This is a genomic window from Pararhodobacter zhoushanensis (genome assembly GCF_003990445.1).
Taxonomy (GTDB): Bacteria; Pseudomonadota; Alphaproteobacteria; order Rhodobacterales; family Rhodobacteraceae; genus Pararhodobacter; species Pararhodobacter zhoushanensis.
On record NZ_REEZ01000012.1, the window covers coordinates 56,483 to 113,730 of the forward strand.

51 protein-coding genes and 3 pseudogenes (2 of these 54 running past the window's edge) are annotated in these 57,248 nt (G+C 62.2%); 36 read left to right on the top strand and 18 right to left on the bottom strand.

Going from position 1 to position 57,248, the window contains the following annotated elements; genetic code table 11:
• The 10 genes from EAE28_RS19750 to EAE28_RS19795 all read left to right on the top strand — a co-directional run.
• Positions 1-603, top strand: partial view of a nitrate/nitrite transporter gene (locus EAE28_RS19750; RefSeq protein WP_127109504.1) — the 3' portion only. 2,121 nt of this gene lie to the left of the window's left edge; 603 of the gene's 2,724 nt are visible here — the last part of the coding sequence; the start codon falls outside the window, past its left edge; its stop codon occupies positions 601-603.
• A 64-nt stretch (positions 604-667) separates the two neighbouring features.
• Complete coding sequence (locus tag EAE28_RS19755) at positions 668-4,426, top strand: nitrate reductase subunit alpha (RefSeq protein WP_127109506.1); 3,759 nt, start codon at positions 668-670, stop codon at positions 4,424-4,426.
• Positions 4,423-5,949 carry a nitrate reductase subunit beta gene (gene narH, locus EAE28_RS19760; protein ID WP_127109508.1) on the top strand — a complete coding sequence of 509 codons (1,527 nt, stop codon included), beginning with the start codon at positions 4,423-4,425 and terminating at the stop codon, positions 5,947-5,949. Before EAE28_RS19755 ends, narH begins: the two co-directional genes overlap by 4 nt.
• Before the next feature lie 2 nt (positions 5,950-5,951).
• Entirely contained in the window at positions 5,952-6,668 is a 717-nt protein-coding gene (gene narJ / locus EAE28_RS19765) for a nitrate reductase molybdenum cofactor assembly chaperone (protein WP_127109620.1), read from the top strand.
• Between the two features lies 1 nt (position 6,669).
• Positions 6,670-7,455, top strand: a complete 786-nt coding sequence (gene narI, locus EAE28_RS19770) for a respiratory nitrate reductase subunit gamma (protein WP_072244846.1) — start codon at positions 6,670-6,672, stop codon at positions 7,453-7,455.
• 35 nt (positions 7,456-7,490) lie between these two features.
• Positions 7,491-8,255, top strand: coding sequence for a peptidylprolyl isomerase (locus EAE28_RS19775; RefSeq protein WP_331000332.1), 765 nt, complete (start codon positions 7,491-7,493; stop codon positions 8,253-8,255).
• Between the two features lie 20 nt (positions 8,256-8,275).
• Complete coding sequence (locus EAE28_RS19780) at positions 8,276-8,845, top strand: hemerythrin domain-containing protein (RefSeq protein ID WP_127109510.1); 570 nt, start codon at positions 8,276-8,278, stop codon at positions 8,843-8,845.
• On the top strand, positions 8,835-9,278 hold the full coding sequence (locus EAE28_RS19785; RefSeq protein ID WP_220443969.1) for a carbonic anhydrase: 444 nt from the start codon (positions 8,835-8,837) through the stop codon (positions 9,276-9,278). The genes EAE28_RS19780 and EAE28_RS19785 overlap by 11 nt, the downstream gene beginning before the upstream one ends.
• Before the next feature lie 185 nt (positions 9,279-9,463).
• Positions 9,464-10,744 (top strand): molybdopterin molybdotransferase MoeA, encoded by a 1,281-nt coding sequence (locus EAE28_RS19790; RefSeq protein WP_127109512.1) that lies wholly within the window; start codon positions 9,464-9,466, stop codon positions 10,742-10,744.
• A gap of 11 nt (positions 10,745-10,755) precedes the next feature.
• Entirely contained in the window at positions 10,756-11,277 is a 522-nt protein-coding gene (locus EAE28_RS19795) for a DUF2478 domain-containing protein (protein WP_127109514.1), read from the top strand.
• A gap of 2 nt (positions 11,278-11,279) precedes the next feature.
• Here the strand turns inward: EAE28_RS19795 and EAE28_RS19800 are convergent, their stop codons facing one another.
• From EAE28_RS19800 to EAE28_RS19815, 4 genes and pseudogenes are all read right to left on the bottom strand, one after another.
• Positions 11,280-11,546 carry a rhodanese-like domain-containing protein gene (locus tag EAE28_RS19800; protein ID WP_246022493.1) on the bottom strand — a complete coding sequence of 89 codons (267 nt, stop codon included), beginning with the start codon at positions 11,544-11,546 and terminating at the stop codon, positions 11,280-11,282.
• Positions 11,546-11,677 (bottom strand): annotated as a pseudogene (locus tag EAE28_RS19805) (IS3 family transposase); the annotation flags it as partial. The gene EAE28_RS19800 and the pseudogene EAE28_RS19805, both read right to left, overlap by 1 nt.
• Positions 11,678-13,039: an IS110 family RNA-guided transposase gene (locus EAE28_RS19810; protein WP_127109518.1), complete on the bottom strand. Its 1,362-nt coding sequence runs from the start codon at positions 13,037-13,039 to the stop codon at positions 11,678-11,680.
• A gap of 216 nt (positions 13,040-13,255) precedes the next feature.
• Positions 13,256-13,507, bottom strand: a pseudogene (locus EAE28_RS19815) (transposase); the annotation flags it as partial.
• On the opposite strand from EAE28_RS19815, the gene EAE28_RS24405 reads away from it, so the two are divergent.
• Both EAE28_RS24405 and EAE28_RS19825 read left to right on the top strand, forming a co-directional pair.
• Positions 13,456-13,716, top strand: a complete 261-nt coding sequence (locus EAE28_RS24405; RefSeq protein ID WP_342773121.1) for a rhodanese-like domain-containing protein — start codon at positions 13,456-13,458, stop codon at positions 13,714-13,716. The pseudogene EAE28_RS19815 and the gene EAE28_RS24405 sit on opposite strands and share 52 nt — an antisense overlap.
• Before the next feature lie 57 nt (positions 13,717-13,773).
• Positions 13,774-14,568 carry a nucleoside phosphorylase gene (locus EAE28_RS19825; protein WP_127109520.1) on the top strand — a complete coding sequence of 265 codons (795 nt, stop codon included), beginning with the start codon at positions 13,774-13,776 and terminating at the stop codon, positions 14,566-14,568.
• Between the two features lie 109 nt (positions 14,569-14,677).
• Here the strand turns inward: EAE28_RS19825 and EAE28_RS19830 are convergent, their stop codons facing one another.
• Entirely contained in the window at positions 14,678-15,226 is a 549-nt protein-coding gene (locus EAE28_RS19830) for a Crp/Fnr family transcriptional regulator (RefSeq protein ID WP_164736713.1), read from the bottom strand.
• 54 nt (positions 15,227-15,280) lie between these two features.
• Here EAE28_RS19830 and EAE28_RS19835 point away from each other — a divergent pair, with 54 nt between their 5' ends.
• Complete coding sequence (locus EAE28_RS19835) at positions 15,281-15,865, top strand: Spy/CpxP family protein refolding chaperone (RefSeq protein WP_181954507.1); 585 nt, start codon at positions 15,281-15,283, stop codon at positions 15,863-15,865.
• A gap of 88 nt (positions 15,866-15,953) precedes the next feature.
• On the opposite strand, the gene EAE28_RS19840 is transcribed toward EAE28_RS19835, so the two are convergent.
• Positions 15,954-16,274, bottom strand: coding sequence for an H-NS histone family protein (locus tag EAE28_RS19840; RefSeq protein WP_127109524.1), 321 nt, complete (start codon positions 16,272-16,274; stop codon positions 15,954-15,956).
• A 424-nt stretch (positions 16,275-16,698) separates the two neighbouring features.
• On the opposite strand from EAE28_RS19840, the gene EAE28_RS19845 reads away from it, so the two are divergent.
• The gene (locus EAE28_RS19845) at positions 16,699-17,103 is read left to right on the top strand and encodes a single-stranded DNA-binding protein (RefSeq protein WP_127109526.1); all 405 of its coding nucleotides are present in this window, start codon (positions 16,699-16,701) and stop codon (positions 17,101-17,103) included.
• Between the two features lie 143 nt (positions 17,104-17,246).
• Here EAE28_RS19845 and EAE28_RS19850 read toward each other — a convergent pair whose 3' ends face one another.
• Complete coding sequence (locus tag EAE28_RS19850; protein ID WP_007803328.1) at positions 17,247-18,098, bottom strand: cation diffusion facilitator family transporter; 852 nt, start codon at positions 18,096-18,098, stop codon at positions 17,247-17,249.
• Positions 18,099-18,161: 63 nt separating this feature from the next.
• Between EAE28_RS19850 and EAE28_RS19855 the strand changes: the two genes are divergently transcribed.
• The 11 genes and pseudogenes from EAE28_RS19855 to EAE28_RS19905 all read left to right on the top strand — a co-directional run bounded on the left by EAE28_RS19855 (position 18,162) and on the right by EAE28_RS19905 (position 24,575).
• Complete coding sequence (locus EAE28_RS19855; RefSeq protein ID WP_007803330.1) at positions 18,162-18,512, top strand: ArsR/SmtB family transcription factor; 351 nt, start codon at positions 18,162-18,164, stop codon at positions 18,510-18,512.
• 196 nt (positions 18,513-18,708) lie between these two features.
• Positions 18,709-19,908, top strand: a complete 1,200-nt coding sequence (locus tag EAE28_RS19860; RefSeq protein ID WP_127109528.1) for a DUF932 domain-containing protein — start codon at positions 18,709-18,711, stop codon at positions 19,906-19,908.
• Positions 19,909-20,034: 126 nt separating this feature from the next.
• The gene (locus EAE28_RS19865; RefSeq protein ID WP_114276349.1) at positions 20,035-20,475 is read left to right on the top strand and encodes a JAB domain-containing protein; all 441 of its coding nucleotides are present in this window, start codon (positions 20,035-20,037) and stop codon (positions 20,473-20,475) included.
• 108 nt (positions 20,476-20,583) lie between these two features.
• Positions 20,584-21,102, top strand: a complete 519-nt coding sequence (locus EAE28_RS19870) for a DNA repair protein RadC (RefSeq protein WP_127109530.1) — start codon at positions 20,584-20,586, stop codon at positions 21,100-21,102.
• A 103-nt stretch (positions 21,103-21,205) separates the two neighbouring features.
• Positions 21,206-21,697: pseudogene (locus EAE28_RS19875) on the top strand (DUF6878 family protein).
• A gap of 10 nt (positions 21,698-21,707) precedes the next feature.
• Positions 21,708-22,085: a DUF6915 family protein gene (locus tag EAE28_RS19880; protein WP_127109531.1), complete on the top strand. Its 378-nt coding sequence runs from the start codon at positions 21,708-21,710 to the stop codon at positions 22,083-22,085.
• Between the two features lies 1 nt (position 22,086).
• A complete protein-coding gene (locus EAE28_RS19885; protein ID WP_127109533.1) occupies positions 22,087-22,284 on the top strand; it encodes a hypothetical protein in 198 nt (65 codons plus the stop codon).
• Positions 22,285-22,360: 76 nt separating this feature from the next.
• Positions 22,361-22,780: a hypothetical protein gene (locus EAE28_RS19890; protein WP_127109535.1), complete on the top strand. Its 420-nt coding sequence runs from the start codon at positions 22,361-22,363 to the stop codon at positions 22,778-22,780.
• The gene (locus tag EAE28_RS19895) at positions 22,773-23,417 is read left to right on the top strand and encodes an antitoxin of toxin-antitoxin stability system (RefSeq protein WP_127109537.1); all 645 of its coding nucleotides are present in this window, start codon (positions 22,773-22,775) and stop codon (positions 23,415-23,417) included. The genes EAE28_RS19890 and EAE28_RS19895 overlap by 8 nt, the downstream gene beginning before the upstream one ends.
• Before the next feature lie 58 nt (positions 23,418-23,475).
• A complete protein-coding gene (locus EAE28_RS19900) occupies positions 23,476-23,877 on the top strand; it encodes an MbcA/ParS/Xre antitoxin family protein (protein ID WP_127109539.1) in 402 nt (133 codons plus the stop codon).
• Positions 23,874-24,575: an RES family NAD+ phosphorylase gene (locus EAE28_RS19905; RefSeq protein WP_067297288.1), complete on the top strand. Its 702-nt coding sequence runs from the start codon at positions 23,874-23,876 to the stop codon at positions 24,573-24,575. Before EAE28_RS19900 ends, EAE28_RS19905 begins: the two co-directional genes overlap by 4 nt.
• A 524-nt stretch (positions 24,576-25,099) precedes the next feature.
• Here EAE28_RS19905 and EAE28_RS19910 read toward each other — a convergent pair.
• Positions 25,100-25,396 carry a hypothetical protein gene (locus EAE28_RS19910; protein WP_111369415.1) on the bottom strand — a complete coding sequence of 99 codons (297 nt, stop codon included), beginning with the start codon at positions 25,394-25,396 and terminating at the stop codon, positions 25,100-25,102.
• A 175-nt stretch (positions 25,397-25,571) separates the two neighbouring features.
• Here EAE28_RS19910 and EAE28_RS19915 point away from each other — a divergent pair, with 175 nt between their 5' ends.
• The 4 genes from EAE28_RS19915 to EAE28_RS19930 all read left to right on the top strand — a co-directional run bounded on the left by EAE28_RS19915 (position 25,572) and on the right by EAE28_RS19930 (position 32,635).
• Positions 25,572-29,951 carry a bifunctional class I SAM-dependent methyltransferase/DEAD/DEAH box helicase gene (locus EAE28_RS19915; protein WP_127109541.1) on the top strand — a complete coding sequence of 1,460 codons (4,380 nt, stop codon included), beginning with the start codon at positions 25,572-25,574 and terminating at the stop codon, positions 29,949-29,951.
• A 3-nt stretch (positions 29,952-29,954) separates the two neighbouring features.
• Positions 29,955-30,986 carry a DUF7146 domain-containing protein gene (locus EAE28_RS19920; protein ID WP_127109543.1) on the top strand — a complete coding sequence of 344 codons (1,032 nt, stop codon included), beginning with the start codon at positions 29,955-29,957 and terminating at the stop codon, positions 30,984-30,986.
• 370 nt (positions 30,987-31,356) lie between these two features.
• Positions 31,357-32,289 (top strand): DUF2493 domain-containing protein, encoded by a 933-nt coding sequence (locus tag EAE28_RS19925; RefSeq protein ID WP_127109545.1) that lies wholly within the window; start codon positions 31,357-31,359, stop codon positions 32,287-32,289.
• An 85-nt stretch (positions 32,290-32,374) separates the two neighbouring features.
• Entirely contained in the window at positions 32,375-32,635 is a 261-nt protein-coding gene (locus tag EAE28_RS19930; protein WP_127109547.1) for a WGR domain-containing protein, read from the top strand.
• Between the two features lie 58 nt (positions 32,636-32,693).
• On the opposite strand, the gene EAE28_RS19935 is transcribed toward EAE28_RS19930, so the two are convergent.
• The 10 genes from EAE28_RS19935 to EAE28_RS19980 all read right to left on the bottom strand — a co-directional run bounded on the left by EAE28_RS19935 (position 32,694) and on the right by EAE28_RS19980 (position 44,590).
• Entirely contained in the window at positions 32,694-35,927 is a 3,234-nt protein-coding gene (locus EAE28_RS19935) for a type I restriction endonuclease subunit R (RefSeq protein WP_127109549.1), read from the bottom strand.
• Positions 35,924-36,850: a GIY-YIG nuclease family protein gene (locus EAE28_RS19940; RefSeq protein WP_127109551.1), complete on the bottom strand. Its 927-nt coding sequence runs from the start codon at positions 36,848-36,850 to the stop codon at positions 35,924-35,926. Before EAE28_RS19940 ends, EAE28_RS19935 begins: the two co-directional genes overlap by 4 nt.
• A gap of 55 nt (positions 36,851-36,905) precedes the next feature.
• Positions 36,906-37,808, bottom strand: coding sequence for an Abi family protein (locus EAE28_RS19945; RefSeq protein ID WP_127109553.1), 903 nt, complete (start codon positions 37,806-37,808; stop codon positions 36,906-36,908).
• A 166-nt stretch (positions 37,809-37,974) separates the two neighbouring features.
• The gene (locus EAE28_RS19950; protein WP_127109555.1) at positions 37,975-39,213 is read right to left on the bottom strand and encodes a restriction endonuclease subunit S; all 1,239 of its coding nucleotides are present in this window, start codon (positions 39,211-39,213) and stop codon (positions 37,975-37,977) included.
• Positions 39,210-41,228, bottom strand: a complete 2,019-nt coding sequence (locus EAE28_RS19955; protein ID WP_127109557.1) for a type I restriction-modification system subunit M — start codon at positions 41,226-41,228, stop codon at positions 39,210-39,212. The genes EAE28_RS19950 and EAE28_RS19955 overlap by 4 nt, the downstream gene beginning before the upstream one ends.
• Positions 41,229-41,408 carry a hypothetical protein gene (locus tag EAE28_RS19960; RefSeq protein WP_127109559.1) on the bottom strand — a complete coding sequence of 60 codons (180 nt, stop codon included), beginning with the start codon at positions 41,406-41,408 and terminating at the stop codon, positions 41,229-41,231.
• 113 nt (positions 41,409-41,521) lie between these two features.
• Positions 41,522-42,706 carry a Fic family protein gene (locus EAE28_RS19965; protein WP_127109561.1) on the bottom strand — a complete coding sequence of 395 codons (1,185 nt, stop codon included), beginning with the start codon at positions 42,704-42,706 and terminating at the stop codon, positions 41,522-41,524.
• 120 nt (positions 42,707-42,826) lie between these two features.
• Positions 42,827-43,066 (bottom strand): hypothetical protein, encoded by a 240-nt coding sequence (locus EAE28_RS19970; RefSeq protein WP_127109563.1) that lies wholly within the window; start codon positions 43,064-43,066, stop codon positions 42,827-42,829.
• A gap of 161 nt (positions 43,067-43,227) precedes the next feature.
• The gene (locus EAE28_RS19975) at positions 43,228-43,860 is read right to left on the bottom strand and encodes a hypothetical protein (protein WP_127109565.1); all 633 of its coding nucleotides are present in this window, start codon (positions 43,858-43,860) and stop codon (positions 43,228-43,230) included.
• A 10-nt stretch (positions 43,861-43,870) separates the two neighbouring features.
• A complete protein-coding gene (locus EAE28_RS19980) occupies positions 43,871-44,590 on the bottom strand; it encodes a nucleotide-binding protein (protein WP_127109567.1) in 720 nt (239 codons plus the stop codon).
• Positions 44,591-45,223: 633 nt separating this feature from the next.
• On the opposite strand from EAE28_RS19980, the gene mobC reads away from it, so the two are divergent.
• The 7 genes from mobC to EAE28_RS20020 form a co-directional block, all read left to right on the top strand.
• Positions 45,224-45,730, top strand: a complete 507-nt coding sequence (gene mobC / locus EAE28_RS19985; protein WP_246022495.1) for a plasmid mobilization relaxosome protein MobC — start codon at positions 45,224-45,226, stop codon at positions 45,728-45,730.
• Positions 45,717-48,065, top strand: coding sequence for a relaxase/mobilization nuclease domain-containing protein (locus tag EAE28_RS19990; protein WP_127109571.1), 2,349 nt, complete (start codon positions 45,717-45,719; stop codon positions 48,063-48,065). The genes mobC and EAE28_RS19990 overlap by 14 nt, the downstream gene beginning before the upstream one ends.
• Complete coding sequence (locus EAE28_RS19995) at positions 48,058-50,040, top strand: type IV secretory system conjugative DNA transfer family protein (protein WP_127109573.1); 1,983 nt, start codon at positions 48,058-48,060, stop codon at positions 50,038-50,040. The genes EAE28_RS19990 and EAE28_RS19995 overlap by 8 nt, the downstream gene beginning before the upstream one ends.
• A 364-nt stretch (positions 50,041-50,404) precedes the next feature.
• Complete coding sequence (locus EAE28_RS20000; RefSeq protein WP_164736714.1) at positions 50,405-51,568, top strand: helix-turn-helix domain-containing protein; 1,164 nt, start codon at positions 50,405-50,407, stop codon at positions 51,566-51,568.
• A gap of 431 nt (positions 51,569-51,999) precedes the next feature.
• On the top strand, positions 52,000-52,497 hold the full coding sequence (locus EAE28_RS20010; RefSeq protein ID WP_127109579.1) for a hypothetical protein: 498 nt from the start codon (positions 52,000-52,002) through the stop codon (positions 52,495-52,497).
• 240 nt (positions 52,498-52,737) lie between these two features.
• Positions 52,738-55,461: an ATP-dependent DNA helicase gene (locus EAE28_RS20015; protein WP_127109581.1), complete on the top strand. Its 2,724-nt coding sequence runs from the start codon at positions 52,738-52,740 to the stop codon at positions 55,459-55,461.
• A protein-coding gene (locus EAE28_RS20020) for a DUF7017 domain-containing protein (protein ID WP_220443971.1) crosses the window boundary here: on the top strand, positions 55,458-57,248 show its 5' portion. Its footprint extends 225 nt past the window's final position; the window shows 1,791 of its 2,016 coding nt (coding positions 1-1,791); it begins with the start codon at positions 55,458-55,460; its stop codon lies off the right edge, out of view. The genes EAE28_RS20015 and EAE28_RS20020 overlap by 4 nt, the downstream gene beginning before the upstream one ends.

The window sequence follows — 57,248 nt, forward strand, 5'->3', positions numbered from 1 at the left end:
TTCCCGTTGCTGACGAGGCTGGCCTTCCCCGACGTGAACGCACTGAATTATGTGTTCCTCGGCCCGCTGGTAGGCGCGCTCAGCCGCGCCGGAACCGGCTGGATATCCGACAAGTTCGGCGGTGGGCGCGTCACCTTCTGGACTTTCGCTCTGATGATCGTGGCCACGTTCGGCGTGATCACCTTCCTCGGGCTCGGCTCCTTCATCGGCTTCTTCGCCTGCTTCATGGCGCTGTTCTTCCTGACCGGTGTCGGTAACGCCTCCACCTTCCAGATGATCCCGGTCATCATGAGCCGCGAAGTTCCGCGCCTGATGCCGCATCTCGGCGTAGAGGAACGCAAGCGGCAAATCGCCATGGAATCCGGCGCGATCGTGGCCTTCACGTCGGCCATCGCGGCTTACGGCGCCTTCTTCATCCCCAAGGCGTACGGCACGTCCATCGCGATGACGGGCTCCGCGGTCGGTGCGCTCTGGGCCTTCCTGATCTTCTACGTGATCTGCGTCGTCATCACCTGGGCGGTCTACACGCGCCCCGGCGGCCTGCTGCACGACATCGAACATGGCCGCGCCCCGCAAGGCGCTGCCGCACAACCCGCACAATGACCCAACCGCATTCCCTGGCGGCGCAGGTCGCCGCCCGGACCCAGACACCCGAAAGGACAGCCCAATGAGCCATCTGCTCGACAAACTGAACTTCTTCCAGAGCAAAGAGCTGGAACAATTCTCCGACGGTTGGGGTCAGACCACCCGCGAGAACCGCGACTGGGAGGACACCTACAGAAACCGCTGGCGGCACGACAAGATCGTGCGGTCGACCCACGGGGTGAACTGCACCGGGTCTTGCTCGTGGAAGATCTACGTCAAGTCCGGGATCGTCACCTGGGAGACGCAGCAGACCGACTATCCGCGCACGCGGGCTGGCCTGCCCAACCACGAGCCGCGCGGTTGTGCGCGGGGGGCGTCCTACAGTTGGTATCTCTATTCCGCGAACCGGGTGAAGAACCCGCTGATCCGCGGCGCCCTGATGCGTGCCTGGCGCAAGATGCGCGAGACCATGACGCCGGTGGCCGCCTGGGCCGCAATCCAGAACGATCCGATCCTTCGGGCCTCTTATACCAAGACGCGCGGCAAGGGCGGTTTCGTTCGGGCAAGTTGGGACGAAGCGACCGAGATCGTCGCCGCCGCCAACGCCTATACCGCGAAAACCTATGGGCCCGACCGGGTGTTCGGCTTCTCGCCGATCCCGGCCATGTCGATGGTCAGCTATGCTGCCGGTTCGCGCTACCTGTCGCTTCTGGGCGGCACGGCCATGTCCTTCTACGACTGGTACTGCGACTTGCCCCCCGCTTCTCCCCAGACTTGGGGCGAACAGACCGACGTGCCGGAATCTGCCGACTGGTACAATGCCGGGTTCCTGATGCTTTGGGGCTCGAACGTGCCGCAAACCCGCACGCCTGACGCCCATTTCTATACCGAGGTGAGGTATCGCGGCACCAAGTCCGCCGTGGTCAGCCCCGACTATTCCGAGGCGGCCAAGTTCGGCGACATCTGGCTGAACCCGCAGGCGGGCACCGATGCGGCGCTGGCGATGGCCATGGGCCATGTGATCTTACGCGAATACCATCTGGACCGGCAGGCCGAATATTTCGAGGACTACGCCCGCAAGTACACCGACATGCCGATGCTGGTGCGGCTGGATGAAAAGGACGGCCACCTTGTGCCGGGCCGGATGCTGCGCGCCGATGATTTCGACGGCAATCTGGGCGAGGCGAACAATCCCGACTGGAAGACCGTGGCCTATGATGAGGCCTCGGGCCAAATCGTTGCCCCCAACGGGTCCATCGGGTTCCGCTGGGGCGAAGAGGGCAAGTGGAACCTCGAAGAGCAGGCGAAAGGGGCAGAGGCCAAGCTGCGCCTGAGCCAGATTATGGATGGCGACCACGACGAGGTTGTGGGCGTCGACTTCCCCTATTTCGGCGGTGCCGCGACGGGCGATTTCGTCAAATGTGACCACCCCGAGGTGCTGACCCGGAACATTCCGGCGCGCCGCGTGAAACTGGCTGACGGAAAGGAGGTACTCGTTGCCACAGTGTTCGACCTCTTCTGCGCCAATTACGGCCTCGACCGGGGCCTGGGCGGTGAGTGGGTATCCAAGGACTTCGACGACGACAGCCCTTACACCCCGGCCTGGGCCGAAAAGATCACCGGCGTCGAGCGTGAGAAGATCATCGCCGTCGCCCGTGAATTTGCGGGCAACGCCGAAAAGACCCATGGCAAGTCCATGGTCATCCTCGGGGCCGGTCTGAACCACTGGTACCACATGGACATGAACTATCGCGGCATCATCAACATGCTGGTGATGTGCGGCTGCATCGGCCAGGAGGGCGGCGGCTGGTCGCACTACGTGGGGCAGGAAAAGCTGCGCCCGCAGACCGGCTGGCAGCCGCTGGCCTTCGCGCTGGACTGGAACCGTCCGCCGCGGCACATGAATTCAACCAGCGCGTGGTATGCCCACACCGACCAATGGCGCTACGAGACCCTGCGCGCGGGCGAAATCCTGTCGCCCACGGCACCCGAGGGCGATTGGGACATCAGCCTGATCGACTACAACATCCGAGCCGAGCGCATGGGCTGGCTGCCGTCCGCTCCGCAGCTGAAAACTAACCCGCTGGAGGTGTCGAAACAGGCCAAGGCGGCGGGTAAGGAGATCAAGGATTTCGTCGCGGAACAGCTGAAATCCGGCGATCTGGAAATGTCCTGCCAGGATCCGGACGCCCCGGAAAACTGGCCGCGCAACCTGTTCGTCTGGCGGTCGAACCTGCTCGGGTCTTCGGGCAAAGGACACGAGTATTTCCTCAAGCACCTCCTGGGTACCGATCACGGCGTGATGGGCAAGGACCTGGGCGAGGAAGGCGGCGTAATGCCGAAGGAAGCCGTCTGGCATGACGAGGCGCCGAAGGGCAAGCTCGACCTGCTGGTCTGCATCGACTTCCGCATGTCCACGACGGCGGTCTATTCCGACATCGTTCTGCCGACCGCCAGCTGGTACGAAAAGGACGACCTCAACACCTCGGACATGCACCCGTTCATCCACCCGCTTCAGGCGGCGGTGGACCCGGCCTACGAGTCGAAGTCGGACTGGGAGATCTTCAAGTCGATCGCCCGCAAGTTCTCGGAAGTGGCACCCGAGGTGCTCGGCGTGGAAACGGACATCGTCCAACTTCCGCTGCTGCACGACACCCCCGGCGAACTGGCGCAGGCCCATGTGAAGGACTGGAAGAAAGGCGAATGTGACCTGATCCCCGGCAAGACCGCGCCCAACTATATCGCGGTCGAGCGGGATTATCCGAACCTGTACAAGAAGTTCACCTCGGTCGGTCCGCTTCTTGAAAAGCTGGGCAACGGTGGCAAGGGCATCAACTGGGATACCAAGGTCGAGGTCGGCCATCTGCGCGACCTCAATGGCGTGGTGCAGGACGAGGGTGTTTCCCAAGGCCACGCGAAACTCGAAACGGCTATCGACGCGGCCGAGATGATCCTGATGCTGGCGCCCGAGACCAACGGCGAAGTGGCCGTGAAGGCGTGGGAGGAACTGGAAAAGCCCACCGGCCGCCACCATGCCCATCTGGCGGAAGGCGCGCATCACACCAAGATCCGCTTCCGCGATATCGCCGCCCAACCGCGCAAGATCATCTCCAGCCCCACATGGTCGGGCATCGAGAGCGAAGAGGTCTGCTACAACGCGGGTTACACCAACGTGCACGAACTGATCCCTTGGCGGACGCTGACGGGTCGTCAGCAACTCTATCAGGATCACCTGTGGATGCGAGCGTTTGGCGAAGGTTTCGCCAGCTACCGCCCGCCGGTGGACCTCAAGACCATCACAGCCGCCGTCAACAACGACGCGGCCGAGGGCAGTCCGCATGTGGTGCTGAACTTCATCACGCCCCACCAGAAATGGGGCATCCATTCCACCTATACTGACAACCTGTTGATGCTGACGCTGAACCGGGGCGGGCCAGTGGTCTGGATGTCCGAGATCGACGCCCAGAAAGCGGGTCTCGTCGATAATGATTGGGTCGAGGCCTACAACATTAACGGTGCGCTGACGGCGCGGGTCGTGGTGTCGCAGCGGATCAAGCAGGGAACCCTGTTCATGTATCACGCTCAGGAAAAGATCGTGAACACGCCTGGATCAGAGAAGACCGGCAATCGTGGCGGCATCCACAATTCCGTTACCCGCGCCACGCTCAAGCCCACCCACATGATCGGCGGCTACGCGCAGCTGTCCTACGGCTTCAACTACTACGGCACCGTTGGCAGCAACCGCGATGAATTCGTCATCGTGCGGAAAATGAAGAAAATCGACTGGCTCGACACACCTGCAAGCCGGTCCGCAACCCACAAAGTGGAGGCAGCGGAATGAAAGTTCGTGCGCAAATCGGCAAGGTCCTGAACCTCGACAAATGCATCGGGTGTCACACTTGCTCAGTGACCTGCAAGAACGTGTGGACGACGCGCGAAGGCGTTGAATACGCGTGGTTCAACAACGTCGAAACCAAGCCCGGCACCGGCTATCCCACCGATTGGGAAAACCAGAAACGCTGGAACGGGGGCTGGGTGCGCTCGGCGAGCGGCAAACTGCACCCCAAACAGGGAGCCAAGTGGCGGATCCTGGCCAATATCTTCGCCAACCCGTCCATGCCCGAGATCGACGACTACTATGAGCCGTTCGATTTCGACTATGACCACCTGAAATCCGCGCCCGACATGAATGCCTTTCCCACCGCCCGGCCCCGGTCGAAGATCACCGGCGAACGGATGGAAAAGATCGAGAAAGGCCCGAACTGGGAGGAAATCCTCGGCGGTGAATTTTCGAAGCGGTCGCAGGACTACAATTTCGAGGATGTGCAGAAAGAGATTTATGGAGAGTATGAGAATACCTTCATGATGTATCTGCCGCGTCTGTGCGAGCATTGCCTCAATCCCACCTGTTCCGCCTCTTGTCCTTCAGGCGCGATCTACAAGCGCGAGGAAGACGGCATCGTCCTGATCGACCAGGAAAAATGCCGCGGCTGGCGGATGTGCGTCTCAGGCTGTCCCTACAAGAAAATCTACTACAACTGGGAAAGCGGAAAATCCGAGAAATGCACCTTCTGTTATCCGCGGATTGAGTCCGGCCAGCCGACGGTCTGCTCGGAAACCTGCGTCGGCCGTATCCGCTATCTGGGCGTGATCCTTTATGACGCTGACAAGATCGAAGCTGCCGCCAGCGCGGAACGTGAAACCGATCTTTATGGCGCGCAACTGGATGTGTTCCTTGATCCCAACGACCCCGAAGTGATTGCAGCCGCCCGCCGCGACGGCGTCCCGGAGGACTGGATCGAGGCCGCCAAGGTCAGCCCGATCTGGAAGATGGCGATGGACTGGAAGGTCGCCTTCCCGCTGCACCCCGAATACCGGACGCTGCCGATGGTCTGGTACATCCCGCCGCTCTCCCCGATCCAGAACGCGGCCGAGGCCGGGCAGATCGCGATGAGCGACCAGATGCCCGACGTGCGCAGCTTGCGCATTCCGGTCAAGTATCTGGCCAACATGCTCACGGCCGGTGACGAGGAGCCCATCGTTCATGCGCTGGAACGGATGTCGGCCATGCGGCTTTATATGCGCGCGCTGACGGTCGATGGGGTTCGCGACGAAGGCATCGCCGCCCGCGTCGGCATGTCGGGCCGCATGATCGAGGATATGTACAAGATCATGGCCATCGCGGATTACGAGGACCGTTTCGCGATCCCCACGGCGCACCGCGAGCAGAACGAGGAAGGCGCCGAGATCCGCGGCGGCTGCGGGTTCACCGACGGCAACGGTTGTTCCACCGGCGAGACGGGCAAGACCAGCCTGTTCGGCGGCAAGAAGAAGTCCTTTGCCCTGCCGCTGGAGTCATTCTGATGATGGATCGTACCCTCAAGGCGCTGTCGCTGACACTCAGCTATCCGAGCGTTGACCTGCAAGACGCCATGCTCGAGATCGGGGCGGTGCTTGGCGCTGATCCCCGCATCGCGCCGGACACGCGAAAGGCCCTTCAAAAGCTGGCGGGTGACGTCGGGCAGGGCGACCTGTTCGATGTTCAGGAGAGCTATGTCATGCTCTTCGACCGCTCGCGCACGCTGTCGCTCAACCTCTTCGAGCATGTCCACGGCGAAAGCCGGGATCGGGGCGGCGCGATGGTCAGCCTGATCGAAACCTACCGGGAGGGTGGGTTTGAGCCCGCCACCACGGAACTGCCCGACCACCTGCCGGTGCTGCTGGAATTCCTGTCGACGCGTCCCTTTGCCGAAGCGCAGGAAACCTTGGCGGACGCGGCCCATATCCTTGACGCTCTGGCAGCCCGGCTTGTCCGACGCGAGAGTGGATATGCCGCCGCGTTCGCCGCTCTTTCCCAACTTGCCGGTGCGCAAGCCGATACGGATGCCGTGGCTGAGATGCTGGCCCAGCCCGATGACGATCCCACCGACCTGACCGCCCTCGATGCCGTCTGGGAGGAAACCGAGGTCACCTTCGGCCCCGACCCCAACGCCGGCTGCCCGCAGGTCCGCGACATGCTGGCCCTGATGGACAAACCGGCTCTCAAAGCCTCCGCACCTACCAACCTGAACAGGAGCGCATGACATGTTCGCCAATTTCGATATCAACTTCATGCTTTTTGGGGTCATGCCCTATGTCGCGCTGACGATCTTTCTGGTGGGCTCGATCGCGCGGTATGAACGTGATCCTTTCACTTGGAAAAGCTCTTCGAGCCAGCTTCTGCGTCGCAAACAGTTGATCTGGGGCTCGATCCTTTTTCATGTCGGTATCCTGACGGTATTCTTCGGTCACCTCGTTGGTCTGTTCACGCCCATCTGGGTGCTGGATGCCATCGGCATTCCCTATGGGTTGAAGCAGTGGATGGCGGTCTTGATCGGCGGGCCTGCGGGCATCGCTGCGCTGATCGGCTCGACGATGCTTCTTCACCGCCGCCTCGTTGACCCACGTATCCGCGTTACCTCGACGGTGCCTGACATCCTGATCATGGTCCTGATCTGGCTCCAGCTGGCTATCGGTCTGCTGACGATTACCCAGACGCTTCAGCACATGGATGGGTCGGAAATGGTCCGCTTCATGACTTGGTCGCAAAGCGTTGTGACATGGAACATCAATGCCTGGGTGACGGTGGTTGACGTGCATTGGCTTTACAAGCTGCATATCTTCCTTGGCCTGATCATCACGGCGCTCTTCCCCTTCACCCGACTTGTGCATATTTGGTCGGGTTTTGCAGCGCCTTTCCGCTACCTGCTGACGCGGCCGGGCTACCAGATCGTGCGCTCGCGCCGGACCCGTTCGCTTGAAGACCGCCGCCGCGCCTTTGACAAGCGACAGGGCAAAACCGGCCCCAAAATCACCACACCTGCGGAGTGACCATGATGAATATTGCTCTGTTTCCAGATGTTGTAGTGAATAATGAGACCATCCCCTCGGCGGCCATTGCCGCCGAGGCCCAGAACCACACGGCCCCCAAGGACAAGCCCGGCATCGCCTGGCGCAAGGCGGCGCAAGCCCTGACGATCCGCGCCTTGCTGCTGCAAGAGGCCCGCGCGCGCGGGCTGGTGTCTGATCCTCTTGAGGTGGCACCGGGGCGCTTCGAGACCGAGGAAGAGGCGCTGATCCGCGCGCTTCTGGACGAGGCACTAACCATCGCCCCGGTGACCGAGGACGCGGTGCGTGCCGAATGGGCTAAAGCCCCCGACCGTTACCGCTCGCCCCCGCTGTGGGACGTGTCACACATCCTTTGCGCATGCGATCCGCGCGACGAAGAAGAGCGCGCAGCCGCGCAAGCGCGGGCAACACATCTGCTGTCGAAACTCGACGGTGACGCCAAGGGCTTCGCCGCGGTCGCCCGTGAAAGTGATTGCGATTCCAAAGCATCGGGCGGTCACCTTGGCCAGCTTGGGCCCGGCGATACGGTGCCAGAGTTCGAAGCAGCGCTGCGCGAACTTGATGAGGGCAACATCACCCCTGCACCCGTCTTGTCGCGTCACGGCTGGCATATCATCCGCCTGAACGCCATCGCGCCGGGGCAAGTGCTGCCCTTTGAGACTGTCCGGCCGAAGATTGCACAGGCGTTGGAAAAGGCCGCCTGGGCGCGGGCCTCACGGGACTTCGTCGAAACTCTGGCCCAAGGCGCAAAGATCACTGGCGCCAGCCTTGCGCCGATCTGAAACCCGCGAAAGGACGTGCCATGCAACCGTCAGAGCCAGAAATGCGCGGATGCGGTGACAAACCGACAAGCCCCAGCCTGCTTTCAGATCCTCTGGATTTCATCAGCGAGGACCACCTGCGTGAAAGGCAAATCTGCGCCGTGATCGACGGGCTGGCTACGGCGGACCGTCTCGATCGCCAGGCGGCAACATCTGTGCTGCGCTTTCTGAACGAGGAATTGAACGTCCATCTGCGCGACGAGGCTGAGGATCTGTTTCCGCTTCTGGCCCGTCGTTGCACGGACGAGGACGCGATCGAGCGTGCAATCGCCCGGATAAGGGTGGATCAGGACGCGGCGGTGCGCCTGCTGCCTCAGGTGCGTGCGATGCTTGCCGGTTGCCTTGACAGCGGGGCCGACCTGACCGCCGAGGCGCGCGCGGTCTTGTCGGGCTTCGCGGGCCATGTGCGCCGCCATCTCGTGGCGGAAAACGCGATCCTTCTGCCGATCGCCCGCGCCCGGCTGACCCGCGCTGATCTGCGGACCTTGTCGAAACACATGCGGTCAAGACGCGGGCTGCCCGAACTTGCGGAGACGACCGATGCTGAATGATCTTCTGGCCCGCAACGAGGCGTGGTCGAAACAACGACACGCCGAGGAACCGGATTACTTCACCCGCCTTGCCGCCCTTCAGGCACCCGAGTTTTTCTGGATCGGCTGTTCGGACAGCCGGGTTCCGGCCAATGTGGTGGCGGGCCTCGATCCGGGCGAGGTTTTCGTCCATCGCAACGTCGCCAACATCGTTCATTCCTCGGACATGAATCTGCTATCGGCCCTGGAGTTCGCCGTCGAGGCGTTGCAGGTGCGCGAGATCATCGTTTGCGGCCACTATGGCTGCGGCGGGGTCAAGGCCGCGACCGAGGATTTGCCCCATGGTCTGGCCGACCACTGGCTGGAACCGATCCGCCGTCTGGCGCGCGCCTATGCCGTCGATCTCGGGCGCGAACCCGATCTTGAGGCGCGGCGCGACCGTCTGGCCGAATGAAATGTGGTCGAAGGTGTGCGGCGCGTCTGCGAAACGCCGATCTTGCAGCGGGCGTGGGCGCGCGGTGCCATCGTGCGCGTGCATGGCCTGATCTACGGCCTCAAGGACGGGCGCCTGCGCGACCTCGATTGCAGCATTGGACCCGGACACTTTCAGACAGGCCATCATAGCCAGGAGGCTGCACAATGACGATCCATCAGGCCATCGCGTCACCGGGCTGCGGCTGCGACCGCCGGGATATGCTCCATCCGTTAATCAGCATTGACGAGGCCCTTACCCTGATTGCGGCGGATGCAACACCTGTCGGTCGAACCGAGGCCACGTCGCTCGACAGCGCCTTTGGCCGAATCCTCACACAGCCGGTCCGGAGCCGTTCGATGGCACCGTCCTTCGATAACGCGGCAATGGATGGCTATGCCATCGGGACCTCAGCCCTGACGGGGCTCGGTCCCTGGGCGCTTCGGGTCGTGGCACGCATGCCTGCCGGGCAGGACTCCGCCACAGTGCTCGAGGGGACTTCGGCAGCCCGCATCTTCACAGGAGCACCCATTCCCAAGGGCGCGGATTCTGTGGTGATGCAGGAAGACGTCGTGCGGGACGGGGACGTCATTCACCTCTCCCGCCGTCCCGTAGCGGGTCTGAACATCCGTGTAGCGGGCAGCGATATGGCCAAGGGCGCGACCGTTCTGGATAAGGGCCGCAGGCTCGGCCCGAGGGAGATCGCTGCCTGCGCCGCGGCTGGAGCAGGCATCCTGCGCGTTCGGCGCAGGCTGCGCGTGGCACTTCTGGTCACCGGCGACGAGGTGCGGCGTGCGGGTGGCGCGCGCGAGGCCGCACAGATCTGGGACGTGAACACACCGATGCTCGAGGCAAGCCTTGCACGTGCAGGCATAGAAATCGTCGCCTCGGCCCATGGTGCAGACAATCTTTCGGGGCTGGTCCATCAACTGGGTGAAATGGCGGCGCAAGCCGACCTCGTCATTACCACGGGCGGCATCTCGGTGGGCGAAGAGGATCATGTGAAACCCGCCGTCATGGCACTTGGCGGCGAGACCCTGTTCAGTGGCGTGGCGATCAAACCGGGCAAGCCAGTGACGCTCGGGCGCATCGGAAAGGCGCACTGGCTTGGATTGCCTGGCAATCCGGTTTCAGCTTTTGTTACGTTTCAGGTCTTTGGCACGGCGCTGATCCGTTCACTGACCGGCGAGGCGACTGGTGCCCCGACCCGACGGCACGTCGTGACCGCGACTGAAATCCGCCGCAAGCCCGGGCGCTGCGAGCTCAGACCCGCGACCTTGGCTGGCTTCGACCCGCACGGCCGCGAGATCGCCCATTTCGAGGATGCCACACATTCAGCACGTGTCGGGCTGCTGCCCCTGGCGGACGGGCTGATGTTTCTGCCCGCCGATGCCGACAACCTGTCTGCCGGTGCGCTGGTCGAATTCCAACCCTTCTGCCAATCTTGAGGAGACCAGAGATGAAACTTGCCTACACAATGGCGCCGGGGCGCGGCGATACGGATTTGGTGCTTGAACGGCTTGCAACGGACCTCGCGGCCCGGGGCCTCAGATGTTGCGGGACCGTTCAGATTAACAGCGAGCGCACCGATTCAGGCCCTTGCGACATGGATGTTCGGGTGTTGCCCGATGGTGCAATTTTACGCATCAGTCAGGATCTGGGCCCGCAGGCGCGGGGGTGTCGCCTCGATCCAGCCGCGCTGGAAACAGCGGTCGGACTGGTCGCGACTGGCCTGTCATCCGGCGCGGACCTTTTGATCGTCAACAAGTTTGGCAAACACGAGGCCGAAGGGCGCGGGTTTCGTGATGTCATCGCCGAGGCGGTCGCGATGGATATCCCCGTTCTTGTTGGCCTAAATGCGCTCAACCGGTCGGCCTTCGAGAGTTTTGCGGAAGGGTTGGCCATCCAGCTGCCGCCTGAACGGGCTGCGCTGATGGCGTGGGTGGAGGGTGTGGCAAAGACCGCAGATGCAATGATTTGATCTCAGCTGACGCTCGCGATTTTCCGTCCGTCCTCGCGCCATTCCGGCAGACCACCGTCGAGGCGTCGCGCATTTAAGCCGTGTCTTCGCAGAGCGGCTACCGCTTGGTGGGCGTAGACGCAGTGAGGGCCCCTGCAATACGCCACGATTTCAGCGGTTGAATCGAACATTGAAACTACCCCGTCGATTTCCGACAGCGTCGCATTCAGCGCGCCGGGAATGTGCCCGGCTGCGTATTCATCTGCAGGGCGGACATCCAGCACGGTCACCGAGTCGTCCGCAATCCGCGGGGGCTGACGTTCATGACCTGACACAATCGCTCAATTGGGAAGACCCCACGCTGTTCTTCGACGAACCGAAACCTCATGGCTTTTGGCTCGCGAAGAACTTGGTGGCTTTCCTAAGAAACAGCCGGATCAGGTGGAACGGGTGCCAAGGCATAACCCAATGTCTTGGCGCGGCGCTGGAGGTTGGCGAGAACGCGCTGCCGGTGCCTCTCGTCGTATGCTGCCGCGCCCTGATCCTGATAGGTCATACCGTACCGGATGGCGTTGTAGAACAAGACGGCGATCTTGCGAGCGGTGGCCGTCACCGCCTTTTGCTTCCCAATCCGCGCCGAGAGGCGCCGGTAAAAGGCCCCCAGTGCGGTGTCGCTGCGACCGATGGTTGTGGCGGCCAGTCGCAACAGGGCTGCTGCCCGACTTGATGATCGCCGCGTCTTCGATGACAGGAGCTTGCCGCCGGAGATCTTGTTGCCCGGCGCCAGACAAAGCCAAGAGGTGAAGTGCTTCGCCGTCTTCCAGGCGCGTAGATCTGTTCCGCACTCAGCCACCAGCTTCAGTGCCAACGAAGGGCCAAGGCCGTGGATCTGGGTTAGGTCGGTTCCCAACACCCCGTAGAGCGCTGCCCGCACGTCGAAGGCTGGTGCGTTGGCCTGCCTGCCTTTGATGCGGGCCTTCGGCAACGGCAGCAGATCCTTCCCGCCTTTGACGGACAGGACTGCGACAGCCTCTTCCAGCCGCTGGTCGCATTCCGCGGTCTTGGCTTTGTAGAAGTCGTAAAGGTCGAGCGACTGCGCGAGAGCGAAGATGTGTTCCGCACGGTCGTTGCCCACGAGTGCGGCCCGGATCGTCTCCGGCGAAGATTTGCACCGTACATCACGGCATTCGGCCAGTATGTCCGGATCGCGCTCACCCGCAACAATGGCGCGGATGATCTTCATGCCGGTCGCACCGGTGATGTCGGAGACTACGTGATGGAGTTGTAGGTTCATCTCCATCAGGGCCTTTTGCATATGTTGGATATGTGCCGCCGCATACTCGGTCAACCGCTCACGCTGGCGCATGTATGCACGCAACGTCGCAATCTCCGCGGCGGGGCGGAAGCTGCCGCGTAGCAGGCCATAGGAATGCAGCTGCCGCAGCCATCCGGCATCACTGACATCGGTTTTGCGGCCGGGCACGTTCTTGGCATAGCGGGCGTTCACCAGGATCACCTCGAAGCCCCGGGCCTCGAGGATCTCGAATGCCGGTATCCAGTACACCCCGGTGGACTCCATGGCCACGCTGGTGACGCCGCAATACCGGAACCAGTCGGCGAGGTCGTGCAGATCCTGAGTGAACGTGCCGAAGGCGCGCACCGGCATCTCACAGGTGGACGGGTTCACCGCAGCCATGTGCATCGTCGAGCCGATGTCGATCGCGGCCGCATTGGGGTTGACCATCTTCAGGTCCGGATGGCCGCCGGGCTTGGACTTGTACATGACTTCTCCTCCGTTCAGGGCGAAGGGCGTGAGCCATGCAAGTTCGTCATCTTCCTAACCGGGATCGCCGCAATGTCGGCGTCACCACTCTCAAGTGCGCATCAGCCCATGTGCCACGTTTTTTAACGGGGTCCAGCCCACCAATAAGCCATCGGCAACTGCCCTTCGCCACAAGCGTAGCACACGCTGTTGCTACCGCGCACAGGCGGGCTGCGGTCCGGAAAGGTTTTTTAGGATGTCCCTCTCCTCCTTGAGAATACGGTTTTCGCGCCGAAGCCGTTCGTTCTCCTTAGCAAGCTCGCGATCCTCGGACGAGACCACGTCCGTATCCCGATGCGCCGCCACCCACTTGTTCAGCGTCGATTTGCCAACGCCCAAATCATCCGCAACTTGCTGTCGCGAAAGCCCGCTTGTCAGTGCAATTCGCACCGCATCCTTACGAAATTCGTCTGTTCTTCCTGTGCCCATGGTTCGTCTCCTTTGCTGCACATTATGCTATCAAAGGAGCGGCACCAAACCGCGACAGGTCCAAGGACCGCATGACCATCCTCTTCTGCAACACCGGCAGCCTGTCGGCGCAAGCCGCCTTCGCGTTGCGGGTCGCAGGGCGGTCGAACGTCGTCGTCATGCAGACCGGCTACCCAGGCTGGCAGCAGGACGCGGCCTACAAGCCCTGAGTTGACACGCCCTCGGCTGGGCGGTTTCCCCTCCGGCCGACACATGCAGGAAGCCCCATGTCCGACGCCACACCTCCCGTCCCGCCGATCCTGTCGGACAAGCATCACGAATCCCCGTCCGCCTTCACGCCTGAAAGCCTGCTGCGCGAGGCGCGCCGCCAGAAAGGTGCCGATACCGTTGCGGTGCCGAAGGTCTGTCTGCTCGACCCTGATGGTGACATCGTGCGCCAACTGCGTGCAGACGGCCACGCGCAGCGGCACCAAGGATGGGTCTGCTACCACACTGACATGTGGGTCTTCGACCTCGGTGGCCACGAGATCGGCGTGGTCGGCTGCGCTGTCGGCGCTCCCTTTGCTGTGCTGGTGGCCGAGGAGATGTTCGCCTCCGGATGCGAACTGCTGCTCAGCGTCACCTCCTCGGGACAGATCACGCCACAGGGCGCGCCGCCTTATTTCATCCTGATCGACCAGGCGTGGCGTGATGAAGGCACGAGCTACCACTATCTCCCGCCTTCGTACTGGAGCGCCGCGCCCGAAGGGCTTCTTTCCCGACTGGATAGTGCGTTCGAAAACGGCCCACGCGTGCTTACCGGTGCGACCTGGACCACCGACGCCCCGTTCCGCGAGACGGAGGCCGCAATCGCTGCGGCGCGGTCGCGTGGAATCCTGGCGGTCGAGATGGAAGCGGCGGCGCTCTATGCATTTGCCAAGGCACGGGATCGCGACGTGATCTGCCTTGCGCATGTCACCAACCAGATGGGCACCATCGAGGGCGACTTCGAAAAGGGCGAGGCGAACGGCACCGCCGATGCCCTCGCCGTTGTCTCGCGCATCATCGCGCGCCTGTGCTGAGCCGCAGCTTTAGCAAGACCGCTCACAGCGTCGTGCCGCTCTGGCCGAGCGTGACCTGGTCTGCATCACATGAAATGGTGCCGGCCCGTCCGCCACAGGTCTGACGGGCTCAACTGCGCGCTTTGATCTGACGACGGGCAAGCTCGCGGTAAAGCGCCTCGCGTGACACGCATAGTTCGCTGGCCACATCCTGCCACCGACCTTTGTCAGGCAGTGCATGCCCGTCGCAGAGCCAGGCGTCCAGCCGATCCGCAACCTTGGGCAGTGACCGGATCTCCGCGCGCACCCGGGCCGCTTGGACCGACCGCGCAAGCGTCTGCATCCAGCGCTCCGCAAGGTCGGGGTCCGCCTTTAACCGCGCTCGGAAGAATTGACGCGGCAAGACCGCTGCGACGCAGGCAGCCGATGCCACCGCGTCGCAGTGATAGACCTCGGACCAGGCAGAGGCTTCGGCAAGGATCTGCCCGGCTCCCGCGCGATGCAGGATCAGCCGAAGCCCATGGCCTGTATGACGGACGAGATCGGCGCGCCCGTCCCGGAGCAGCATCATCGACACCACCTTGTCACCCGCACGGAAAAGGGTCTCCCCGGCGGCGAAATCCCGCACCGTTGCATCAGCAAAAAGGTCTTCGAGTACCTCTGACATGATCATGATCATATGAGGCGCGGCTGTCAGATGCGAGAGAAGGAGAAACACCTCAGGAGTCTCTTGATGTTCCGCTTTGCTTTCGCCCTTTGCGCCATGGCCTTTCCTATGGACCTTTTCGCTCAGACCCACGGCCTTTCCCCATATGCGGGGCTGGAAAGCCGCGAGATCAAAAGCCTGTCTGAGGTTGATCTGGAAGATCTGCGCCTCGGGCGCGGATGGGGACTGGCCCTTGCCGCCGAACTGAACGGCGTGCCCGGGCCGGCGCATCTGCTCGAGTTGGAAGCCGAGCTGGATCTGGACGCCGGTCAGGTCGCGGCCATCGAGGACATTTTCGCCGCTATGCAGGCCGAGGCGCAGGAGGCGGGCGAGCGCTTCATTGCGGCCGAAGCGGCAATTGAGTCTGCCTTCCGGGATGGCGGCATGACGCCGGACGCCTTGCGCGCCCTGATCGACACATCTGCCGCCGCCCGGGCCGAATTGCGGTTCATCCACCTCTCGCGCCACGTCGAGACGCCGCCCTTGCTGACGGCCGACCAGATCGCGCGTTACAACGATCTGCGGGGCTATGGTGCCGCCGATCCCTGCGACGCCGTGCCTGGGGGCCATGACGCCGGGATGTGGCGCCGTCACAATGGTTGCGATGGGTGAAAAATCGCGTCCAGAGGATTTCCCGAGAGCCGTCGGTCCCGCAATCGGGGCGAGTTGACCCTGAAGCGTGGCCCCGCCGCTCCATCCGTCAGTTGATTGCTAAGTCCTCAGCCATACCGCCTGCCTCCAGCGCCTCCACGAACCACTGCGGTTTGCGCCCCCGACCGGACCAGGTGAGCGCCGGGTTCTCAGGGTGCCGGTATTTCGCCACCGCAGGCGCACGGGAGGATTTCGTCTCAGTGCCGACGAGTTCGGCCAGGCAGTAACCGAGGTCCCGGGCGAGAGCTTCCACCTTGGCGCGGGCTTCCGCCTTCTGCCGATCCTCAAAGGTGGAGATCGCCTTGGCGACGTCCTTCTGCATTTTCTTCAGCTCGCGAAGCGACAACGCCTCGAGATCGTAATCAGCCATTGATGCGGTCCGTGTCCTGAATGTCCCGGTATCGATAGCCCTTCGCGGCAGGCTACCGCAACTCCCGGAAGGCAGGGGCAGGGGTGGCAGAGGCTGGTGATCGCAGTTTCGTCGCTAGGGAGGTGCTGGGCTTGGGTTCAGGCAGTCCCGATTGGCAGGGTGACAGGGTCTGGCATGGGCTCCCCGCGCCTCTCTGGCTTCCGGGCCATCCCTTCGACTGACAATCCCCTAATCCCGTTCGGGCTCTCGCGCGCAACCCCGCGTCAGTCCGGGCCGTGTTGCCCCTTTGGGGCTGCCCGCTCCACCCCGGTCCTCTGGGGGTTTCCGGTGTCCATGCTGTCCACCGTGCACGCGTCACCCGACGGGCTTTTTCCGGGTCTTGTCGAAGGGACGGTCCCGAAGACAGGAAACACAGGAGCTAATCATGCAAAACATCGTCATCCTCGCCGGCAACATCGGCCAAAAACCCGAAGCCCGCACCACCCAAGGCGGCACCAACATCACCAACTTCAGCCTCGCCACCTCTCGCCCCCGCCTCTCGGAAGGTCGCGTCCTTCGCGACGAGAACGGCTACCGGGTCATGGACACCGAATGGCACCGCATCACCTGCTTCAACGGTCTCGGCAAGACGGTCGCGGAGCATTGCGAAAAGGGCATGAAGGTCCTCGTCCACGGCCGCATCCACTACAGCAAGTGGATCGACAGCATGGGGAACGACCGCTACGGCTGCGAGATCATCGCCGAAAAGGTCGACTTCCTGAGCCGCCCGAAGTCGGCCGAGAACGAAAACCCCGAGTTGGTCGACCGCGACGACGAGATCCCGTTCTGAGGAACGGGGTCTCTCCCTCGGACCCGGCGGGGCAACCCGCCGGGTTCGCGGCACTGCCGCAAGGCAGCTTCGAGCCCAGACTCACCGATGCTGCGGGGCGCGCGAATGTCGGCTTTCGTCCGGCGCGTCGCACCATGATGGAGTTAGTCAGCTTCCACCAAGTCACTCCGGGCATCGCGGATGATCATCCACGACGAATGCAGGAAAAGCCCCGCGATCGCGAACGCGACGATCAGGTCGGGCCATGCACTGCCAAGCCACGCGACCAGCCCGGCGGCGATGACCACGGCGAGGTTGCCGATGGCGTCGTTGCGAGAGAACAGCCAGACGGCTCGCATATTGGCATCACCCTTGCGGTGCTTTAGCAGCGGCAGCACCGCGAGGATGTTTACGATCAGCGCACCTACCGCGAAGGCTCCCATCAACCCGGCTTCTGGCGTGGTCTGGTTGAGGACACGCCAGAGCGTGCTGCCGACAACGCCAAGGCCCAGAAGGCCCAGAAACACGCCTTGGATCATCGCCGACCGCGCCCGCCATGTCAGGCTCCAGCCGATGGCGAGCAGGCCCAGAAACGTGATCGCACCATCGCCCAGAAAATCGAGCGCGTCTGCCTTCAGCGCCTGCGAACCGGACAGGAACCCGCCGAACATTTCGACCACGCCGTATCCGAGATTGAGCGCGACCACGATCCAGAGCGCGCGGCGATAGCTCGGGTCCTTGTAGGCCGGATCGGACGATGTATCGCCGTCCTCGATCTTCTCGAAACCGTAGCCGGTCGCGTCGAGCGCGGGCCGCACTTTCGGCAGATCGCCGTCCGCGATCCGCAATGTCATGATGTGGGTGGCGGCGGACACTTTCACGTCGCCTTCGGCCACGCCCGCAGACCGGGCCGCGCGCTCGATCTCGGCGGCATCTTTCGCGCAGTCCATGCCTTGCACCCGCATTCGGATCGGGGAGGAGGCTGTCGCCAACTTGCTGTTATCGGGCTGGCTCATGTGCGATCCTTTTTGTGGTGGCGGGCGAAAAGGTACGCTGCTAACGTATCAGTGGATAATGATATGACAGCGCAAAACATTCAAGACGATCTTTCGGCACCCGATACACTGGAACTGCGGGCAAAGCTCTTCCGGGGCCTAAGCGATCCCAGCCGTCTGACGATCCTCGATGCGCTGGTGTCGGACGAACGCAACGTGCAGGAAATCGTCGGGCATACGGGTTTGGGTCAGCCCAACGTCTCGAACCATCTGCGCTGTCTGCTGGAATGCGGGCTGGTCAGTCGCCGCAGCAAAGGCCGCTTCGTTCGGTATCGTCTGGCGGACAGGCGGGTCGCCGATCTCATCCGTGATGCAGATCAGCTACTTGCCTCGACAGCCAACGGAGTTGATGCCTGCCAAAGCTATACGGACTAACCGGCGCGACCTGCTGCAATGTCCTATCGGTGCGCCAAACCTGAAGCAGCCATCTGCGCATCCGCAGCGAATGCACCCTTTGTCCGCATTTCTGCTGATCATGCAAAGCTTTCGAGAGTAAGAGGAGTGCCGGTTTCCCGGTGACGGGTTGATGGCTGGGAGAGTGGCTCCCGGCGCCCGTCGCGGGAGATAGCAGATGGGCGTTGTAGAAGTTCTGGACCCGGTTGCACCGGCGCGGGTTGCTGGCTGGAAAGTGGATGTAAGCCGAGGCGAGCGGAACGGGCGGGTGTCGTCCGAATGGTTCAACCGGCCCGATGACGAGCGGTATCTGTCGCTCGATGATCTCTGGGCTAATGTGAAAGGTCGGTCCGAGCGCAGCCGCAGCCGGGTGGTGCAGACTGCTGACATCCGTGTCGAGGCCGCGCGCGACAACCCCGAGCGGTTGCACCTGGTCCTGCCGAAAGCGCAGGAGCCGGTTGCGCCCACGCATTGGGCGTTCGGCCAGCTTGCTAGCATCGTCGGCGCGCCAGCCTCCTACCTGCGGCAGCTGCCCGCGCCGCTGGCGGGGATCAACCTGCAATACGGCCTGACCAACCACCGCGCCGAGCAGGTGAAGACCTTCGAGACGGAAGATGGCCGCACCGAACTGCGCGCGGTGACCGGCCCCGATTATGGCCGCATCCACGATTTCGAGCTGGTCGAGGCGGTGCAGCGCATCGCGGGCAATGGCACCGGCGACACGCGCTGGAAGGTGCCGGGCGTGCTGGATTGGTCGACCGGCGTCTATAACCCCGATGTCGAAATCAGCCGCGACACGACCACGCTCTATGCCTCGGACCGCGATGTCTTCCTGTTTCTTGTCGATGATCGCAACCCGATCGAGGCGGGCAAGTTGGCGGACGGCTCTCCCGACCTCTACTTCCGGGGCTTTTACTGCTGGAATTCGGAGGTGGGCGCCAAGACCCTCGGCATGGCGAGCTTCTACCTGCGGGCAGTGTGCCAGAACCGCAACCTCTGGGGCGTCGAGGATTTTCAGGAGATCCGGATCCGCCATTCGAAATACGCCGCCTCGCGCTTTGCCCATGAGGCGGCCCCGGCGCTGACGCGCTTCGCCAATTCCTCGCCGCAGGGGTTCGTGAACGGCATCAAGGCCGCGCGGCAGCAGATCGTGGCGCGCAGCGACGAAGATCGCGCGGATTTCCTGCGCAAGCGGGGCTTCTCGAAGGCGGAGTCCGGCAAGATCATCGAGAAAGTGCTGATGGAAGAAGGCCGCCCGCCCGAGAGTATCTTCGATTTCGTGCAGGGCATAACGCGGCTTGCGCGCGACAAGACCCAGCAGGATGCCCGCCTCGACATGGAAGGGCGCGCCAAGAAGCTCCTCGACCGGGTCGGCTGACAGAGCCCCCACGCAGCGATCGCCCGACACCGGGGCGGTCGCTGTAGCCTTTTTCTCAACATGCACGCCGCTTGCCATGCCCCGAAAGGGCAGTGGCTTCGGTGTGCGGATTTCAGCGAGACCCTCATGACCCCCCAGGAAGAAACCGTCATTCTCGAGGCCCGCGATATCCTCGGCCGCTACCTAAGCCAGAACCCGGTCATCGGCAGCTGGCAGGCGCTGATGGACTATTGCGCTTTGACTGTCCGAGGTCCCATCGAGCGATTCCATGTCCTCTATCTCGATCGCAAGAACCGCATAATCGCCGATGAGCTTTTGTCGACCGGCACAGTCGATCATGTGCCGGTCTATCCGCGCGAGGTGATCAAGCGGGCGCTGATGCTGAACGCCAGCGCCCTGATCCTGATCCACAACCACCCGTCGGGTGATCCGACGCCGTCCGAGGCTGATCTCAGCATGACCAAGGAGATCCAGAAGGGCTGCAAGTATCTCGGCCTGACGCTGCATGACCACATCATCGTCGGTGCCGGAACGGAGCTGAGCCTGCGGGCGCTCGGCAAGCTCTGACGCTGTGGCCAGGTCATCACCGTCGCCCCTTCCAGGAAGAGGGTGGCGGTTTGGTCTTTGACGGATGAGGCGGGGAGAGTGGCTTTCCGCGCCGTTGGAGACATTGCCATGTTTGACCTTCCCCTGCCGATCCAGCCGAGCCCGCGTCCGATGGGCCCTGTTCCAAATGGCGCGACTGTCGCTCCTGATCCCAGCCTGCCTTTCGCGCTGACGCGGATGCACCGGACGCCTGCAGCCCTGATGTCGGGCACCGCTGCCCCCGTGGTCGTTGAGCGTTTTGCGACCTTGGCTGATGCCATGCAAGGGGCGTTTGAGCTTGCCGAGGACAACGGCTCCGATGCAGCGCCGCAGCTTCTGGCAATCCTTGATTGCGACCAGCGCCTGGTTCTTGCCGGGGCCGCCAGTCATGGCGCTGTGGCTTGGTGTCACCCTGTCGCCAATGCTCTTGAGGCGCGTGCCGTTGTGACCGAGGCGGTTCAACTTCGCGCCCAGGCTGGCCGTGCCATTGATTGGCACGAGCCTGAATTGGCGCAGCGACTGCGTCACCGTGCCGATCTGCTGGATGCCCGCCTTGTCGACCCGCTCTGGCGCATTTTTGCCGCCCGCGCTCTGCAGATCGCGGCGTGACGCCCGAGAGACAGAGGAGGGATGGGAGGGGTTTGAGCCTTCGGGGGGCAGAGGAGTGCGCCACCCGAGGGCTCTGACCTGTCCTCACCGAACGGAGACATCCATGACCCAGACTGAACCCACTCTGGCCGCGCCATTGCGGCCTTCCACCGTCGATTTCAGGGCGATCCTTGCCGCGCATGCCGAACGCACCGCCCGGATCCTCGCCCTGCGCCCAGGCAACAAAGACCGGCTCTTCGATGGCCTCATGGCCGCCGGCATCACCCATGTCACCGTGACTTTCGACGGGGCCGGTGACAGCGGCCAGATCTAAAGCATCGGCGCCTGGGCGGGCGAAACGGCTGTCGATTTTCCCGCAACCGAAATCCCCTATGCTGCGCTGACCTGGGATGACCCCGAGGTCGAGATGCGCAGCCTGTCGCTGGAGGATGTCGTGGAGCAGCTCGCCTACGACTTCCTCTCCGACACCCATTGCGGTTGGGAAAACAACGACGGCGCTTACGGCGAATTCTGCTTCGACGCCGCGGCCCGCTGCATCCATCTCGAGTTCAACGAGCGCTTCACCTCGTCCGAACTCTACACGCACGATTTCTGAGGGGGCAGCGATGGCACATCCCTATCACCACGCGCTCTCCTCGGTGAGGAAATGGGGCGGCACGGTCGATGATTTCATCGCGGTGCATACATGGTTCGACCAAAGCAAGGAGATCACCGCCGATTTTCGGCACCGGGCCCTGCGGCACCATGCCGAGGGCATATTCATGGCCGAGACGATCTTCGGCCAGACCCTTACGCTCTCGACCGGGCGCATCATCCCGACCCGATGGGTCGGCGAACAGCACGTGAAGGAGGACCTCGGCTTCATCCCGAGCTTCGCCGACTGGGTGAAGGCCATCCGGCCCGAACCCTGGATGGGCCGGTCCGAGCGGATCGAGGCGCAGGTCGATCCGCAACTCGCCTCGCCCGTGGTCGAGGTCAGCTGACATGACTGATCCCGCATACTTGCGCCTCGGTCTGCCGCCGACGGCATCGCCCCAGACAGTTCTGCGCGCGGCGGTTCGGGCGCTGCACCCCGACACGCGCGCCGTGCGCAGCTTCCGGACGGCGCGCAAGCGCTTCTACCGGCAGATGCTCTGCGCGCATGCCGCACGGCAGGCATCGGGTGACAATCCGACCGGCTGATCGCTTCCAACCAACCCTTCATCCCAATCCAGCGCCCGGCCCCAAGGCCCGGGTTTCTCAATCTCAGGAGGTCCCCATGGCGGATTACTTCACCCATTTCTCATGCCTGATCGACGTCGGCAGCCCCGAAAAGGCCGCCCGCGCACTCGCGCTGTTTCATGACCTGCGTGCCGCGGATCAGGACGCCGATGATCCGGAGGTCTGGGGCTTCACTCTTGCGCGCCAGGACGCGCCCGAGGGCAACACCCTCTGGATCCATGACGACGAGCACGGCGATGTCGAGGCAGTCATCCGCTTCGTGCTGCGCCTGGCAGAAGACCTCGACCTCACCGGCCTCTGGGGGTTTCAGTACGGTCTGACCTGTTCCCGCCCGCGCCTCGACGCCTTCGGCGGCGGTGCGCATGTCATCGACCTCGGCGCGCCGAAATCCGTCGGCTGGACGAGCAGCCAGGAATGGCTGGCCGCCGCGCTGAACGGGGAGGACGCACATGCCTGAGGTCATCTGCACCACCGTCTACCAGTTCCCTGAACTCTCGGATGCGGCTAAGGAAAAGGCGCGCAGCTGGTATCGCGAGCTTGGCCCCCACGATGACTGGTGGGACGCGGTCTACGAGGACTTCGAGCGGGTCTGCGAAATCCTCGGCATCCGCCTGAAAACCACGCCCGTGCGGCTGATGGGCGGCGGGACGCGGGCCAAGCCCTGTATCTGGTTCTCCGGGTTCTGGAACCAGGGCGACGGGGCGTGCTTCGAGGGCTACTGGTCCCACGCCAAGGGCGCCGCCGCGTGCATCCGGGACTACGCCCCGACCGACGCGACGCTGCATGGCATCGTCGATCGGCTGCAGGCCATCCAGCGTCGCAACTTCTACCAGCTCGCTGCCGAGGTCAGCCACCGCGGTCGCTACTACCACGAATACACCATGTCCGTGGACGTCACCCGCGACAGCCCGACCTGGCAGCCGCCGACCGAAGACGCCGAGGAGATCGTGACCGAGGCGCTGCGTGATCTGGCCCGCTGGCTCTACCGCCAGCTTCAGGCTGAATACGACCACCTGACCTCGGACGAGGCCATAGAGGAGGGGATCATCGTCAACGAGTACACCTTCACCGAAGAAGGGCGCCGGTTCGGGTGAGAGCGCGGGCAGTTCATTTGATCTTTACAATGAGGCCATATGATCTATATTCAGCCCAATGGAGGACGCCATGTACGTCGCAGAGAAAATCCGAGAACCCGCACAGATCAACGCCGTCGCGTTGAAGGCCTATGTGCGCGTGGCCGATGCTTGGGGCCTTAACCTGAACGAAGCGGCTGGCCTTGCCGATATGACGGTGAGCACGTGGAAGCGTGCCAAGAAGCCGGATTTCGCGGGGGAACTGACCAAGGATCAACTGCTGCGGCTCAGTGCGGTGATCGGCATCTACAAATCGCTCGAACTCTATTTCTCCGAGCCGCTCGCGCGAAGCTGGTTCACCCGGCCGAACACGGGGCCGCTCTTTGGGGGCAGCCGTCCGGTTGACACGGCGATCGACGGCGGCTTGCCGCAAATTCTCGCGGTTCGGACCTATCTGGATGCGCTGCGTGGTGGGGCATGAAGCAGACCGAGATTTCCGATCGCGGTCTCGTTCGTCTCCTGCCAGCTACCTACCACAAGCCGCCATCCCTGCGCGGTCTCGTCGATACCGATGACGAGATGGAGATCCTGGCAGAGATCGAGGGCCTGACCAGCGGCCGCCTTCTGGCCGAACGTGGCCGCAATCCCCATCTGGACCCGCGCGAGCTTGCCTGGCAGCGGCGCAGCCGCGATCTGCGCATTTACGGCGACAGTCATGTCAACGCCGCCTTCACCTATACCCGCGCCGGCGGGAACCGCTTCAACACCGAAGATCGTGGCGCCTGGTACTGCGCGTGGGAGGTGATGGTTTCTGTCAGCGAAGTGGCCTGGCACCGCACCCGTGAACTTGGCTTTACCGGCAGCTTCCATGACAGCGCTCGCTATGTGGAATTGTTGGCGGATTTCATCGGGATCTTCGATGATCTGACCGATGAGCCGGAACACCCAGCGCTGCATCCCGATCCGGCTGTCGGATATCCCGAGGGCCAAAGCCTGGCCCAACATCTTCGCCGGGCTGGATCGCGGGGCCTGATCTACCCCTCAGTTCGGGCTCCCGCGCCGGGCGGGAATTGCCTCGTCTGCTTCGAGCCCCACGCCATCCAGAACGTCCGGCCGGGCGCGTCTTGGGATCTTGTTTGGGATGGGACACCGCACTACTCGCTTACTGCCGTCGGCTGACGAGTCATGGCGCATGCGCTTTTTTGGGGGGGGGCGAAGACATGAAACCGGCAAACGGCAACAGGCCGGACGTCACGCATTTGAAGCCGTGTGACCATCAGTTGTTCTTTGAGGCTTTGGACTGAGTACGCCGGTCTTCTGGGCTTCCTATAGACGCGCTGAGGAAGGCGACGTCTCTGCCCCAAGAGACCACTATAGTTTTCTTCGATGAGGTTGCTTTTCCAGCGTTATGGACGCTCCAATATCATCATTTCCAAAGAATTGATGGACTAGCCCCACGTGAAGGGAGATCTGAAGACGCTGGGTCGAAAGACGGCAACGACTTGCAGCGGTTGCCGAAGGTCTCAGCGGTGTACGTCCCGGTCTGCCGCCGCGACCAGACCTTGGTCCTTCGGACAGGAGCTTGACCGAGGCTGATGTCCCAAAGGGAAAATCTGCCAATCTATAGGTTGGCAACTACGCTCGGTTTGCCAAGCCACGGTATGGCAGAAGCTCCGGAAGGCCGGAGCTAGCCGGTGCCGCGCTCACTTGTTCCCGTCGATCCACTTCGACATCAGCCCCTTGTCGCGGAAACACTCATCCGGCACGGCGCGGCGTTTGATCCGGGCGAGACGCTCGGCGAAGGCGACCTGTTTGGACGAGGGCAGGCTGTCCAGCGCTGTCGCGGGTGTGAGCTTGGCTTGTGCGTCGATCCAGGCGCTCAAGGAGCGCCGATCTTGCTGAACCTCCCACGGCAGAAGCGTCTGGTTGCGCAGGGCCAGCGCGCGCGCATAGGCGATCTGCTTGGGCGTCGCGGGCAGGGCGTAAGTGGTGCTTTCCATCGGGGATCTCCCTTCTTAGCGTGGTTCTTAAATAGAACATAACAGGAACAAAGGCAAGCCACCTGCGGAAATCATGGGGTTTGAGAGGAAGAGGAGGGCCGGGGAAGGTCAGGCCTGAGGGTGCCCGAAAGAGGGCGTCCGGGCCTGATCCTGTTCCTCTTTCCGGAGTTTCCCGATGACCCATCTCGCCCATTTTGCGACCGAGCGCGCCCTTGCGCCTGTTGTCCCCATCCCGTCCCTCGATACGGCCGCTGCGATCTTGAGCGTGGCCGAAGCGCTGCAGCCTGATCTGGCGCAAGGTTTCCAGATCGATGCGCTGCGCCTGCGCGTTGAGATGGAGCGAGTCTTTGGCGGCTCTGATGCGACCGGCGCCTGGGACTGGAAGCTCGCCTATGAGGCGGGCGAGGTGGCGCTGGTCCTGTTCCTGCGGAAGTTTGGCCGCGCGCTGTTGGCGCGGGCGGGCTCGCCCGCAGCGCTGCTGCCGATCCTTGCCAAGGTGTCCGGCCTTTTGCCCACGCACACCCGGCGGTCCGAAGAGATGGAGCGGTTCCAGCAGTTCTCGACGCCGCTGCCCATGGGGCTCGCGGCACTGGCTGCCGCACAGATCACTGCGCACGATCTGGTGCTTGAGCCATCGGCGGGGACGGGCCTTCTGGCGGTCCTCGCAGAGATCACCGGCGGCAGTCTCGCGCTGAACGAGCTTGCCAGCACCCGCGCTGATCTCCTCCGTCGCTTGTTTCCGGGTCGGCCTGTCACGGGCTTTGACGCAGCCCAGATCGACGATCATCTCGACGCGGACCTGCGCCCGAGCGTCATCCTGATGAACCCGCCCTTCTCGGCGGTGGCCAATGTCGACGCTCGCACCACCGAGGCGACAGCCCGGCATCTGCGCTCGGCGCTGGCGCGGCTGGCCCCCGGCGGACGGCTTGTGGCCATCACCGGCGCCGGTTTCGCGCCCGATGCGCCCGCCTGGGCGGAAACCTTCGCGTGTCTGACCCAGACCGCTCACCTGGTCTTTACGGGTGCTGTGTCGGGTGCGGCCTTCGCCAAGCACGGCACCAGCTTCGAGACGCGGATTTCGGTCTTCGACAAATGCCGCGGTGGCGAGGCGGGCGGCATCACAGCCGATCTGGCGCGCGCGATTTCGCCTGATGTCGCCAGCCTGCTGTCGCTGATTACTACCCATGTCCCCCCGCGCCTTGCGCTGGCGCAGGTCGCACCCGCCGGGCAGTGCCCTTCTTCCCCCTTTCCGGGAAATCCTGCCCGCGCCACGCGCGCTGCCATCGGTACATCGCGCGCGACCCCTGCGGCCAGTTCCCACCAGTCCAGCGCACAAATCGAGGCCGAAGATCTGGCCTATGCGCTGCGCGATGCGACTGAGGAGGCCAATACCGCGCGCCTTTCCGACGCGATCTACGAGACCTTCCGGCTTCAGGCCATCGACATTCCCGACGCGGCACCGCACCCGACCAAGCTGGTGCAATCTGCCGCCATGGCCTCAGTCGCGCCCCCGAAACCGACCTATCGCCCTAAGCTGCCCCCCGCCGTCCTGCGCGACGGTCTTTTGTCCGACGCGCAGCTCGAGACGGTGATCTACGCGGGCGAGGCGCAATCTGCACATCTTGCCGGATCATGGTGCGTGGATGAGACCGGCGACATGGTCTCGGCCGCGCCCGATGATGCCCCTGACGCCATCCGCTTCCGCCGTGGCTTCTTCCTTGGCGACGGCACCGGGGCGGGCAAGGGCCGCCAGTCGGCCGGGATTGTGCTCGACAACTGGGCTCAGGGTCGGCGCAAGGCGCTCTGGATCTCGAAGAGCGACAAGCTGCTGGAAGATGCGCAGCGCGACTGGTCCGCACTCGGGCAGGAACGCTTGCTGGTGACGCCGCTGTCGCGCTTTGCGCAAGGCAAGGATATCCCGCTGACCGAGGGCATCCTGTTCACCACCTATGCAACGCTGCGCTCAGAGGAGCGCGGGGCCAGGAAATCCCGCGTCGACCAGATCGTCGACTGGCTGGGGGCGGATTTCGACGGGGTGATCCTGTTTGACGAAAGCCATGCCATGGCCAATGCCGCAGGATCGAAAGGCGAGCGCGGCGATGTCACGGCCTCGCAGCAGGGCAGGGCGGGCCTGCGTCTGCAGCACAAGCTGCCCAATGCCCGCGTGGTCTATGTTTCGGCCACCGGCGCAACCTCGGTGCACAACCTCGCCTATGCGCAGCGCCTCGGGCTCTGGGGTGGCGAGGACTTTCCGTTTTCGACGCGGGCGGAATTTGTGCAAGCTATCGAAGCTGGCGGCGTTGCCGCGATGGAGGTGCTGGCCCGCGATCTGCGGTCGCTTGGCCTCTACACGGCGCGCTCCCTCTCCTATGACGGTGTCGAGTACGAGATGCTCGAGCACGCGCTGACGCCGGAGCAGCGTGGCATCTACGATGCATATGCCGGGGCCTTCGCCATCATCCACAACAACCTGGCCGCCGCGATGGAAGCTGCAAACATCACTGGAGATTCTGGCACCCTGAACCGCCAAGCCAAATCCGCCGCGCGTTCGGCGTTTGAATCCGCCAAGCAGCGCTTCTTCGGCCATCTGCTCACTTCCATGAAAACCCCCACGCTGATCGCCGCCATCGACGCCGATCTCGCCGCAGGCCACGCGGCCGTCATCCAGATTGTCTCGACGGGCGAGGCGCTGATGGAGCGCCGCTTGTCGGACATCCCCACGGACGAGTGGAACGATGTGCGGGTGGATATCACGCCAAGAGAGGCTTGCCTGGACTACCTCGCCCATTCCTTCCCGGTGCAGCTCTATGAGCCGTTCACCGATAGCGAAGGCAACCTCTCCTCGCGGCCCGTCACGCGCGACGGCCAGCCGGTGGAATGTCGCGAAGCAGCGCGCAGGCGCGACGCGCTGATCGAGCATCTGGCCTCGCTGCCGCCGGTGCCCGGCGCGCTGGACCAGATCGTCCAGCGCTTCGGCACCGATCTGGTGGCCGAGGTCACGGGCCGTTCGCGCCGCATTGTGAGGAAGGGCGAGGGTGCTGCCGCGCGCCTTGTCGTCGAAAGCCGGGCGGGGTCTGCCAATCTCGCGGAAACCGCCGCCTTCATGGATGACCAGAAGCGCATCCTGATCTTCTCGGATGCCGGCGGCACGGGGCGCAGCTATCACGCCGATCTCGGGGCGAAGAACCAGCGCCTGCGGGTCCACTACCTTCTGGAACCCGGCTGGAAGGCCGATGCGGCCATTCAGGGACTGGGCCGCACCAACCGCACCAACCAGGCGCAACCACCGCTGTTCCGGCCCGTTGCTACCGATGTGAAAGCAGAGAAACGCTTCCTCAGCACCATCGCGCGTCGCCTCGACACGCTCGGGGCGATCACGCGCGGCCAGCGTCAAACCGGCGGGCAGGGGCTGTTCCGGCCCGAGGACAATCTGGAGTCTCCCTATGCCCGCGATGCCTTGCGCCAGCTTTACCGCCGCATCTATCGCGGCGATGTCGCGGGGTGCTCACTTGGGGCGTTTGAGGATGCGACCGGCCTCAGCCTGACTGATGACAACGGTCTGAAGGATGACCTGCCGCCGATCACGACCTTCCTCAATCGCCTGCTGGCGCTGACGATCGACATGCAGGCCGTGCTCTTTTCGGCCTTTGAGGAGCTTCTGGACCAACGGATCGAAGGCGCCATCGCCGCCGGGGTCTATGATCTCGGGCTCGAGACGCTGCGCGCCGAGAGCTTCCGGGTGACGGATGCGCGGGTGATCTACACCCATCCCGGCTCCGGCGCGGAAACCCAGCTTCTGACCATCGCGCAAAAGCAGCGCAATACACCGCTGTCACTGGCGGATGCGCTCGACTGGCTCGAAGACCCCAAAGCGCGCCTGCTGGTCAACAGCCGCTCGGGCCGGTCTGCCGTGCAGGTGCCCGCCACCAGCCTGATGCTGGACGACGGCACCATCGAACCCCGCCTGCGGCTGATCCGCCCGACGGAGGCCAGCACGGTGCCGGCCAAGATCATGGACGACACACACTGGCTGGAAGCCGACCGCGCGGCCTTCACTGAAGCCTGGACGGCAGAACTGGCTGAAGTGCCGGAGTTCTCGGAAACCACCCTGCATATCGTGGCGGGCCTCTTGCTGCCGATCTGGAAACAGCTCCCCCAGGATGAAACCCGCGTCTACCGGCTGCAGACCGATGACGGTCAGCGCATCATCGGTCGCCGCGTCTCGCCCGCATGGGTTGCGACGACGCTGGCGGATGATGCGCCGCAACTGACAGCTGCGCAGGTCCATGCCCTCGTTCTGGAGGGCAAGACCGTGGTGCGGCTGGCCGAGGGGATGGAGTTGCACCGGTCCCGCGTCATGGGGGTGAACCGGATCGAGCTGTCCGGGTTTACGGAAGCGGCGAAGGACCGGCTCAAGGCCGATGGCTTCTTCTCTGAGATCATCGCCTGGAAGCTGCGGCTCTTCTGCCCAGCAGACTCCAGCGGCATCACAGTGCTTGATCGTCTGCTTGCACGTTGTCCCGTGACAGGACTACATGCGCGTGGAGGGTGCTGAGCCATGTATTCCGAGACTGAAGATGTGATCCGCGCTCTGGCGGAGAACGCAGAGAGCGTGTGTCGCGCCTACCTTCCCGCCGGACGGCGGGAAGGGTCCTACTGGATCGTCGGCGATTTGCAGAACAACCCCGGCCGGTCGCTCTTCGTGCGGCTGACTGGACCCACATCAGGACCGGGAGCCCGTGGCAAATGGCAGGACGCGGCTGTCGGACTGCATGGCGATCTCCTCGACATCATCCGCGAGCGAACCGGGATCTCGCGCTTTCCCGATCTTCTGGCCGAGGCCCGGGCGCATCTTGGCCGTCCCCAGCCGGTCCTCCCGGATAGGCCAGTGCCGAAGAAGGCCCAGGCCCCCGGCGGCACGCCAGCGGCGGCGGCGCGATTGTTTGCAGCCTCTATGCCAGTCGCAGGCACGCTTGCTGATACCTACCTTCGCGCCCGGGGCCTGACCCAAGGCGGCATGACGAGTGCGCTGCGCTTCCATCCGAAGTGCTGGCATCGGGATGAGGGCCAGACCAGCAGCATCCCCAGACCGGCGCTGATCGCCGCGGTCACCGATGGGGCAGGGGCCATGCAGGGCGTGCATCGAACCTGGCTGGCACCTGACGGACAGGGGAAGGCGGCTGTCGAGACGCAGCGGCGTGCCATGGGTCACCTCCTCGGCAATGCCGTCAGGCTGACCCCGTATGACGACATCCTCGTTATCGGCGAGGGCATCGAGACCATGCTGTCCCTGTCCGAGGCGGCCCCCGGCCTTCCCGTCTGGGCGGCGCTCTCGTCGGGTCACCTCGGGGCGGTCCTGCTGCCGGAGGGGCTTCAGCGCCTCTACATCGCCATCGACCGCGATCCTGCCGGCCAACGCGCGGCAGAGAGGTTGAGCGCCAGAGCCACAGAGGTCGGGATTGGGTGCCATGTGCTCGAGCCACAACTCGGGGATTTCAACGATGATCTCCGGGCGACCGGCAAAGAGGCGCTGCGCCAGCATCTGGCAGGGCAGATCGGGCTTGAGGATCGGCAGCGCCTGTCAGGCTGAGCAGCATCGCGCAGGGGGCGGTCAGGGGCAGAGGGGGGGTAGGGGGCATGGACTGCTGTCGCGGGTGCAGATCATCACCTTCGCCTCATCCCGGGCAATCTCATCCACCCGTCCCCCGAGCGGCCTTCAAGAGATGGGCAGGCGGCCGTCAAAGGGGCCGCCCCTTCAAGGACGGGGGGCGACTGATTTCCGCCGGCGGGGACGAGCCCCGCCTTTGCATCGCGAGACAAATCAGCCGCCCCCCGTCCTCCTCCACATGCGTTCCGGCCCCGAAGGCGGGGTGAAGGGGCGCCCCCCGTGACGGCTTTCGCAGCCCATGAAGGCCGCGCGGGATGACGCGCGGACGAGAAAGGCCCGGAGGCAAGAACCGATGACGATCCATACCCACGACGACGCGTATGAACCCGCCCACACCGCATCCCAGACCGCCCATGCGCTCGACGAGTTGCAGCTTTACGGCTACCGCCCCTTTGACGAGCCCGATCCGCGCCCGATGCCCGATGGGCAGCGCCTTGCGGTCGCCGTCGCCGACATCTTCGATGCCCTCGTCGCGAGCCTTGAAGACACCCGCATGGAACCCGACCTCGAAGAGGTGCTCTGGGGCCAGGTCAACCTCTTCCACCGCGCCACGGCGAGGATTGAGCGGTCGCTCGACGAGAACGAGCAGGCGCAGCGCCGCCTTCAGCGCGAGCAGGACGGCTCCGAGGTGAAATCCACCGAGCTTGAGCGCTTGACGGCCGAAGGTCTGACACTGATCGAACGGCGGAACTGCATGGACATGATGCGCGATCACGCCGCCACCGAGTTCGTCCATCACACGGGATCGACCTGGCGCCCCCGCACGGGCTCGATGGTGAACCGCCAGCACATGACCGCGGCGCTCATCGACAGCCGCGATTTCCTGGCCGCGAAGCGCCGCGCAGAAACCGAAGTGATGCTGCCAGCAGGCCCCAAGGTCGCCCTCACCGGTGGGACCGACTTCAACGATCACCGCCTGATCTGGGGCAAGCTCGATCAGGTCCGGACCAAGTATCCCGACATGGTCCTTCTCCACGGGGGAAGCCCGAAGGGCGCAGAACTCATCGCCGCCAAATGGGCCGAGGCCCGGGGCGTGACGCAGGTCGCCTTCAAGCCTGACTGGACCAAGCACGCCAAGGCCGCGCCTTTCAAGCGCAACGACGCGATGCTGGAGGTGCTACCCGTGGGTGTTCTGGTGTTCCCCGGCAATGGCATCCAGGAAAACCTCGCCGACAAGGCCAAGAAGCTGGGCATCCCGGTCATGAAGTTCGAGAAGGGGGCGTAAGCCCCCTTTTCCCCTTGCGAGGAAATCGAGGTGGAAGCGCAGGCTTCCACCTGATATTGTGTAGAAAACCTCAGTCGATCACTACATGTACCATAGCCCGATCCAGCTCGATGTCTTCCCGACTGACGTGCAGATGCGCCGGATTGATCCGGCGCGCAACATGCGTCGCTTCTATCGAATGAGTGTGCAACGCGACCTATTCGGACGCGCAAGCCTCGTGCGCGAATGGGGACGAATTGGTTTCCGTGGGCAGATGATGGTCGAGACCCACCCGGATGAAGGCAAGGCCATCACCGCGTTGATGAAGCTGGCAGCGGTGAAGAAGCGTCGCGGGTACGTTCAGTGAACGCTATTGGACGCAGCCATTTCCCCCACTTTTTCATCGCATCAAGAGTTCTGCTGGATCAATCAGGAGTGAGGTCCAACGCCTCGCCCCGCTTCAGGATCTCGTAGATCACCCCTTCAAGGATCGGCAGTGCCTGCCGATCCTTGCTAAGAAGAAGCGTGGCGAGCGCGCTATGCGAGGACATGGCCCGGACCACTGCCGCCTGCACCGCGCCGGGGAGGTTCCCCTTCATCGCTTGATCCTTACTGTTCTTGTCGATCTGGGCCATCACAACCGGGTTCTGGCGGGTAATTGCGGCGACCTGGTTCACGAAAGCGACCTGGTCCTCGAGCGGGGTCGCCTCTCCGAAGAGGCTGTTCAGGCGCTCGATCAGCTCCTGCATGTAGACCGGTAGGGCACCGGGCCGTCCACCGCCGCCGCCGCCCTTTATGGGGTCGAGGGTGGGGGGCTCCTCATCCTCGCCGTTGCTAGGCTCCTCTCGCTCCACGATGTCATAGCCGGTCAACGCGATCCCGTGCAGGTCGATCTCGGACGCGGGCACCCCGTCCAAACGGTTCGCCAGCAGCTTCGAGAAGGCGGCGAAGACCTCAAGGTCCGGGTCACCGAGATCGATCAGCTGAGCGACATAGGCGTAAAGGCGGCCGAACCGCGACAGGCCTGCCTTGAAATCCGTCAGCGACACGATCGCCGTCTCGACCTGTTCGCGCGCGTGATCGGCGCGCTTCATCCCGTCCTCGTTCCCGACCGCTTTCGCCTTCTGCCAGGCGTCCTCGGCCTCTGTGGCCCGGTTTCGAAGCTCTGTGAGCCGGTGGTTATAGGCGTCGGTCGGCTGCTGCGTCGCGGCGTACATCGCCTTATGCGCCGCCTCGTCATTCGCGCCGCTGGCGGCGGCCGCAGCGGTCCGGAACCGGGCCTTCTGGAAATCGAGGACGTGGGTCTCGTCATAGACCCCCTGATCGTCGAGGAACTCCTTCAGGTCATAGATGACGTTGAGGTCCTGCACCTCCTCGATCTGGGCGCCCCGGTCATACTGGGCGAAGGCGGCCCGGACCACGTCCGGGTCGTTGATGAAGTCAATGATGAAGGTCTGGCCCTTCCCAGGGAAGGTCCGGTTCAGGCGGGAGAAGGTCTGAACGATCTCGACCGCGTTCGCGATCTTCTTGTCCACATACATCGCGACCAGCTTCGGTTGGTCGAACCCGGTCTGAAACTTGTTCGCCACCAGCATGACCCGGTATTCCGGCCGGTCGAAAACGTGGCGCAGGTCCTTGCCGCCGGCGTCCGGGTTCATGTTCACCTCGGTGAACTCCGCGTCCTCCTCAACGACGAACGCGTCCCCCTGCAGCAGTTCGTCGTTCGGGTGCATCACCTCGCGCCCGGTCAGTTTGCCCGAGAAGGCGACGAGGGCGCGGATGTTGCCGTATTCCGGGTTCGCGGCGATGAAGGCGTCGAAGGCCCGCTTGTACCGGACCGCAGAGGCCCGGGAACTGGTGACCACCATTGCCTTCGCCTTCCCGTCAAGCAGGTGGGCCACGTTCTTCGAGAAGTGCTCGATGATGAAGCGGACCTTCTGGGTGACATTCGTCGGATGGAGGGTCATCCATTTCGCCAGGGCCCGCTTGGCCGCCTTCCCGTCGACCCGTTTTTCCTCGACGATCTCCTGACCGAGGTTGAACGCGGTCTTGTACGGCACGTAGCCCCGCAGCACGTCGAGAATGAACTTCTCCTCGATCGCCTGCCGCATCTCGTATTTGTGGAACGAGACTGGGAGGTTGTCGTCCGACGCGGGCCTCGTCGGGTCCGTCGGCCGTCCGAACAGCATCATGGTCGAGTGTTTTGGGGTCGCGGTGAAGGCGAAATGGGACACGTTCGCCGGTCGCTTCCGGGACCGCTGGACCTCCAGAAGGATGTCCTCGACCGTCATCTCCGACATATCCTGCTTGGCCGACAGGGCCAGCGTCGCCTGTAGCTTCGAGGCCGTGTTTCCGGTCTGGGAATTATGCGCCTCGTCGATGATCACTGCGAAGTTCCGGTCCCGCAGGGACGTCTCCGTCAGGATCGCCTCCATGGCGAAGGGGAAGGTCTGGATGGTCACCACGATGATCGGGGTGCCCTTCAGCATCGCCTCGCTCAGCTGCTCGCTCTTCGACTTCGACGAGGTCTCCCGGTCGATCGCCGCGATCAGCCCCTTCTGGTGGTCGATCTGCTGGACCGCATCCTGCAGCTGCCCGTCCAGGACGTTCCGGTCTGTCACGATGATCACCGTGTCGAAGATCGGCGTCCCGTCGTCCCGGCGCAGCTTCACAAGGTCATGCGCCGTCCAGGCGATGGTCGAGGTCTTTCCGGACCCGGCGCTGTGCTCGCACAGGTAGGGGTGCCCCGGGCCCTTCGCCTTCGCGTCGCCGATCATCTTGTTGACCGCGTCGAACTGGTGGAACCGGGGGAAGATCAGGGTCTCCTTGACCGACCAGTTCCCCTTCAGGTCGACCACGTTCTTCTTCTCGGCATAGACAAAGCTGTGGAAGATCCGCAGGAACGCGTCTGGCTGACAGATCTCCTCCCAGAAATAGGCGACCGGGTATTCCCCGTCGGCCCGCGCCGGGTTGCCGGCCCGGCCGTTATCCCCCTTGTTGAAGGGCAGGAAGAAGGTGTCCTCGCCCGCGAGCTTGGTGGTCATCCAGATCTCGCTGTCCGACATCGCGAAATGAACCACGGCGCCCCGATGCTGCGTCAGGAGCGAGTGCGTGCGTTTCGTGATCGGATCGGCCGGGTGGCGGTCTGTCCGGTACTGGGCCTTCGCGTGTTCGACCGACTGGGTGAAGTCCGTCTTCAGCTCGACCGTGGCCAGCGGCAGGCCGTTCAGGAACAGGCCGAGGTCGATGGCGAGCTCGCGGCTCGGGTGATATTTCAGCTGCGGCACGACCCGCAGCCGGTTCGATGCGTAGCGGTGCAGGACCGCATCGTTACGCTGGTCCTCCGGGGCCGCCTCGGACAGGTCGAGGCGGCCGGCACCGGCGATCGAAAAGCCCCGGCGCAGCGTCTGGACCATCCCCTGTTTCTCCAGCGCCGTCTCTAGCCGGTCCATGACGACCGTCAGGGTTTTGTCGCCATTCATCGCTTGTAGGCGGTCCCATTTCTGCGGCTGGGTGGCCCGTAGCCAAGCTTCCAGATCCTCCGGGTACATGGCACGGTCCGCGTCGTAGGCGTCGGTCGACCCAACCAGCCAGCCCGACGCGGCGAGCTTCTGGACGATGTAGGACTCGAGGTGCTTCTCGTGATGCAGGTCGCTCATTCCGTCACCTCCGATCCACCGGCCTGCGCCTGCTGCCACTCGTGATAATTCAATTTCGATCCCCGAACCTTCCATTCCAGCCGCCCGTTGCTGTTCCGGTCCAGCACCACCGCCGCGGCGGCCGACGGGCTGCTGAACGGCCAGGGTTTGGCGAAGCGCATCCGGTCCTCCGCGTGAGGGACCAACGCGCCCTCGGCGATCATCTTGTCCTTAAGGCCGCCATAGCTCTGCTGGACATAACCGGTCCCGATCAGGGCCTCGGAGCCTTCTAAAACAACGAACTCACCGTCCTCTTCGACGGCAGTCGCCTGGACGCCGCTCTTGTGACGGATCTCGAAATGGACCTCTTCGACGGTCCTATCATCAGCGGGTTTCGCGACCTGCGTCACGGCGCGCGGCTGAGGTTTCAGCATGTCGAGCCCGATGACCGGCAGGATAATCCGCAGGTTCGCGAGGAACTGTTCCATGTTCGCTACATCCGCCTCAGGCAGGCGGCGTCGGCCGGTGTCGGGCTGGGTGCCGTTGTCAAGCGTCACCCGGCCCGCCTGCGTGGTAACCCGGATCAGCCGGGCCTCGAGGTATTCGGCGTGCCCCTTGGACAGGTCGTCGTCGCTGGTCGTGACGGTGATGGCGGTTTCCCAGAAGTCGCGCTTCTTCGCGCTCTGTTCGATCCTTTCGGACACTGAGTTGCCTGACCCGATATAGACCCGGGTCACGCCGGGCTTGTCCGGGTCCGGGCCGGACAGGATATAGACGCCGGTCCGGTCCACCTCGGACCGGGCGGTCAGGTCGCCGAAGGCCGAGGCGCCGCTGACAAACAACAGACCGGTCCAGCCGTGGATCGTCGCCTTGCGCAGGCCCGTGGGCTTCCCGTCGACCAGGAAAAGCTGGATGGTCCGCCCGAAGGGTTCGCCTGTGGTCATGCGGGTACCTCTTTCACAAGTCTTGCCAGCTTCGTTTGGGCAGAAACCGGCATCCTCATACCTTCCACACCGCTCTTGTGCGCCAATCCGCTGGAAAGCCCATGCTGGCAGGATCGGCCAACGTGCAGCCGTCGATCAGCGCAACAAGGCGCTGTTTCCATTCATTGCCCGGCGCGATCAGGGCCAAAAGATAATCAAGCGTCACCAGAGTGTTGTGCAGATAGCGCGGATCGGCATCTCGTATTGCAACGGGCAGCTTCGCAGGAAATCTTGGTGTGGTCATTTTCACCGTGAAGCGCTTGTTCCACAGCCTGCCATGGTGGGCGCATATGTTGCGCACATGGCTGATATGATGGGCGAAAGACGTGACCACCTTTTCGTCTAGCGCGAAGGGGGACGCGATCGCGTTTCTATCGCTTCGCAGTTTCAGGTCGCTATAGAATTTCGACAGCAACCCGAAGGACATGACCTCTGCCGCCATCCAGACCGGCGGCAGCTTGGGCGAGGTGTATTTGTCGCGATAGTGGGTCGCGAACGTGTCGCGCGAGCGGCTGAATTCCTTGTTCAACTCGGCAACGGCGGACGCATGACGCCCGATATGGGCATAGTGGCCCTGTTCGAGATAGCCATGGGGCCCATAGGTCATCGCCATGTGATGCGCCCATTGCGCGCGCAAGGCCACCTCGACCCGCTCGATGGCGTCCAGAACCAGCAGCCGCAGTTCGAGGTCGAAGATGTAGAGCGTCAGCACATCCTCGAAGGTTGTCCCGTCGCGGAAGGCGTGATCGCCATTGTTCGCGGCGGGCACCTCGAAGGGCAGCCAATAGGCCCGCAGCCTGTAGTAGGAGATGAAGTTCAGGTAGTGCTGTGCCTGGGCTTCATCACCGACAGTCATGCCGCGACGTTTCAGCAGTTCGACCTGATCCGGGACGGAGACGGCGGGTTTTTCGAACTTCATGCGGCACTCCTGTGCCGCGAAAGCGATACCCTGAAAACAAGTAACCCGCCGGGGTGCGCAGTGCGAAACCGAGGTTCCGTCCGAGGCGTGGCGGGTCTTGTTGACACATTAAATAGGGCAGGAATCCTACCAAAGCAATAAGAAACCGGCCGGTCCGCGCCAAAAATCATGCCGCCACCCTCACGTCGATCTTGCCGGTGACAGCGGCGGTGATCAGCGCCGCGCGTTTTTCGCGCAGGAGGTCTATGCTGCGCTCGGTCTGGGCGATCAGGCCCCGGATGCGCTCAAGCTCGACGTCGATCCGTTCAGCGATGAGCCTCTGCTCCTCAATCGGCGGCATGTAAACAGGAAGTCCCAGAAATTTTTCGGGCTCCATGCGCCACTGGTCGGTCCGGATGCCGTTTGAAATGAGGCGATAGACCCACGGCATAGGTTGCGCCCGCAGGTAGTGATGCATGTACCGGGGGTCGTGTTCTCCGATGGGACGCATGACAACATAGTCCGGACTGGTAATCCCTTTCATGGGGGCGATACCCATTGACCCCTGCCAAGCCTTCATCTTGTTGATGACAAGATCATTCGGGTTGACCAACTGGTATTTGGACAGGTCTTCGGGCGTTTTGTTAATGTTGTCATCGCGGGATGATTTCTCGATCACGCCGAACTCGCGATAAACCGAAAGGACAGTTAGGTCCTCATACCCCTGCCGTTTCTCCTGCCTGAAGTGATCCTTCATCCGGCCCCGCACCCAATGTGCCGGAACCCGTCCTCGCCAATCCACTCCACTGTCAATGGTGGGCGCGTTCCGGTCGAGACCACGGCGAACGAGGCGGGATATGGCCGCCTTCTCCTTTTCCTTCAGCAGCGCGATGAACCGGGTCTTCTTCTCGATCAGGCCGTCAATCATGCCGGTTTCGCGGTCGAGGAAGCGGGCGATGGCGACCTGATCTTCGGGACTGGAAATATTCACGTGATAGTTGCGGACCGCCTCGGCACTCACGCGCTTGAGGCCGCCTGCGCCGGTCATGCTCCGTATCCCTTCGAACCGAAAGTCTTCCGAGCTGAGGAGATAGAGCAAGAAGTCCGGGTCGATCCGGGAAGCGTCAGGTCGCAGAACGTAGACCTCAGAGGTTGCAAACCCGACGCCGTTTATCAGCCCTTCCGCTCTTCCTTTCTTCCCATTCTCGAAACAGGGTGTGACTTTCGCGAGAAGAACATCATCGTTAGCAACGAAGTTGTAGCTCCCAGCTGTCATGACGCTCAGGGGTTCAGCCCTTGAACCATCGACCCCACCCAGACCGTCCTTGATGGCGTCCATGGGGATGAAAGAAACAGGATCGTCTGCTCGGAGGCGCCGTATCTTCGCTGACGGGGAAAGGGCCACCGAGAACTTCAGGCGGCTCATTCCGTCACCTCCGCCAGCACCGCCGCGATTTCCGCCTCGACCGCCTTCAGCTCGGCGTCGATCTCCTCCAGATCGCGGGGCGGCTGGTATTCATAGAAGTAGCGATTGAAGTTGATCTCATACCCCACGACGCCGACTTGGCCGTCGTACTCGTCGCGGAACGTCTCATCCACATAGGCGTCGGGCGCATGGGGCAGCACCTCCTGCGCCATGTAGTCCCGGATGTCGGTGCCGAGGGGGATGTTCTCGAAATCCGTCAGGTCGTCATCGGGGATGACCTCGCCCTTCTTGTCGAGGATCGGTTCGAGGTCCGGGTCCCGCACGCCGAAGGATTTCTGGAACGCTTTGACTAGGGCGGCGTTCACCTTGCCCAGACCCGCATCGCGCTTGGCCGCGTTCTTGACCCAAGCCTCGAACCAGTGCGAGCCATGCGCCTCGCCCATGTCCGCCTCGAACAGCTTGGTCCAGCCGCTCTGCACTTCGGGGGCGAGCTTACCCCATGCGGTTTCATCCGCCAGCGCCGCAAGTCCCTCAGGCGAGGTCACGATCTTCTTGCGCAGCGGGCGCAGGACCTTGACCCGGCGATAGCCGAAGTCGCGGCTGTCGAAGATCCGGCTCTCCTTCGTCTCGGCGAAGTCGGCATACATCTGGACAATCTGCCGGATCTGGTCGTTCCCGACCCGGCGGCGCTTGTTCCCCTCGCTCTTGCGCATGGGCTCGAACAGCGCGGTCGCGTCGATCAACTGGACCTTCCCCTTTCGGTGGGCGGGCTTCTTGTTGGACATAAGCCAGATGTAGGTGCCGATCCCGGTGCGAAAGAAGATCTCGGTCGGAAGCGCGATGATGGCCTCGACCACATCCTCCTCCAGCAGGTAGCGCCGGATTTCGGATTCCCCTTGCCCCGCGTTCCCGTTGAAGAGGGGCGAGCCGGACAGGACGATCGCCGCCCGCCCGCCGCCGCGCTCCGGCGCCTCCAGCTTGCTGAGGAGGTGGAGGAGGAACAGCATCGACCCGTCGCTGACGCGCGGCAGCTTGGGGCCGAACCGGCCCTCGAACCCCTTCTCCTGATGTTCCCGGACCACGGCGGCCTGATCCATCTCCCACTTCTTGCCGAAAGGGGGATTCGAGACGCAGTAATGGAACCGCTCGTTCGCGAGCTTGTCGTCGGACAGGGTGCTGCCGAGCTTGATGTTCTTCGACAGGTCGCGGCCGGGATCGGACTCGACGGTCTTGAGGAGCATCGAGGCGAGGCAGACGGCGTGGGTCTCCGGTTCCTGCTCCTGCCCGTAGGGCACGATGACCGGGGCGATGGAGTAGCGGTCGCGCAGGGCGTTTACATGCTCCATCCCATCCGACAGGAAGCCGCCGGTGCCGCAGGTCGGGTCATAGAGCGTCCGGATGAGCCCTGGGTTGTCGATGAACATCTGGTCGTCCGGGTCCAGCAGCAGCTCGATGGCTAGGTGGACCACGTCGCGCGGGGTCATGAAGTCCTCGGCCGCCTCGTTCACCTCTGCGCCGAAGCGGCGGATCAGGTGCTCATAGACGTTCGACATGACGCGTTCCGGAACCGCGTCCGGGTGCAGGTCGATGGCGGCGAAGTTTTGACAGATCTTATAGAGGACCCCGGCCTTGTCCATTCGGGCCAGCGTGTTCGCGAAATCGAACTGTTCGAAGATGACCCGGGCGTTGTCGGAGAAGGAGGCGATGTAATCCTCGAGGTTCTGGCGGGTCCGGGTCGCGCCGAGGCTGCGCAGGTCGTAGTTCGAGGTGTTGTAGAACGGGTAACCGGTCTGGGTCCGGAGGATCACGCCCAAGTCAATCGGGCTCTCCTTCATGGTCTTAACGGTTTCGCGCACCTGGTCCCGAGTCGGTTCCAGCACGCATTCCAGGCGGCGCAACAGGGTGAAGGGCAGGATTACCTTACCGAAATCGACGTGTTTGAAGTTCCCCCAGAGGTCGTCGGCGTTCTTCCAGATGAAATCGGCGAGAGAGGTGTTCGTCGTCTGGGTGTTCATCTATGCGCCTTCACTGTTATTCGTTTTCGTCTCAAGGTGCTGTTCCAATAATCGTGCTGCCAAACGGAAGCCGTCGACCTGACTCATCCGGTGCCGGACACAGAGCTCCTTGAAGGCCCACCGCTCATCCTCGGTGATCTTCAAATTTAGGTTCGAAAGCTTCGCGGCATCATCACCCATCGGGCATCTCCTCGCGGATAATGACTTATCTTCCATTCTTCCATTAAAGAATTCAATCACATTTGCTTGGACGGCCCCTTTTCAACCTGATCCACAGTTGGCAAGCGGATGCTTTAAGGGGCCTTCAGATCCGGTGCCTTGTTCAGCTCGATCTGTGTTCTTTCGGGTTTCGCCGTCAGCTGCGATGTCGTTGTTTCTGAGAGTATTAGCCAGTACCTCGTATGGCGTCGCTCACCGGTTCGGCTGAGCGCACCTTTCTCGACTAGATCCTGCAGATCGCGGGTTGCGGTTGCGCGTGAAGTTCCGGTGATCTTGAGATAGTTGTCGGCGCTGAGGCCGCCTTTGAAACCGCAAGGGCCTTCCCGAAACATTCGAGCGATGGCCTTGGCCTGGCGTTCGTTCAACTGGTCTCTGTGACGATCGTAGAAGTGTGCCTTGCTGATGAAGAAGCCGACGCGGTCGAGTGTTGTCTGTTGGGCCTTCAAGACAACTGCTGCGAACCAGACGAGCCAATCGGTCACGTCGAGCGTTTTTTGATGGTGCTGGAGCTGGTCGTAGTAAGCCTTGCGCTCCTTCTCGATGGTGAAGGCAAGCGAGATGAGGGTCGGCTGGCCAATGTTCTGCGCCAGAGACTTTTCAGCGAGGGCGCGACCCAAGCGGCCGTTGCCGTCTTCGAATGGGTGGATACTCTCGAAATAGAGGTGGCTTAGCCCTGCGCGCGTCAGTGCTGGAAGCGGCTCTGCTCCCCCCGGACCGGTCTTGTTGAACCAATCCGCGTATCGCTCCATCTCAGGCATGACCCGCTCCGAGGGCGGCGCTTCGAAATGGATCGTGGGCCGGTCAAGGCGGCCGGAAACGATTTGCATCGCCTCGGCGTGTTGTCGGTAGGCCCCAATGGTTTCCAACCGACGGTCATGGGACAGGAGCATCCGATGCCAGCGGTACAGTGTCTCATGGGTTAGCAGCTCTGCAAAACTGGAATAGACGTCGACCATCATTTCCGCGACGCCCTGTTCGCGCGGTTTGGCAGGGTAGCTGTCCGGATCGAGGCCCAGATGGCGGCGCAGCGAAGATTGCACACTGAGCCGATCGAGGATTTCACCCTCGATGGCGCTCGTCTGCATCGCTTCCTCGCTGAGCAGTTCGATGCGGAGTTGCTCGCGTTCCGGCTGGCTGACATGATGGACCGCGCCGAGGATTTCTCCGGACGACAGCAGGAACGTCTGCTCAAACGGCTCCAGAGCGGAGGCGTCATACCGGAAATCCGGCCAATCAGGCAGCGTCCAGTTCCAAGCCATGAGTTATAGACATCCTTTCTATAACTCATATCTAGACCACTTCTGAGGTATAGAAGTCAACTCTATCGCTCAAAGGACCTGCGGGATGGGGTGACCCACAAACCGACGCGAGGCCTTGAGCTATGCCTTTTCAAGGTGCGTCAGATCTTGCTGACGCTGTCTGGGGGTATTCGGATCGACTGGGTTCTGTTCCGGCGCTTGAATGAATGGTTCATAGCGAACGTTCGCCATGGCGCGGTCGAACCAGGCAGGCTGCACGTCGCCATTGTTCCATTGGTACAGGTAGCCAACCAGATTTTCAGATGTCTTGCAGAGGATGCGCATGATGGGTTCGCCAGTCAGGCGGGGCTTCGTGTTCATAATGCGTTCCTCCTAAATGGACCTCGTAACTCGTCACCACTGAGGTCTGAAATTCTATATGACGCTCATTAGCGCCACGCTTTCCGCAACTGCAAGGCGAGCTTCTACCGTTGGGCGAAAATCCACCGGCGAAATGCAAGTTACCTTTTCAGATAGGTATCTTACGGTTCATGCGGCGATGCAGCGCGAACAGCAATTTCTTCCAAGATTTTGTCGATCTCGCCCCATATGCGTGGTTCCACCTGGCCGCGGATCAGGGCCCATTTACTCAAGACGTCGAGGGGGTCGTGGTCCCGAAGGAGGACACTCAGGCTCGCCGCATCGACTGCCAGAGATGTCCGGGCCTGCCACTGCGTGTTTCGAGTGCGTCGCTCCTCCGCGACTGGGGCGAAGACCGGCGACAGTTGCCAGCCTTTGACTGCACGGCGCAGGGCGGCACGCACCACATGTGCTGGCTCAACACCACAAGTCTCCAGCGCTGCTTCATGTCGTTCGAGTGCGTTGACCCTGATGTCGATCTTCCGGGTCGGGCTCAAAGCGCGCGCCGATACGGAAGCTCTCAGGCTGGTATGCGGGTCAGAGCTTTCCGCGGTGACTTGACGCGGCGCCACGGTATCTTCCGGGACAGGCTCTGACTCGAGCCGATCAGCGTCAACGTCAGCGGCTGGGGTGCCTGTCTTTGTTGCTGTGACCTGTGCCTCATCTACCTTCCCGGGAATCTCGCGGTCACCCTGTTGCAGGGTGGCGGCGTAGGCTGGGTCGGGCCTGGTGATGGTCGGGATCTTCTTGCGCAATCGACTGTCCTCACGCAGCAAGAATGTTGTTGAGGATGTCCGTCGCCTCCTCAAGAGCCTCGACGACATGACGTACATGTGGACGCATCAGAGGGTTTGGATCAGATTGCTTTTCCAGCGCCAAGGCGTGGAGAAGCCCCTTCTGGTCCATCTCCTTGTAAGTGTTCCGTCGCATCATGACGGTCTCAATCACCGGAAAACGGGTGAGCGCTTCTTCAATCAGGGCGGCGTCAGCACGGGTCGTTTTCGGGTCGACCATGTTGAGGACGACGTGGTGGCGCGGAAGGCTGGAGGGGTCATCAACACGGGATTTCAGTTTCTCAAACCAATCAGAAGTCTGCGCTCCGACATCGAAATCAGACGTTGACAGCATGACGGGCGTCACAATGTGGTCCGCAAGCACCGCGATGCCGTCTGACCATTCGGCACCGACCCCTGCGGTATCGATGAAGATGAAGTCTGCTGTGCCTGCCATGTAGACCTGATCGATCTGGTCCTCGACACCCGCCACGCTTTCGACGGTGGCCGAGCAGAGAAGCGGCGAACTCAGCCCACCGGCTTCCGCCCGAGCATGCCATGCCCCGAGTACTCTCGTGCTGTCCGTGTCGATCAACATCACTCTGCGTCCGGCGGCGATCGCGGCGCTGATCAAGGCGCGCGAAAGCGTCGTTTTTCCACTGCCTCCTTTCCGGGCCATCGCTGCGATCACCACAAGATTTTCGTTCGGCATTCTGATCCTCCGCAAAAATAGTGAATCGCAACGATAATGCCAAAGTGTCGCTAAACGCATGCTGCGGAGGGGTCAAGCAGAAGTCGGGATGCGACCCGCGTTTGGCATGCAGCGGGCGGCGTTGTGCGATGACCGTGCGACGTCTGCAGTGGCGCCGTCAGCATTCGTCGCGGGGCACGACACACCCTCCAAATGTCGGGATGCGCTCGGCGATGTACAGCGGACGGAATGCAGGTGACGGTTAGCGCGCTCCAGACGACGGGCGGCAGTCTCGGGTATGTCGTTCTGCGGGTGACGCGAGACGGTCAGCACGCAGCAAAACCCGTCTTGCGGGGTGCAAGAGACGGGGGGCGAAAGACGCGATGCGCGATGCGGAGACCGCATCGCGTGGTGCAATGAGCGCGAAGCGCGATCCATTTGACAAAGGACGGAAAATCGCCCCTTCAGGGCGATTTTCTACATTGAGTACAAGCCCTTATGGCCGACTCCACTTGCGTTGGGAGTCGGCGGGCTTGTACGAAGTTGGCAAGAAATAGGAACGTTAACTTCAAAATGCCCCGCCGCCGCAGACTGACAGAGATCGAGCGATCGACCATCGCCCAGGAGCGCCGGAACGGAGTCTCCGCGGCGTCATTGGCCGCGCGCTACGATGTCAGCCTGAAGACGATCTACAACGTGGTGAACCACCGGGATGAGCGTCAGACAGCGAACGGCAGCCGATCGCGGGTTGTAGGGATCCGGGTCTCGGACGACGACCTGCGCCGGTTCGACGCGGCGCTGTCGCGGCGCGGGATTGCGCACCGCTCGGATGCCATGCGCCGCCTGATGCTGGCGGCCGAAGGTGTCTTCCTGCCCGACGACGAGATGTGTGACGAGTTGCGCAACCTCGGCGCCGCGCTCAACCGGGTCGGCAACAATGTGAACCAGATCGCGCGACGTCTGAACGAGGCCAAGGTGCGGGGCGAGAGACTGTCCTACCCGGCCTCAAGTCACCGTAACGTCCGCGCCCTTGCAGGTCTGGTCTTCGATCTGGCCGACCAGGTCCAGGAGATGTCGCGTGCGCGGCGCAGCGTGCTGGACCTTGAGATCAGCTCTGCCCTGGCGGGCCTCGCCGAGAGGAATGAGAATGGCGCGGAGTGACCGGGTCCGTGGCATCGACCCGGCGCTATTTGACCGCGGCTGGAGCCGAGTTTCGGGATCCTGGCAGGGGCTTTCCAAGGGCGCGCAGATGGTTCGGGCCGCGCGCGGCTATTCGCCATCGATCTTCAAGGCTATCTCGAAAGGGGGCTGCCACACCGGGGTGCAGTTACGGGCGCAGCTCACATATCTCACGACGAAGTCGACCCATATCCTCGACAGCCGCGGCACCCATGACGGGAAGAAGCAGCTCTCGGAAGCCGAGATCAACCGCGTGGCGCGGCGGTTCGAGAACCAGTGGAACGAGCGCTACAGCCCCAAGCTTGGCCATACGTCGCATCTGCTGATGGCATTCCCGGTTGGGACCAGGGGTGAAGAGGTGCGCGATATCACCCAGGCGGTCTGCGAGAAGTTCTTTCAAGGGGAGGGGTCGCAATTCGACTATATTGCTGCAATACACCAAGATCGCGCGCATCCACATGCGCATATCGTTCTGAACCGCCGCAGCAAGGATGGCGAAATGTTCTTTCTCGGGAAGGATCATCACTTCAACTACGACGCCTTTCGCGAGGCGATGGTCGAGGCGGCCCAAGTTCATGGGATCCGCCTTGAGGCGACGCGCCGTCTGGATCGCGGCGTCACGACCTACCGCGCCGAGATCGATGAAATCTACAAGGCTCGCGACGAAGGTCGTCCCCCAGTCGAGCGCCAGAGAACCGGTGCTGACCTGGCGGCCGCTCTGGAAACCGTCCGGCACAAAGCTTTGATCTATCGCGGGCTCGCGGCGGAGGCGTCCCGTTCGAATTTCGAAGACGTGGCCGAAGCGCTCGAGAGGGCCAGCACCATCCTTGCCCGAGGCGGTCAGATTCAATCTGACGGAGCCATCTACATGTCCCAAGACGAAGCAGCGTTCGACACGCTGATCACCGAGTTTTCTCAGAACATTCGCCAGATCGAGGCGGCGATCGACAGGGCGCCGGCGGCCGAGCGGCCGGTGATCGAGCGCAAGCTGACCGACGTTCTGGCCTCGGTCGCGCATTTGAACCCGCTCGGGGATCGCTCCGCCGCCCTGGTCGATGCCCCATCCCGGGACGGCATCTATGCAAGGCCGAACTTAAGTGAAGAACACCTCGCGCGTCTTGACGATGGAGAGGTGGCACCAAAGCTGGCCGAGGCGTTGCAAGGCACGGGCGTCGATGCCGAGGCTGTGGCCGCGCGCCTGCGGGAGGGGGCAGGCAATGCCGCTTTGGAGCGCCAGTGGCTGGCACAGGATCTGCAGGGGATTGCCAAAGCAAGCGACCTCGATCTGGAGAAATCTGCGGACCGGGAAGAAGCGCTCGACCGGCTGGAAGCCGTGCATGTTCGGTTGGGCGATGTTCTGACTGGCGTGCGCGTCCTGCGCGCGCCAACCGAGGTCGACGAGGCGGATGACGCTGAGGCTGTGCTCGGCGAGCGGCTGACGACACCTAGGGGCGATCTCGCGCAAGACGGGTCCGACATTTTTGCTCCATCGGAGCGGCAGGCGTTCAGGGCGCTGGTGGCGCAGTTCCGCCGGACGGATTTCGATCATCCGTTCTCCGACGACCCCTCGGTGCGGCGGGCGGGCGCCGTGGAGGTGGAGGAGGCCCGCGCCGCGTTCGATGCCTACGCGCAGAGATCTCCGCAGCATGCCGAACTGGCCTCGATGGCTTGGGGACAGATGACTGACAGTCGAATGCCGCCGCAATATGCGGTATCGGCGCAGGACCGCACGCTTCATGCTGGCGACATGGACCTCGCCTTGCGGGATCCTTCGGATCATCTCGGTCCGATCACGGAAGAGCTCCGCATCCTCGCCCGCTATCGCACGGAGATGCCGGATGACGAATTCGGGCAGGCCGTCGAGGACGAAATCAACCACCTTCGTTCGCTCGGCGCGTCGCGTGCCTATATCAGCGAACGCAGTTTCGAGATCGAGGACCAGGCGCGACAAGACTACGCCGAGCGCCGGTATCTGGAAGAGACAGCGCCAACCGTCATGGCCTTTGTGCGAAACGCCGACGTCGAGGGCCCGCTCTCCGAGGCAGAGCAGCAGGACATTGTCCAGCAGATAAACGAGCGACTAAGCCCCGACGCAATCGACGCGCTGCGGGCGGGAAATGCGGACGTCCTGGACAAGTTCACCGAGGATCCGCTGCGCCAGCTGGAACTCGCCAAGACCTATCTTCAAAGCAGCGAGGTCACCGCGCATGGCCCGGCCATGGAGCGCGTTCTCGATGCTCTGGCCGAAGAGCAGATCGAGGCGCAGCGCGCGCGCCACGCCGCGGCACATGGTGCGAAGGGGATCACCCATGGATAAAGGCAAGATTGCCCTAGGAGTTTTGAGCCTCGTGCTGGTCGGTCTCGCCATGGGCTATGTCGTGGCGACCGGCTTTGTCATGTTCCGCTATGGGCTTTCTCCCTCGCGTTTCGACGTCACCCTGCTTGCCCGCGAATATCGGGGTCTGTCTCAGTCTGCACCGAAAGACTTCCTCTGGGTGAACCTCATCCTGGGCGGCTTCGGCCTGGCATCGCTGATGCTGAGCGTCACGCTTCTGGGGGATGCATTGACCCGCTTCGGGACGACGCATTGGCAGACTCGCAGCGAGATGAAGAGGAACGGTTTCTTTGCCAAGCCGGGCGGCGGCTTCCTTCTGGGCAAGCTCGGCTCCCCGAAATCCAAGCGCCCGTTCCTTGTCTCAAAAACCTTCCCCCACGCGCTGATCGTGGCGCCTACAGGCCGGGGCAAGGGCGTGGGGTTCGTGATCCCGAACCTTCTGACCTTCAAGGGCTCGGCCGTGGTGCTCGACGTGAAAGGCGAGAACTTCCGCGAGACCTCGCGCTTCCGCGCCAGCATGGGGGACAAGGTTTTCCGCTTCGCGCCGACTGACTGGGACCGACCGACACATCGCTATAATCCGCTGGCGCGCATTGCTGCCATGACCAACCCCGACCGGCAGCAGATGGAGTTGAAACTCACCGCGAAGCTCTTCCTGCAGACCGACAATGAAAAGCTGAGCGGGCTTCTGGCCGGGGGCATCGACTTGTTCGTGGCGGCCGGTCTTCTGGCCTTCGAGCGCGGCGTGCCGACCATCGGCGAGATCTATCGCATCACAGCCTCGGGGGGCGACAAGCAGAAGGAATACCTGAAGCGTTCGCAGGAGGTGAAGAACAAGTCGGCCAAACTGATCTTCGAGCGTATGGCATCGACCAACAACGACACCCTCACTTCCTACCTCTCCCTCCTGATGACATCGGGTCTCGACACTTGGGACAACCGCGCGATCGACGCGGCCACCGCGACCTCTGACTTCTCATTCCGGGATATCCGCCGCCGCCCACATACGATCTATCTTGTGGTCGAATCCGAGATGATCCGACCGCTTGCCCCGCTGATCCGTCTCTTTTTCTCGGACCTGATCGCTTCGCTGCAAGCACAGGAACCTGGCGATGACGAACCTTGGCCGGTCATGATCATGCTCGACGAGTTCGACCGGCTCGGAAAGATGCCGATCGTCGCCGAGAGCATCAAGACGCTGCGCTCGTTCGGCGGCAACCTCGCGATCGTGACCCAGACCATCCCCGCGCTCGATGAGATCTATGGCGAAAACACCCGCCGGTCGCTGCAGGGCGGCGCCGGGGTAAAGCTCTACCTCACCCCGTCCGAGCAGAAGACCATCGAGGAATTGAGCCAGGCTGTCGGCAAGACCACCAAGCGTGTGGTGACCCGCTCCCGTGCTGTTGGACGCAATCCATTCGAAGGGCGTAGCGTCTCGGAGAGGACAGAAGATACCCCGCTCCTGACCGAGGATGAGGCCCGGCGCATGGACCTAGACGAGGTCATCCTCGTGATCGACGCGCAGATGCCGATCCGGGCAAGAAGGGTGAAGTATTTCGAGGATCCGGCGTTGAAGGTTCTGCACGCCTGTCAATCGGGAAGCTTCCCATATCCGGACGAGGACGGCCTGCGGCGGGACCGACAGATGTCCGAGACTCGCGAGACGGTCGAGAAGCTGAAGCAAGAGCTGCAGGAAGTGCGGGCGGCTGCAGGCGCAAATGGTTCTGGGGTAGCGACCTCACCGGCAACGGCGGAGATGCCCGCATCGAATACGCAGAGTTCCACGCCTTCGCGGCCAAATCGTGCGCGGGGTCGAGCAGCTCGCGCGGGAGCTAGTGGAGGTGGGCCAGTGCAGTTGTCATTTGATCCGGTGGGGCTGGGGCTCAAGGAGCCGGATAGAGCAGAACTGGCAGCTGCGGTTCAGACGACACGGGCCATCATTGCAGAATATGCGTGATGCGAGGACATTGTTCTTGCGGTTCAGGGGATCGGACGGAACACGCATTCGACAGTGTTGTTATCGCTTACGACATGGCCATCGGTGTGAAAGCGACCGAAGCCGCCACCGTATTTTGTGAGGAAGGCAAGCGACCCGCCAAGGTACAATCTAAGCGAATGCTGACGTACATTGCTTGATTTGGTCGCGCCGACTTGAGCATTCATCTCGGCAAAAATGGCACTTATTTTGTCACATCAAAACAAACTTAGTCGAAAATGAGGGCATTCACAGCCAGCTTTCCCCGATCTGTGACAGAAAATGCCAAATTTACATAGGACAAAATGGCACCTACCTTGATGTCATGGACACAAGGGAGGCATCGATGGCGTTCAAGGCAGAACTTCTCAAGAAGAAGTTGAAAGCAGAGGGGAAATCGCGCGACGAACTCGCCGCAGCGATCAAGAAGCATAAGCGCACAGTAAGTCGCTGGCTGGCGGGAACCAATCCGCCCAAGCCCAAGGATCTGGAGGCGATTGCCCGCGTTCTGAACTGCAAGCCTCAGGATTTCGATCCGTTCTTTGCCGACGTGGACTTGGGAGAAGTGTCCATCCAGGCCCATGTTTCTGCTGCGTCCCACAATGCCTACGAACTCATGCGGTGGCGTTATGGGGTCAGCCAGAAGCAGATCATGGAACTGGCACCAGTTCTCTTTTCCATTGTGGCCGGACATGCACTGAGAGTGCCGGTGCAGGACGACGAAGTAGCTCGCCTTGCCTTTGAAAACGGCCTCTCCGATCCGCGTCTACAAGGGGGGCACCTTGAGGATCAGGCCAGCAAGCTCAAAAAATGTTTCGGAATCGAGACGTCACACCCTGGCACAGAAACGTCGCGGAATCTGTTCAGCGAGGCAATCATTCGGCTGTCGGCGCAGATTTCAGACCATGTCGATACAAAGTGGTTCGTGGGGGCAGCGGCCGAAGAGGCCCCGAATGCGGCCGGATTTATATCGGACATTGAGCTCGTAGAGGCTCTCTCTGGGGGGCAACCGCAACTGGCTGAGGCCATCGCGAAAGGACGCATTCGGCTGTCCTCGGTTTTGCATCAGGCCAAGGAAGCCAAGGGCGGTGGCCTCTCGATTGAAGAGTTTGCTAAGGCCATTCGGGAAGCGCATGAGCAGGACATGGAGGATCAGCGGAAGGTAGGTCTCAAGAAGCTGAAGGCCTGGCGCGCGTTCTATGCCGAACGCCATCCGGAACTGGCCGCGGAGTATGATGACCTCGTGGCGAAGCATTGCCATGAAGAAGGTTGGTACCCTGAGCGGTACACGGATGATGACCGTGTTCAAAGCTGGGTGAACCCGTTCCAGGAAGATCTGCATCTCAACGAAGATACGCTTTCTGAGTATCAGAGCCGCAAAGCTGCGGCTTCTGAAGGCGGCAAAATTGCCTTGGTTTTCCCGTTCGAAGATCCGATCTATCGCCGCTTTGAAGAACTCCAGCGTCACCGCTCCAAGCTTAAAAAACAGTTCGAGGGGGAGTCGGCATGATGGCTGTGTGTGCAGACGCGTCTTTCGTCCTCAGCAACCATGCGGCAACGCGTATGGCCCAACGGAGTATTCGGCAAGACAGTCTCGAACTTGTCCTTCTGCATGGGACACGGGTCAAGGCGCGGCATGATTGCGAGGAGTACATCTTGTCAGGACGGACCGTCCGGCACCTCACAGCCGCGGGCCTCGATGGGGAGATGATTGCAGCTGCGACCAAGGTGAGGGCGATTGTCGACGCCGCAGGTAATGTCGTGACCTGTTATCACCAGCGCAAAGGCCGATCACGACCGTTCCGCAGCAATTCCTGCCTTCGGAACACCAGGTACATCTGATTTTTCAAGGGACCGCAGAATGCGCTTCGTGTGGGTGGTACGCCCACGAACGATACCGCTGCGCGCTTATCTCAAGACCATGCAAGCGAAGGATGCAACATGTCCGCTATTATCTATCAATCCACAAAATTCTACCATGCGCGCGAACAGTATTTTGCCGTAGCAGGAGAGCACACGTTGCTCCGCTTGACCATTGGCAGCATCGGTGGCCACCAAGGCGGGGCCATCAAGACGGCCACCGCTAGCGATTTTGGCGCCCCGCCGATCTACCGGGACCGCGAAGCGTTGATCAACGCCCTGCAGGTCGGGATCCAGAACCTTGCCGGGGGCGAGGTGGACCTTTGCATCGACAGCGATGGCAAAGGCCGCAGGTTCGCCGAGATCTGCCTGTCCGGCACGAGGGATCAGTTGTTCGAAGCCCTTACTCTACTGGCCGATGAAATGGCCCGATATCTGGGGCAGCCGACAGAGGTCGACCACACCGCCGGCTGCAGCGATCTTCGCGATCTATATGACGACCTGTGCATTGCCGAGGGCGCGCCGATTTATTTGTCGGATGGCATGTATTTGGGATCTGACGGGCGGCTGCTCCAATGATGCAGGTAACGCAGTTCACATCCCAGCAGCCCGCATGCCGCGCGGCAAGTCCCGCTCTTCGACGATCGAGAGGTTGCCCTCACAGCGAGGCTTGTCTAGCCTCCAATTCAGTTGGTGGAATGTCATGCTTACCCCCTATTTCGGCCCGATTTCAAAGGCATACGATTCCAGGGTGATCTAGCGCAGAAGCCTGGAGACTATTTCCGCAAGAGATGCCGTTTGCCAGTAAAGGGGGACACCATGGATATGACTGGAAATCCAGAGCGCTTTGGCGTGTTGCTGCCTCTCTGGCCGGACCTGCATACCCTGGCAACCGAAGCAGAGCAGAATGCCGACAAGCTCCCTGATTTTTCGACCATCCGCCTACGCAGCTTTTCGGAGGCATTGGTTTGCCACCTTTTTCGCCACCATGGTTTGCAATTGAACGATGAAGAGAAGCAGTTCGACCGCCTGCAACTGCTTCAGCATAATGATCTTCTGGATCGGCGGATTCTGGGGCTTTTGCACACTATCCGGAAACTCGGAAACATCGCCGCACACGGAAAGCGTCCTGTATCGGTGGCTGAAGCCCGCGATCTGCTCGATGACGCCCTCTCGCTGACCGCTTGGTTCTGCCTTGAAATGCGCCCGGATATCGACTGGCAAGCGCGGGGACGTGCCGCGTCCATAACGCCGTCAGCATGTCATGAGACCTCGCAGGACATGTGCCCAGCCGACGCGAGGGAGAACATTGTCCAAAACCGCGACGCTGGCCTAGAGACCCTGGTCAGGCCACCGAAGACGCGGATCTCGTTGCGGGACATGTTCGAAGAGGAGCTCACGGCCGACCAGCAGAGGGGCATTTCGGCGCTCGATGGATTCCTCGCAGACGACACCCAGCGGGTGTTTCTGCTGAAAGGCTATGCGGGAACGGGGAAAACCTTCCTTGCGGGTGGTCTGACCGAGTTCTTGCTTGCCCAAGGGAGGATGTTCTCGCTTGCGGCCCCGACAGGGCGGGCAGCCAAAGTCATCACAAAGAAAACTGGGCAGTCAGCGCGAACGATCCACAGCCTGATCTACGACTATAGCGAGATGACCGAGCAGACCGAAGATTACGGCGATGGGTCGGCCACCTTCAAGATGATTGCCAAGGTCCGGAACAATGATGACCCGGTCGATGCCGTTGCCATCATCGACGAGGCGTCGCTCGTATCGAACGTGTATTCCGAAAGTGAATTCTTCCGGTCTGGCAGCGGACATCTGTTGCGGGATCTGATCGAGCACGTGGGTTCAACGCATTCAGGCAACGCCCGAAAGATCATCTTCATCGGCGATCCTGCGCAGCTGCCGCCGGTCGGCATGTCGACCTCTCCTGCCCTGGACGCGGATTACCTGCGTGAGACTTTCGGGCTTGATGCAACCAGCTACGAGTTGACTGAAATCGTCCGCCAGAAAGCTGAAAGCGCGGTAATCCGCAATGTCATGCCCCTGCGCGAAGGCGTCACCAGTGGACGCTTCAGCAGCCTGACTTTCTCTTTTGACGATGACGTCATCCAACTGCCCAAGGACAGTGTCACCCCTCTCTATATGAAGATCCGCGAAGGGCGCGGCCCCCAGGCGCCGATCATCGTTACCCACTCGAATACCGAAGCCGCCAGTTTCAACCGCGCGATCCGGGCAGTACTGTTTCCGGGCAAGGCGACAGTGGCGGCCGGTGACAGCGTGATCGTTGCGGCCAATGGCTTTTGCGGTCCTCATTACGTCGCCAATGGTGAAATCCTGCAGATCGACGCGGCTGAAGCGACGGTCGAGCGACGGTCTGTGCAGTTGCTTCAGAAGATCGGCAATAGCGACGTATCGGAACCCATTAATGTCGCGCTGAATTTTCGAGACGTCATGGTTGCGCTGCCGCAATCGGAAGGTGACGATCTCATCCTGAAGGCAAAGATACTCGACGATTTTCTGCACGGCGACGATGCTAGCTTGGCATCTGCGCAGCAGCGCGCCTTCTACGTCGATTTCCTCAAGCGCCACAAGCATATCGACCGGAACAAAGATCGTGATGCATTCCAGTTGGCCCTGCGTTCGGATCCGTATTTCAACGCTCTTCGCCTCAGGTTTGGCTATGCCATTACCTGCCACAAAGCGCAGGGCGGCGAGTGGAGCCATGTGATCGTCAGTTGCGCAACCCGGCAGAACCCGCGGTCATCGGACTATTTTCGCTGGCTCTACACGGCCCTGACCCGGACCAGCAGCAAGCTGTATCTTGTCGATCCGCCGGAGATCAGGCTGAAAGCGGCGGGAACCGGATGGGTTACGCCGTCTACCACAGAACCCGGCCCACAAAGCTCGGAGACCGGCCCTCCCGACCAGCGAACGATGGCCCATGAACCAGATGGAGGGGCCCCGGCCCCGGCTTTGTCGCCGCAATCCCTGTTCCGCACCTGGCTTCAAACGGAAATCCGCAACAGGCTGGCCGACACTGGGGTCGAGATCGAGGACGTCGCTCACCACCAGTATCGAGAGGCGTATTTCTTCAAGCGAGGTGCTGACGCTGTTCGGATCGACATTGGCTACAAGGGAAACTGGAGTGTCTCTAGCGTGACCTGCCCGAGGCCTGATGGCTTCGCGGAGGAAATCATAGCTCGCATCGCTGGATTGTCGGGCCAGAAACCAGGAACCAGCAGTTCGAGCTCGGCCAGCGTGGGCGCGCCTGACCGCCCGTTCCTGCGGGATTTCCATGACCGGTTGATTGCTGCGCTGTCGAAGAAGGGTATCACGGTCGCCAACTTCAAGGAGCAGCAATGGAGCCAGCGCTACGTTCTTGCGCGCGGCCCGGATTCGGTGACAGTCGACATCTTCTACAATGGCAGGAACCAGCTGACACGGTTCATGCCAATCAATCCAGCTCCTAACCCGACAGCATCACTCGTTGACCTGCAGGATGACGTGAGAACAGTTATCACTGTTGAGGTTCACCCATGAGGTTCACCATTGCAACTCGGAGGGTAAATCGCTCAGGTGCCGCTTGGAACCATCGCTCCAAAGAGGTCACCGAACTTAGGAAAGGTGGCCAGCTTGCTGCTGCACATGCTCTCTCACTGGAGCGCATCGCTGATTCCGAGGCCGATGACTACGACCGCGCCGCCTATGCATGGTGTTTGATTGCGCTCGTGAAACAACATTCAGCCGATGGTAATCACAAGGCGCTGTCCGACTATCTGGACCAGTTGCGGTGCTTCGAAGTCCCGGCCTCAGACGCAATGCTGGCGGAGCATCGCGCGAAGGCTCTGGACCTCGCGGACCCCGACCGCCGTGCCATGCAGTCAGCTCGCATTCTGAGCAAGCAGGGAAAGCACGAGGAGGCCGCAAGGATCTACGCCGACCTTGATGCGAACGGAAAGCTGGCACCAGAGGATCGGAAGGCGTGGGGGTGGGAACTCTACCGCCTAATCAAAGTCGAACTCGAACAGACGCAGGACGAGAAACTGTCTCCGCCAGTTGTTCAGCGCGTGAAGAGGAACCTGAACACCTATCTGAAGCTAGCGATTGGCGGCCCCGACCTTCTGCACAGCCTCATGCTGCAGCAAGCGTTGCGCCTGACAAAGGGCGAACAGCTCAAGCTTCTTCCTTTTCTTCGCCTCTGGAACCCGGATCAGTTCAACGACGAGGACTTCGACCGGCAGACGGGAAAGGACGGAAAGACCTACCCGTCCCTCGTCGAGCAGGTGATCCAGGCCGCGTCGGCCGAGGCAGCCCAGAGCGATTGCGTGGATGACTGCCAATTCATTTTGCCGCATGTGCAGGCCGCGATGAAACGCTTCCCGGATAACATCTGGCTCAAGTTCAATCTCACGAAACTACTGCGGGGTATTGGGCGTATTGATGAAGCGCTCAAGCTGGCCGTCGAATTTGCGCGCGAGAAGGCTTCTGAGTATTGGGCTTGGGAACTGATCGGTGACCTGGTGCCAAACGATATCGATCTGCGGCGCTCGTGCTATGCCAAGGCCCTGAGCTGTTCACAGGACGATAACTTCGTAGGGAAGGTCCGCCTCAAGTTCGCCGCTCTGTTGGAAGAAAGCCACCCTGCCGAAGCCCGCTTCGAGGCAGAGCGAATGATTGCACACCGCGCCCGCGCCGGATACGCGATACCCCGCGAAGCACAGAGTCTTGTTGAAAGACTTTCTGCGGTGACGCCAAACACGACTGATCGCGCCTTCTATGGCAGCCTGAGCGATGCGGCGGAAGCTTTGCTTTTCTCACACCTCCCGTGGACCGATGCGTGCCTCGGGGACGTTTTCACGATCGAGGGGCGAGATGGTCAGAAGCCTCGAAGGCGCCGCAGAATCTATGTGAAGGGGAATCCGTTCGCACTCGAGCTGAACCTGCCCGACAGCCATCCGGACATCCGCAGGTTGGCCGAAGGAACGCCGATCAAGTTGCAATTTGAGACATCAAAGGCCGAGCCAAAGCGCACAATAATTCACCGGATCAGCCGCCGGGAAGACGGCACACCCATGGACATCATGCCCTTTCGAGTTGGTGTCATCGACCACATCAACCATGGAAAATCTCTGCTTCACGTCATCGTGGCACGCGGCGTGGATGGAACTTGCCCAATCTCACTTTGCCCGGGGCAGGTGGAGATTGGAACCACCGTCGCAGTTCGTCTTTCCCAGCACCATTCGAAGAACGGCCTTCGCACGCGTATTCTCGAAATTGAACCCACCGAACAATCACCTTCTCCTGATGTCTGTCGCCCATTCCGCGAG

Coding starts and splice junctions, on each gene's coding strand:
- EAE28_RS19755 (WP_127109506.1), top strand. CDS start 668: ATGAGCCATCTGCTCGACAAACTGAACTTCTTCCAGAGCAAAGAGCTG.
- narH (WP_127109508.1), top strand. CDS start 4,423: ATGAAAGTTCGTGCGCAAATCGGCAAGGTCCTGAACCTCGACAAATGC.
- narJ (WP_127109620.1), top strand. CDS start 5,952: ATGGATCGTACCCTCAAGGCGCTGTCGCTGACACTCAGCTATCCGAGC.
- narI (WP_072244846.1), top strand. CDS start 6,670: ATGTTCGCCAATTTCGATATCAACTTCATGCTTTTTGGGGTCATGCCC.
- EAE28_RS19780 (WP_127109510.1), top strand. CDS start 8,276: ATGCAACCGTCAGAGCCAGAAATGCGCGGATGCGGTGACAAACCGACA.
- EAE28_RS19785 (WP_220443969.1), top strand. CDS start 8,835: ATGCTGAATGATCTTCTGGCCCGCAACGAGGCGTGGTCGAAACAACGA.
- EAE28_RS19790 (WP_127109512.1), top strand. CDS start 9,464: ATGACGATCCATCAGGCCATCGCGTCACCGGGCTGCGGCTGCGACCGC.
- EAE28_RS19795 (WP_127109514.1), top strand. CDS start 10,756: ATGAAACTTGCCTACACAATGGCGCCGGGGCGCGGCGATACGGATTTG.
- EAE28_RS19810 (WP_127109518.1), bottom strand. CDS start 13,039: ATGTACAAGTCCAAGCCCGGCGGCCATCCGGACCTGAAGATGGTCAAC.
- EAE28_RS19825 (WP_127109520.1), top strand. CDS start 13,774: ATGTCCGACGCCACACCTCCCGTCCCGCCGATCCTGTCGGACAAGCAT.
- EAE28_RS19830 (WP_164736713.1), bottom strand. CDS start 15,226: ATGATCATGATCATGTCAGAGGTACTCGAAGACCTTTTTGCTGATGCA.
- EAE28_RS19835 (WP_181954507.1), top strand. CDS start 15,281: ATGTTCCGCTTTGCTTTCGCCCTTTGCGCCATGGCCTTTCCTATGGAC.
- EAE28_RS19840 (WP_127109524.1), bottom strand. CDS start 16,274: ATGGCTGATTACGATCTCGAGGCGTTGTCGCTTCGCGAGCTGAAGAAA.
- EAE28_RS19845 (WP_127109526.1), top strand. CDS start 16,699: ATGCAAAACATCGTCATCCTCGCCGGCAACATCGGCCAAAAACCCGAA.
- EAE28_RS19850 (WP_007803328.1), bottom strand. CDS start 18,098: ATGAGCCAGCCCGATAACAGCAAGTTGGCGACAGCCTCCTCCCCGATC.
- EAE28_RS19855 (WP_007803330.1), top strand. CDS start 18,162: ATGACAGCGCAAAACATTCAAGACGATCTTTCGGCACCCGATACACTG.
- EAE28_RS19860 (WP_127109528.1), top strand. CDS start 18,709: ATGGGCGTTGTAGAAGTTCTGGACCCGGTTGCACCGGCGCGGGTTGCT.
- EAE28_RS19865 (WP_114276349.1), top strand. CDS start 20,035: ATGACCCCCCAGGAAGAAACCGTCATTCTCGAGGCCCGCGATATCCTC.
- EAE28_RS19870 (WP_127109530.1), top strand. CDS start 20,584: ATGTTTGACCTTCCCCTGCCGATCCAGCCGAGCCCGCGTCCGATGGGC.
- EAE28_RS19880 (WP_127109531.1), top strand. CDS start 21,708: ATGGCACATCCCTATCACCACGCGCTCTCCTCGGTGAGGAAATGGGGC.
- EAE28_RS19885 (WP_127109533.1), top strand. CDS start 22,087: ATGACTGATCCCGCATACTTGCGCCTCGGTCTGCCGCCGACGGCATCG.
- EAE28_RS19890 (WP_127109535.1), top strand. CDS start 22,361: ATGGCGGATTACTTCACCCATTTCTCATGCCTGATCGACGTCGGCAGC.
- EAE28_RS19895 (WP_127109537.1), top strand. CDS start 22,773: ATGCCTGAGGTCATCTGCACCACCGTCTACCAGTTCCCTGAACTCTCG.
- EAE28_RS19900 (WP_127109539.1), top strand. CDS start 23,476: ATGGAGGACGCCATGTACGTCGCAGAGAAAATCCGAGAACCCGCACAG.
- EAE28_RS19905 (WP_067297288.1), top strand. CDS start 23,874: ATGAAGCAGACCGAGATTTCCGATCGCGGTCTCGTTCGTCTCCTGCCA.
- EAE28_RS19910 (WP_111369415.1), bottom strand. CDS start 25,396: ATGGAAAGCACCACTTACGCCCTGCCCGCGACGCCCAAGCAGATCGCC.
- EAE28_RS19915 (WP_127109541.1), top strand. CDS start 25,572: ATGACCCATCTCGCCCATTTTGCGACCGAGCGCGCCCTTGCGCCTGTT.
- EAE28_RS19920 (WP_127109543.1), top strand. CDS start 29,955: ATGTATTCCGAGACTGAAGATGTGATCCGCGCTCTGGCGGAGAACGCA.
- EAE28_RS19925 (WP_127109545.1), top strand. CDS start 31,357: ATGACGATCCATACCCACGACGACGCGTATGAACCCGCCCACACCGCA.
- EAE28_RS19930 (WP_127109547.1), top strand. CDS start 32,375: ATGTACCATAGCCCGATCCAGCTCGATGTCTTCCCGACTGACGTGCAG.
- EAE28_RS19935 (WP_127109549.1), bottom strand. CDS start 35,927: ATGAGCGACCTGCATCACGAGAAGCACCTCGAGTCCTACATCGTCCAG.
- EAE28_RS19940 (WP_127109551.1), bottom strand. CDS start 36,850: ATGACCACAGGCGAACCCTTCGGGCGGACCATCCAGCTTTTCCTGGTC.
- EAE28_RS19945 (WP_127109553.1), bottom strand. CDS start 37,808: ATGAAGTTCGAAAAACCCGCCGTCTCCGTCCCGGATCAGGTCGAACTG.
- EAE28_RS19950 (WP_127109555.1), bottom strand. CDS start 39,213: ATGAGCCGCCTGAAGTTCTCGGTGGCCCTTTCCCCGTCAGCGAAGATA.
- EAE28_RS19955 (WP_127109557.1), bottom strand. CDS start 41,228: ATGAACACCCAGACGACGAACACCTCTCTCGCCGATTTCATCTGGAAG.
- EAE28_RS19960 (WP_127109559.1), bottom strand. CDS start 41,408: ATGGGTGATGATGCCGCGAAGCTTTCGAACCTAAATTTGAAGATCACC.
- EAE28_RS19965 (WP_127109561.1), bottom strand. CDS start 42,706: ATGGCTTGGAACTGGACGCTGCCTGATTGGCCGGATTTCCGGTATGAC.
- EAE28_RS19970 (WP_127109563.1), bottom strand. CDS start 43,066: ATGAACACGAAGCCCCGCCTGACTGGCGAACCCATCATGCGCATCCTC.
- EAE28_RS19980 (WP_127109567.1), bottom strand. CDS start 44,590: ATGCCGAACGAAAATCTTGTGGTGATCGCAGCGATGGCCCGGAAAGGA.
- EAE28_RS19990 (WP_127109571.1), top strand. CDS start 45,717: ATGGCGCGGAGTGACCGGGTCCGTGGCATCGACCCGGCGCTATTTGAC.
- EAE28_RS19995 (WP_127109573.1), top strand. CDS start 48,058: ATGGATAAAGGCAAGATTGCCCTAGGAGTTTTGAGCCTCGTGCTGGTC.
- EAE28_RS20000 (WP_164736714.1), top strand. CDS start 50,405: ATGGCGTTCAAGGCAGAACTTCTCAAGAAGAAGTTGAAAGCAGAGGGG.
- EAE28_RS20010 (WP_127109579.1), top strand. CDS start 52,000: ATGTCCGCTATTATCTATCAATCCACAAAATTCTACCATGCGCGCGAA.
- EAE28_RS20015 (WP_127109581.1), top strand. CDS start 52,738: ATGGATATGACTGGAAATCCAGAGCGCTTTGGCGTGTTGCTGCCTCTC.